54 protein-coding genes and 1 pseudogene (1 of these 55 cut by a window edge) are annotated in these 54,792 nt (G+C 68.4%); 29 read left to right on the top strand and 26 right to left on the bottom strand.

The genetic code is table 11. The annotated features are described in order from the left end of the window. Positions 1-129 carry the beginning of a 5-methyltetrahydropteroyltriglutamate--homocysteine S-methyltransferase gene (locus HFL01S_RS11210; RefSeq protein ID WP_066258411.1) on the bottom strand. It extends 1,002 nt beyond the left edge of the window, so the window shows 129 of its 1,131 coding nt (coding positions 1-129); the start codon lies at positions 127-129; the stop codon falls past the left edge of the window. Between the two features lie 139 nt (positions 130-268). Here HFL01S_RS11210 and HFL01S_RS11215 point away from each other — a divergent pair, with 139 nt between their 5' ends. Then, positions 269-1,063, top strand: coding sequence for a GntR family transcriptional regulator (locus HFL01S_RS11215; RefSeq protein WP_066258413.1), 795 nt, complete (start codon positions 269-271; stop codon positions 1,061-1,063). Positions 1,064-1,100: 37 nt separating this feature from the next. Continuing rightward, positions 1,101-2,138 (top strand): TRAP transporter substrate-binding protein, encoded by a 1,038-nt coding sequence (locus tag HFL01S_RS11220; RefSeq protein WP_066258415.1) that lies wholly within the window; start codon positions 1,101-1,103, stop codon positions 2,136-2,138. A gap of 68 nt (positions 2,139-2,206) precedes the next feature. On the opposite strand, the gene HFL01S_RS11225 is transcribed toward HFL01S_RS11220, so the two are convergent. Then, complete coding sequence (locus HFL01S_RS11225) at positions 2,207-3,091, bottom strand: LysR substrate-binding domain-containing protein (RefSeq protein ID WP_066258417.1); 885 nt, start codon at positions 3,089-3,091, stop codon at positions 2,207-2,209. Positions 3,092-3,215: 124 nt separating this feature from the next. Here HFL01S_RS11225 and HFL01S_RS11230 point away from each other — a divergent pair, with 124 nt between their 5' ends. The 6 genes from HFL01S_RS11230 (at position 3,216) to HFL01S_RS11255 (ending at position 8,802) form a co-directional block, all read left to right on the top strand. After that, entirely contained in the window at positions 3,216-3,965 is a 750-nt protein-coding gene (locus tag HFL01S_RS11230) for an SDR family NAD(P)-dependent oxidoreductase (RefSeq protein WP_066258419.1), read from the top strand. Between the two features lie 121 nt (positions 3,966-4,086). Next, positions 4,087-5,073, top strand: a complete 987-nt coding sequence (locus HFL01S_RS11235) for a TRAP transporter substrate-binding protein (protein WP_066258422.1) — start codon at positions 4,087-4,089, stop codon at positions 5,071-5,073. Positions 5,074-5,104: 31 nt separating this feature from the next. Then, positions 5,105-5,620: a TRAP transporter small permease gene (locus HFL01S_RS11240; protein WP_066258424.1), complete on the top strand. Its 516-nt coding sequence runs from the start codon at positions 5,105-5,107 to the stop codon at positions 5,618-5,620. 30 nt (positions 5,621-5,650) lie between these two features. After that, positions 5,651-6,910, top strand: a complete 1,260-nt coding sequence (locus HFL01S_RS11245; RefSeq protein WP_066258426.1) for a TRAP transporter large permease — start codon at positions 5,651-5,653, stop codon at positions 6,908-6,910. 36 nt (positions 6,911-6,946) lie between these two features. Further along, entirely contained in the window at positions 6,947-7,801 is an 855-nt protein-coding gene (locus tag HFL01S_RS11250; RefSeq protein WP_066258428.1) for a transketolase, read from the top strand. Further along, on the top strand, positions 7,798-8,802 hold the full coding sequence (locus HFL01S_RS11255) for a transketolase family protein (protein ID WP_066258431.1): 1,005 nt from the start codon (positions 7,798-7,800) through the stop codon (positions 8,800-8,802). The genes HFL01S_RS11250 and HFL01S_RS11255 overlap by 4 nt, the downstream gene beginning before the upstream one ends. Positions 8,803-8,880: 78 nt before the next feature. Here the strand turns inward: HFL01S_RS11255 and HFL01S_RS11260 are convergent, their stop codons facing one another. From HFL01S_RS11260 to HFL01S_RS11270, 3 genes are all read right to left on the bottom strand, one after another. Then, a complete protein-coding gene (locus HFL01S_RS11260) occupies positions 8,881-9,819 on the bottom strand; it encodes an NAD(P)-dependent oxidoreductase (RefSeq protein WP_066258433.1) in 939 nt (312 codons plus the stop codon). Further along, entirely contained in the window at positions 9,816-10,499 is a 684-nt protein-coding gene (locus HFL01S_RS11265; protein ID WP_066258435.1) for an RraA family protein, read from the bottom strand. Before HFL01S_RS11265 ends, HFL01S_RS11260 begins: the two co-directional genes overlap by 4 nt. Before the next feature lie 194 nt (positions 10,500-10,693). After that, positions 10,694-11,665: a Bug family tripartite tricarboxylate transporter substrate binding protein gene (locus HFL01S_RS11270; protein WP_066258437.1), complete on the bottom strand. Its 972-nt coding sequence runs from the start codon at positions 11,663-11,665 to the stop codon at positions 10,694-10,696. 124 nt (positions 11,666-11,789) lie between these two features. Here HFL01S_RS11270 and HFL01S_RS11275 point away from each other — a divergent pair, with 124 nt between their 5' ends. After that, positions 11,790-12,569 (top strand): IclR family transcriptional regulator, encoded by a 780-nt coding sequence (locus HFL01S_RS11275; protein WP_066258441.1) that lies wholly within the window; start codon positions 11,790-11,792, stop codon positions 12,567-12,569. A gap of 10 nt (positions 12,570-12,579) precedes the next feature. Here the strand turns inward: HFL01S_RS11275 and HFL01S_RS11280 are convergent, their stop codons facing one another. The 3 genes from HFL01S_RS11280 to HFL01S_RS25675 form a co-directional block, all read right to left on the bottom strand. Next, positions 12,580-13,494 carry a LysR family transcriptional regulator gene (locus tag HFL01S_RS11280; RefSeq protein ID WP_066258443.1) on the bottom strand — a complete coding sequence of 305 codons (915 nt, stop codon included), beginning with the start codon at positions 13,492-13,494 and terminating at the stop codon, positions 12,580-12,582. 107 nt (positions 13,495-13,601) lie between these two features. Continuing rightward, positions 13,602-14,849, bottom strand: coding sequence for a hypothetical protein (locus HFL01S_RS11285; protein ID WP_245644787.1), 1,248 nt, complete (start codon positions 14,847-14,849; stop codon positions 13,602-13,604). Then, entirely contained in the window at positions 14,831-15,520 is a 690-nt protein-coding gene (locus HFL01S_RS25675; protein WP_245644788.1) for a hypothetical protein, read from the bottom strand. The genes HFL01S_RS11285 and HFL01S_RS25675 overlap by 19 nt, the downstream gene beginning before the upstream one ends. A gap of 291 nt (positions 15,521-15,811) precedes the next feature. Between HFL01S_RS25675 and HFL01S_RS11290 the strand changes: the two genes are divergently transcribed. From HFL01S_RS11290 to HFL01S_RS11320, 7 genes are all read left to right on the top strand, one after another. Beyond that, entirely contained in the window at positions 15,812-17,122 is a 1,311-nt protein-coding gene (locus HFL01S_RS11290) for a gallate dioxygenase (RefSeq protein WP_066258444.1), read from the top strand. Positions 17,123-17,266: 144 nt separating this feature from the next. Then, positions 17,267-18,295: a TRAP transporter substrate-binding protein gene (locus HFL01S_RS11295; RefSeq protein ID WP_066258446.1), complete on the top strand. Its 1,029-nt coding sequence runs from the start codon at positions 17,267-17,269 to the stop codon at positions 18,293-18,295. Between the two features lie 157 nt (positions 18,296-18,452). Continuing rightward, positions 18,453-18,974 carry a TRAP transporter small permease gene (locus HFL01S_RS11300; protein ID WP_066258447.1) on the top strand — a complete coding sequence of 174 codons (522 nt, stop codon included), beginning with the start codon at positions 18,453-18,455 and terminating at the stop codon, positions 18,972-18,974. A 19-nt stretch (positions 18,975-18,993) separates the two neighbouring features. After that, a complete protein-coding gene (locus tag HFL01S_RS11305; protein ID WP_066258448.1) occupies positions 18,994-20,310 on the top strand; it encodes a TRAP transporter large permease in 1,317 nt (438 codons plus the stop codon). 122 nt (positions 20,311-20,432) lie between these two features. Further along, positions 20,433-21,422, top strand: coding sequence for a Bug family tripartite tricarboxylate transporter substrate binding protein (locus tag HFL01S_RS11310; RefSeq protein ID WP_066258451.1), 990 nt, complete (start codon positions 20,433-20,435; stop codon positions 21,420-21,422). A gap of 12 nt (positions 21,423-21,434) precedes the next feature. Continuing rightward, positions 21,435-22,340, top strand: a complete 906-nt coding sequence (locus tag HFL01S_RS11315) for an NAD(P)-dependent oxidoreductase (RefSeq protein WP_066258453.1) — start codon at positions 21,435-21,437, stop codon at positions 22,338-22,340. Positions 22,341-22,438: 98 nt separating this feature from the next. Beyond that, positions 22,439-23,395 (top strand): AEC family transporter, encoded by a 957-nt coding sequence (locus HFL01S_RS11320; protein WP_066258455.1) that lies wholly within the window; start codon positions 22,439-22,441, stop codon positions 23,393-23,395. A 9-nt stretch (positions 23,396-23,404) separates the two neighbouring features. Here the strand turns inward: HFL01S_RS11320 and HFL01S_RS11325 are convergent, their stop codons facing one another. Together HFL01S_RS11325 and HFL01S_RS11330 are read right to left on the bottom strand one after the other, a co-directional pair. Next, entirely contained in the window at positions 23,405-24,307 is a 903-nt protein-coding gene (locus HFL01S_RS11325) for a LysR substrate-binding domain-containing protein (RefSeq protein ID WP_066258457.1), read from the bottom strand. Positions 24,308-24,380: 73 nt separating this feature from the next. Next, entirely contained in the window at positions 24,381-25,382 is a 1,002-nt protein-coding gene (locus tag HFL01S_RS11330; RefSeq protein WP_066258459.1) for a Bug family tripartite tricarboxylate transporter substrate binding protein, read from the bottom strand. A gap of 213 nt (positions 25,383-25,595) precedes the next feature. Between HFL01S_RS11330 and HFL01S_RS11335 the strand changes: the two genes are divergently transcribed. From HFL01S_RS11335 to HFL01S_RS11370, 8 genes are read left to right on the top strand one after another with little or no spacing between them, the layout of a single operon-like run. After that, positions 25,596-26,642, top strand: coding sequence for an amidohydrolase family protein (locus tag HFL01S_RS11335; RefSeq protein ID WP_066258461.1), 1,047 nt, complete (start codon positions 25,596-25,598; stop codon positions 26,640-26,642). A 27-nt stretch (positions 26,643-26,669) separates the two neighbouring features. Continuing rightward, positions 26,670-27,353 (top strand): 4-carboxy-4-hydroxy-2-oxoadipate aldolase/oxaloacetate decarboxylase, encoded by a 684-nt coding sequence (ligK, locus tag HFL01S_RS11340; protein WP_066258463.1) that lies wholly within the window; start codon positions 26,670-26,672, stop codon positions 27,351-27,353. Positions 27,354-27,362: 9 nt separating this feature from the next. Further along, on the top strand, positions 27,363-28,298 hold the full coding sequence (locus HFL01S_RS11345) for an amidohydrolase family protein (RefSeq protein ID WP_066258465.1): 936 nt from the start codon (positions 27,363-27,365) through the stop codon (positions 28,296-28,298). 11 nt (positions 28,299-28,309) lie between these two features. Further along, entirely contained in the window at positions 28,310-28,753 is a 444-nt protein-coding gene (gene ligA / locus HFL01S_RS11350) for a protocatechuate 4,5-dioxygenase subunit alpha (protein ID WP_066258467.1), read from the top strand. Between the two features lie 2 nt (positions 28,754-28,755). Next, on the top strand, positions 28,756-29,634 hold the full coding sequence (locus HFL01S_RS11355) for a class III extradiol dioxygenase subunit beta (RefSeq protein WP_066258469.1): 879 nt from the start codon (positions 28,756-28,758) through the stop codon (positions 29,632-29,634). 10 nt (positions 29,635-29,644) lie between these two features. Beyond that, a complete protein-coding gene (locus HFL01S_RS11360) occupies positions 29,645-30,595 on the top strand; it encodes a Gfo/Idh/MocA family oxidoreductase (protein ID WP_066258471.1) in 951 nt (316 codons plus the stop codon). Positions 30,596-30,629: 34 nt separating this feature from the next. After that, entirely contained in the window at positions 30,630-31,217 is a 588-nt protein-coding gene (locus tag HFL01S_RS11365) for a hypothetical protein (protein ID WP_066258473.1), read from the top strand. 25 nt (positions 31,218-31,242) lie between these two features. Beyond that, positions 31,243-32,241: an aldo/keto reductase gene (locus tag HFL01S_RS11370; RefSeq protein WP_066258475.1), complete on the top strand. Its 999-nt coding sequence runs from the start codon at positions 31,243-31,245 to the stop codon at positions 32,239-32,241. A gap of 11 nt (positions 32,242-32,252) precedes the next feature. Here HFL01S_RS11370 and HFL01S_RS11375 read toward each other — a convergent pair whose 3' ends face one another. Genes HFL01S_RS11375 through HFL01S_RS11410 form a run of 8 tightly spaced genes read right to left on the bottom strand, consistent with a single transcriptional unit; the run spans position 32,253 to position 40,865 of the window. After that, on the bottom strand, positions 32,253-33,149 hold the full coding sequence (locus tag HFL01S_RS11375; protein ID WP_066258478.1) for an alpha/beta hydrolase: 897 nt from the start codon (positions 33,147-33,149) through the stop codon (positions 32,253-32,255). Further along, positions 33,146-34,294 carry an MFS transporter gene (locus tag HFL01S_RS11380; protein ID WP_066258479.1) on the bottom strand — a complete coding sequence of 383 codons (1,149 nt, stop codon included), beginning with the start codon at positions 34,292-34,294 and terminating at the stop codon, positions 33,146-33,148. Before HFL01S_RS11380 ends, HFL01S_RS11375 begins: the two co-directional genes overlap by 4 nt. Next, a complete protein-coding gene (locus tag HFL01S_RS11385) occupies positions 34,291-35,529 on the bottom strand; it encodes an amidohydrolase family protein (RefSeq protein WP_066258480.1) in 1,239 nt (412 codons plus the stop codon). Before HFL01S_RS11385 ends, HFL01S_RS11380 begins: the two co-directional genes overlap by 4 nt. Positions 35,530-35,574: 45 nt before the next feature. Continuing rightward, the gene (locus HFL01S_RS11390; RefSeq protein WP_066258481.1) at positions 35,575-37,074 is read right to left on the bottom strand and encodes a bifunctional 3-(3-hydroxy-phenyl)propionate/3-hydroxycinnamic acid hydroxylase; all 1,500 of its coding nucleotides are present in this window, start codon (positions 37,072-37,074) and stop codon (positions 35,575-35,577) included. Continuing rightward, positions 37,074-37,916, bottom strand: a complete 843-nt coding sequence (locus HFL01S_RS11395; protein WP_066258482.1) for a fumarylacetoacetate hydrolase family protein — start codon at positions 37,914-37,916, stop codon at positions 37,074-37,076. Before HFL01S_RS11395 ends, HFL01S_RS11390 begins: the two co-directional genes overlap by 1 nt. Before the next feature lie 11 nt (positions 37,917-37,927). Then, on the bottom strand, positions 37,928-38,833 hold the full coding sequence (locus HFL01S_RS11400) for a VOC family protein (RefSeq protein ID WP_066258484.1): 906 nt from the start codon (positions 38,831-38,833) through the stop codon (positions 37,928-37,930). Continuing rightward, positions 38,830-39,891 carry an amidohydrolase family protein gene (locus HFL01S_RS11405; RefSeq protein WP_066258485.1) on the bottom strand — a complete coding sequence of 354 codons (1,062 nt, stop codon included), beginning with the start codon at positions 39,889-39,891 and terminating at the stop codon, positions 38,830-38,832. Before HFL01S_RS11405 ends, HFL01S_RS11400 begins: the two co-directional genes overlap by 4 nt. Then, on the bottom strand, positions 39,888-40,865 hold the full coding sequence (locus HFL01S_RS11410) for a Bug family tripartite tricarboxylate transporter substrate binding protein (RefSeq protein ID WP_066258488.1): 978 nt from the start codon (positions 40,863-40,865) through the stop codon (positions 39,888-39,890). The genes HFL01S_RS11405 and HFL01S_RS11410 overlap by 4 nt, the downstream gene beginning before the upstream one ends. A gap of 92 nt (positions 40,866-40,957) precedes the next feature. Here HFL01S_RS11410 and HFL01S_RS11415 point away from each other — a divergent pair, with 92 nt between their 5' ends. Further along, entirely contained in the window at positions 40,958-41,878 is a 921-nt protein-coding gene (locus tag HFL01S_RS11415) for a LysR family transcriptional regulator (protein ID WP_066258492.1), read from the top strand. Positions 41,879-41,891: 13 nt separating this feature from the next. Here HFL01S_RS11415 and HFL01S_RS11420 read toward each other — a convergent pair whose 3' ends face one another. Beyond that, positions 41,892-42,779, bottom strand: coding sequence for a helix-turn-helix domain-containing protein (locus tag HFL01S_RS11420; protein ID WP_066258494.1), 888 nt, complete (start codon positions 42,777-42,779; stop codon positions 41,892-41,894). Between the two features lie 120 nt (positions 42,780-42,899). Here HFL01S_RS11420 and HFL01S_RS11425 point away from each other — a divergent pair. The 4 genes and pseudogenes from HFL01S_RS11425 to HFL01S_RS11440 all read left to right on the top strand — a co-directional run. After that, positions 42,900-44,561: pseudogene (locus HFL01S_RS11425) on the top strand (thiamine pyrophosphate-binding protein); the annotation flags it as partial. 114 nt (positions 44,562-44,675) lie between these two features. Continuing rightward, positions 44,676-46,127 carry an aldehyde dehydrogenase gene (locus tag HFL01S_RS11430; RefSeq protein WP_066258595.1) on the top strand — a complete coding sequence of 484 codons (1,452 nt, stop codon included), beginning with the start codon at positions 44,676-44,678 and terminating at the stop codon, positions 46,125-46,127. Positions 46,128-46,152: 25 nt separating this feature from the next. Continuing rightward, positions 46,153-47,133 (top strand): Bug family tripartite tricarboxylate transporter substrate binding protein, encoded by a 981-nt coding sequence (locus tag HFL01S_RS11435; protein WP_084383235.1) that lies wholly within the window; start codon positions 46,153-46,155, stop codon positions 47,131-47,133. Beyond that, positions 47,134-47,559 (top strand): GlcG/HbpS family heme-binding protein, encoded by a 426-nt coding sequence (locus HFL01S_RS11440; RefSeq protein ID WP_066258496.1) that lies wholly within the window; start codon positions 47,134-47,136, stop codon positions 47,557-47,559. A gap of 31 nt (positions 47,560-47,590) precedes the next feature. Here the strand turns inward: HFL01S_RS11440 and HFL01S_RS11445 are convergent, their stop codons facing one another. The 7 genes from HFL01S_RS11445 to HFL01S_RS11475 form a co-directional block, all read right to left on the bottom strand. Then, entirely contained in the window at positions 47,591-48,376 is a 786-nt protein-coding gene (locus HFL01S_RS11445) for an enoyl-CoA hydratase-related protein (RefSeq protein ID WP_066258498.1), read from the bottom strand. Next, entirely contained in the window at positions 48,373-49,179 is an 807-nt protein-coding gene (locus HFL01S_RS11450; protein ID WP_066258500.1) for a crotonase/enoyl-CoA hydratase family protein, read from the bottom strand. The genes HFL01S_RS11445 and HFL01S_RS11450 overlap by 4 nt, the downstream gene beginning before the upstream one ends. Then, positions 49,176-50,390 (bottom strand): 3-oxoadipyl-CoA thiolase, encoded by a 1,215-nt coding sequence (gene pcaF, locus HFL01S_RS11455; RefSeq protein ID WP_066258503.1) that lies wholly within the window; start codon positions 50,388-50,390, stop codon positions 49,176-49,178. The genes HFL01S_RS11450 and pcaF overlap by 4 nt, the downstream gene beginning before the upstream one ends. A gap of 2 nt (positions 50,391-50,392) precedes the next feature. Further along, positions 50,393-51,235: an amidohydrolase family protein gene (locus HFL01S_RS11460; RefSeq protein ID WP_066258504.1), complete on the bottom strand. Its 843-nt coding sequence runs from the start codon at positions 51,233-51,235 to the stop codon at positions 50,393-50,395. Between the two features lie 23 nt (positions 51,236-51,258). Beyond that, entirely contained in the window at positions 51,259-52,920 is a 1,662-nt protein-coding gene (locus HFL01S_RS11465) for a (2,3-dihydroxybenzoyl)adenylate synthase (protein ID WP_066258506.1), read from the bottom strand. An 18-nt stretch (positions 52,921-52,938) separates the two neighbouring features. Next, positions 52,939-53,712 (bottom strand): SDR family NAD(P)-dependent oxidoreductase, encoded by a 774-nt coding sequence (locus tag HFL01S_RS11470; RefSeq protein ID WP_066258509.1) that lies wholly within the window; start codon positions 53,710-53,712, stop codon positions 52,939-52,941. An 82-nt stretch (positions 53,713-53,794) separates the two neighbouring features. Then, positions 53,795-54,772: a Bug family tripartite tricarboxylate transporter substrate binding protein gene (locus tag HFL01S_RS11475; RefSeq protein ID WP_066258510.1), complete on the bottom strand. Its 978-nt coding sequence runs from the start codon at positions 54,770-54,772 to the stop codon at positions 53,795-53,797. Positions 54,773-54,792 lie beyond the last annotated feature (20 nt).

Below are 54,792 nucleotides of genomic sequence, written 5' to 3' on the forward strand. Positions count from 1 at the left end.
CTCCACGGCGCGCAGCTGCTCGGCCGTGATCGACTTCTTGTTGAAGAACTGGTCGCGCGCTTCCAGCAGGTAGGCCGGGCGCAGGAAGGAGCCGACGTGGTCGGCACGGAACGGGATGCGGGTGCTCATGGTGTCTCCGTGTGGTGGTTGCCAGCGGCATCGTAGCCAACACAGCGGTGTCCTGGCTGGATACAGAGACTCATGGATTTCCCTGATATCGGGTTCTCTCTGAGGGAATTTCTGGGGTTTCTGTATACATTGGGTATCCATGAACACGGTCCGGGACCTTCAAGCCGATGCGGCGCTCGCTGCCACACCCAGCGGTTCTTCCGAGACCGCGCAGGTGCGCGCGCTGCTGCAATTGCGCGAGCTGATCCTCTCGGGCGAACTGCCCGGTGGCACCCGCATCGCCGAGCTGGCCATCGTCGAGCGGCTGGGCATGTCGCGCACCCCGATCCGCGCCGCGCTGGTGCGTCTGGAGCAGGAAGGCCTGCTCGAAGCCCTGCCCAGCGGGGGCTATGTGGTGCAGAGCTTTTCCGAGCGCGACGTGGCCGACGCCATCGAGCTGCGCGGCACGCTCGAAGGCCTGCTGGCCCGGCTGGCGGCCGAACGCGGCGCGCCCCTGGTGGTGCTGGCCGAGGCGCGGCAGTGCCTGGACCGCATCGACGCGCTGCTGACCGCGCCCAAGCTGGACGACGAGGCGTTCTCGGCCTACGTCGCCCTCAACAGCCACTTTCACACGCTGCTCTACGAACTGGCGGACAGCCCCACGATCACGCGCCAGCTGGAGCGCGCCGCCAGCCTGCCGTTCGCCTCGCCCTCGGGCTTCGTGCTGCTGCAGGCGCAGTCCACGCGGGCGCGCGACATGCTCATCGTCGCGCAGGACCAGCACCGGCAGGTGCTGGACGCCATCGAGCAGCGCGAGGGCGCACGCGCCGAGGCCATCATGCGCGAGCACTCGCGGCTGGCGCGCCGCAACCTGGTCGACGTGCTGGCGGCGCACCCTTCCGAACCACTGGCCGGCAACATGCCGGCGATCCGCATGATCCGGCGCCGCCGCTGAACCCATCCATCCCGTTTTTCAACCCAAGGAGACACCCATGAAGCTCATTCCCCGTCGCACCGCCCTGGCCACCCTCGGCGCGGTGGCTGCCCTGGCGACGGCCGGCACCGCGATGGCCCAGACCGTGACGCTGCGCCTGCACCAGATGCTGCCGCCACAGGCCACCATCCCCGCCAAGGCCATCGTGCCCTGGGCACAGAAGGTCGAGGCCGAGTCCGGCGGCAAGATCAAGGTCCAGCTGTTCCACGCCATGCAGCTGGGTGGCGCGCCCCCGCAGCTGTTCGACCAGGCCAAGGACGGCGTGGTCGACATCACCTGGACGGTGCTGGGCTACACCCCCGGCCGCTTCCCCAAGACCGAGGTGTTTGAACTGCCGTTCATGAGCAGCTCGGCCGAGGCCTCGTCCAGGGCCATCCAGGAGTACGTCGAGAAGTTCGCCGCAGACGAGTTCAAGGACGTCAAGCTGATCGCGGTGCACACCCACGGCCCCGGCCTGTTCCACACCAAGCAGCCGGTGGTGGGGCTGGAGTCGCTGCGCGGCATGAAGATCCGCGGCGGCTCGCGCATCATCAACAACATGCTGACCAAGCTGGGGGCCACGCCGGTGGGCATGCCGGTGCCGGCGGTGACCGAAGCCCTGTCCAAGGGCGTGATCGATGGCACCACCATTCCCTGGGAAGTGACGCCTTCGCTGAAGGTGACCGAGCTGGTGAAGAACCACACCACCTTCGCCGGCAAGGAAGGCCTGTACACGCAGACCTTCGCGTTCTCGATGAACAAGGCGTCCTACGAGAAGCTGCCGCCGGACCTGAAGAAGGTGATCGACGACAACTCGGGCCAGGTGGCCGCTGCCCTGTTCGGCAAGGCCATGGACGACGGCGACAAGGCTGGCCGCGAGATCGCGGTCAAGGCCGGCAACAAGATCACCGAGCTGGAGCTTGCCGAGGTGCAGCGCTGGAAGCGCACCGCCTCGACGGTGGAGACCGACTGGGTCAACGAGGTGAAGGCCAAGGGCATTGACGGCGCCAAGCTGGCGTCCGAAGCGCGTGCGCTGATCGCCAAGTACAACAAGTAAGCCGCGCATTCGGCGATCGGATGAGGGGCTGCCGGCGTAGGTCGGCAGCCCCTTGCTGTTCGGGGCCCTCAGGTTTTCGCGGCCTCGGCGTGCAGCCATGACAGGAACGCCTCCACCGCCGGGCGCTTGGCGTGGCGCTCCGGGTAGACGGCGAAATGCGCCTTCACGCGGATGGCCTGGTCCATGCCGAAGGGTGCCTTGAGCTTGCCTTCTTTCAGATGACCGCCGGCGTTCATGGCGCTTTCCAGCGCCACACCCAGGCCCTGTGTGGCCGCGTCCAGCGACATCTGCGCCCGGTCGAAGCGCAGCGCGAAGCGGTCGGGCGCGCGCAGCTTCGTGAAGCGGCCGAACCAGTCGGACCACTGCACGATGCTCACATTGCTCTGGATCAGCGGCACCTCCAGCAGCTGTTCCACCCGCTTGAGCTTGTGCGCCTTGATGAAGGCCGGGCTGGCCAGCGGCACCAGCGACTCGACGAACAGCGGCTCCACCACCAGATCGCCCCACTGCGGGATGCCGTAGCGGATGTCGATGTCGGACTGGCCGAGCGCGAAGTCGCTGGGCGTGTGCGCGGCTGAGAGGTTGAGCGAGATGTCCGGGTAGGCCTGCGCGAAGCGGTGCAGCCGCGGCATGAGCCACAGGCTGGCGATGCTGGGTGCGGAGTGCACGTAGAGGCTGTTGCGGATGCCCTGGCGCAGGTCGTCGGTGGCGGCGGCGATGGCGTTGAGCGCGGCGCCCACATGCAGCCGGTAGTGTTCGCCTGCGGGGCTCAGGCGCACACCGTGCGCGCTGCGCTCGAACAGGCGCACGCCCAGGTGCGCTTCGAGGCGCGAGACCTGGTGACTGATGGCCGAGGCGGTGAGGTGCAGCTCGACCGCGGCCAGCGCGAAGCTGCGGCGCCGGGCCACCGCTTCGAAGGCCTGCAGGTTGGCGATGGGGGGCAAAGCGGCCATGGGGTGAACCCTGCTGTTGAATGACGTTCTGTCATCTTACGCTGACCTTTTATCGCTTGTCATCACCATGACCGGCTTTGAGAATCCGTTCCCAGTACTGTTCAAACCACTGGAGACAAGACTCATGCTGCTCAAGGACAACGTGGCCATCATCACCGGCGGTGCCGGCGTCAACGGCCTGGGTTTCGCCACCGCCCGCCTCATGGCCGCACAAGGCGCGAAAGTCGCGATCCTCGACCTGGAACGCGCCGACCCGGCCGCTGCCGCGGCGCAGATCGGCAACGGCGCCATCGGCATCGTGGCCGACGTGACCGACAAGGCCTCGTGCGAAGCGGCCGCAGCGGCCGTGCTCAAGGCCTTCGGTCGCATCGACACGCTGGTCAACAACGCCGGCATCACGCAGCCGGTGAAGACGCTGGAGATCACCGGCGCCGACTACGACCGCATCCTGGACGTGAGCCTGCGCGGCACGCTTTACATGTCGCAGGCCGTGCTGCCCGCCATGCGCCAGCAGCAGAGCGGCTCCATCGTCTGCATCTCGTCGGTCTCGGCGCAGCGCGGCGGCGGCATCCTGGGCGGTCCGCACTATTCGGCCGCCAAGGCTGGTGTGCTGGGCCTGGCCCGCGCCATGGCGCGCGAGTTCGGCCCGGAGAGCATCCGCGTCAACTGCATCACGCCGGGTCTGATCGGCACCGACATCATCAAGGGCAAGCTGACCGAAGAGAAGAAGGCCGAGATCGCCGAGACGATCCCGCTGGCCCGCCTGGGCCGCGCCGACGACATCGCCGGCGCCTGCGTGTTCCTCGCCAGCCCGCTGTCCACCTATTGCACCGGCATCACGCTCGACGTGAACGGCGGCATGCTCATTCATTGAACCCCCCGCGCCGCCTGCGGCGTCACCCCCCAGGGGGCGGCACTGGCCGTCCGGCAAAGCCGGCTCGGCGGTGCCTCTGGATTTAGAGAACCCTTCACCCACACCAACGGAGACAAACACCATGCAACGCAAGACCTTCACCCGCACCCTGCTGTCCATCGCTGCCCTGGCCGCGGCCCTGCCGCTGGCCGCGCAGGCCCAGGCCACCAAGCTGACCCTGGGCCACGGCGCCGCGCCGGGCAACCCGCGCCACGAGGCCGCCGTCAAGTTCGCCGAGGTGGTCAAGGCGAAGTCGGCCGGCCGCATCGAGGTGCAGGTCGCGCCCTCGGCCCAGCTGGGGGATGACGCCGCCATGGTGACCGCCGTGCGCACCGGTGCGCTGGATATGACCGCCAACTCGCAGGGCGCCGTGTCGGTGGCCGTGCCCGAGTACGCGGCCTACGGCATGCCCTTCATGTTCTCCTCGCCCGAACAGGCCTTCAAGCTGCTGGACGGCCCGCTGGGCCAGGAGCTGGCGCAGAAGTCGGCCGAGAAGGGCATGGTGGTGCTGGGCTACTGGGACAACGGCATCCGCCACATGACCAGCAGCAAGCGCCCCATCAGCAAGGTGGAAGACATGAAGGGCCTGAAGATGCGCACCCCGCCGGATGCGGTGCTGGTGGACATCATGCAGGCGCTGGGCGCCGAGGCGCAGCAGATCAAGTTCGCCGAGCTGTACGTCGCGCTGCAGCAGGGCGTGGTAGACGGCCAGGAGAACCCGCTGGTCAACATCCACGCCAGCAAGCTCTACGAGGTGCAGAAGCACCTGGCACTGACCAGCCACATGTTCCAGATGACGCCCTTCCTGATGAGCAAGCGCACCTGGGACCGCCTGTCCGACGCCGACAAGAAGGCTGTGCAGGACGCCGCCGCCGAAGCCACCGCGCTGCAGCGCAAGCTCTCGGCCGACGCCGACGCCAAGCTGCTGGACGACCTGAAGGCCAAGGGCGTGCAGGTGACGACGGTGGACAAGGCCGCGTTTGCCAAGGCCACGGCCGCGGTGGACGACAAGTGGCTGGCCACGCCCATCGGCCCGTACCTGAAGAAGGTCATCGCCGCCGCGCGTTGAAGACGGCACCGATCGCCCAAGGAGCTTTCCCATGAACCTGATCGAGCGCGCCGTTGTCGGCCTGTGCCGGCTGATGCTGTGGATCAGCACGACCGTCATCTTCGTGATCCTGGTGGTCAACACCGTGCTGCGCTACGCCACCGGCAGCAGCCTGCAGTGGGCCAACGAAGTGCCCGAGCTGCTGTTCCCCTGGCTGGTCATGTCGGGCGTGGTGCTGGCTGCGGCGCACGGCGCCCACATCACCACCAGCTTCCTGATGGACGCGGTGCCCGCCACCGTGCGCCGCTGGACCGCGATCGGCACCTGGCTGGTGGTGGCGGCGCTGTACGCCACGCTGTCCTGGTCCACCTTCCAGATGCTGGAGATCGTGCACGACGAGAAGTCGCCCATCCTGCAGGTGCCCGGTTCACTCACCTACGGCTGCGTCATGGCCGGCCTGCTGATGCTGGGCCTGCTGGCGATCAAGTCGGCCTGGAACGCCTGGACCACCCCGCCGGTGGAACACGACCCGAACGCCGAGCAGGCCGTGCCGGAAGCGCACTGGTAAGCCGCCACAGCCCACGTCAAGGAACCCGCCATGAGCGCCCTCATCCTGTTCGTCTTTCTCGGTGCGGCCGTGCTGGCCGTGCCCATCGCCCACGCCCTGCTGGTGGCCGCCATGGCCGCCGCAGCCACCTCCGACCGCGTGCCGCTCGACCTGCTGGTGCAGCAGATGGTGGCGCAGGTGCAGAGCTTCCCGCTGATCGCCATCCCCTTCTTCATGCTCACTGGCTCGCTGATGATGGGCGGTCGCCTGGGCGCCGCGCTGGTCGGCGTGCTGTCCACGCTGATCGGCCGCTTCCACGGCGGCCCGGCGCAGGTGGGCGTGCTCTCGTCCACGCTGTTCGGTGGTGTGTCCGGCTCGGCCGTTGCCGACGCCTCGGCCATCGGTTCGTTGCTGATCCCCTGGCACAAGCGCCTGGGCTACCCGCCGGCCTTCTCGGCCGCCACGCTGGCGGCGGCCGCCACCATCGACATCCTGATCCCGCCCTCGATCCCGATGATCCTGTTCGCTCTGACGGCCAACGCCTCCATCGCGGCGCTATTCGTCGCCGGCATCCTGCCGGGCATCCTGATGTGCGGCGGCTTCATGTTCATGTGCTGGTTCGTGGGCAAACGCCGCAACTTCCCGCGCGACACCACGCCCATCGACTGGAGCACCTTCCGCACCCACCTGCTGTACGCCTCGCCCGCGCTGCTGCTGCCGGTGCTGATCGTGCTGTTCCTGCGCTTCGGCATCGCCACACCGACCGAGGTGGCCGTGTTGTCCACGCTGTACGCCGGTGTCGTCTCGGTGGTGGTCTACCGCGACCTCTCGTTCAAGCGCCTGAACGACGCCGTGGTCTCTGCCGGCCTGGCCACCGGGGTGGTGCTGCTGGTGATCATGGCCTCGGCCGCCATCGGCTGGCTGCTGACCTACGACCAGATGCCCAGCGGCGTGGCCCAGTGGATCACCGACAACGTGCACCAGGACTGGATCGTGATCCTGATCATGAACCTGCTGATGCTGTTCATCGGCATGTTCATCGACCTGCCCGCCGCCGTGCTGCTGCTGACCCCCGTGTTCCTGCCGCTGGCGCAGAGCATCGGCATGGACCCGGTGCAACTGGGGATCATGATGGTGGTGAACCTGGCCGTCGGCCTCTACACCCCGCCGGTGGGCACCACGCTGTTCATCACCTCGGCGCTGGCCAAGGTCAAGGTGGGCCAGACGGTGCGCGAACTCGGGCCGTTCTACCTCGTGGCCTTCCTGGTCCTGGCGCTGGTCTCTTACGTGCCGGCATCGATCCTTCGCTGACCCCCAACCCCTTCCGCTTTCACACAGGAGATTTCCATGACTTCCGCCGCAGACAAACTGCCGGCGCTGGCCCGGTGCGCCCATCGCATCCGCCGCTACGCCGTCCGCATGGGTGAGGTTCAGGGCCAGGGCTACATCGGCCAGGCGCTGGGCTGGGCCGACGTGCTGGCCGTGGCCTACGGCCACGCGCTCACCCTGCAACCGCAGAACCCCGAATGGGAAGGCCGCGACCGCTTCCTGCTCTCGCACGGCCACTACGCCATCGCCCACTACGCGGCGCTGATCGAGGCCGGCGTGATTCCGCAGGAGGAACTCGAAACCTACGGCAGCGACGACAGCCGCCTGCCCATGAGCGGCATGGCCACCTACACGCCGGGCATGGAAATCTCTGGTGGCTCGCTGGGCCAGGGCCTGGTCATTGGCGTGGGCATGGCGCTGGGCCTCAAGCAGAAGAAGAACCCGGCCTTCGTCTACAACTCCATGAGCGACGGCGAGCTGGACGAAGGATCGACCTGGGAAGCCGCCATGTCGGCCGCGCACCACCAGCTCGACAACCTGATCTGCCTGGTCGACATCAACAACCAGCAGGCCGACGGCCCCAGCAGCAAGATCCTCGGCTTCGAGCCGCTGGCCGACAAGTGGGCCGCCTTCGGCTGGCACGTGCAGCGCATCGACGGCAACGATCTGGCCGCTGTGCTGGATGCCTTTGACACCGCGCGCAACCTCAAGGAAGCCAAGCCGCGCGTGATCCTGTTCAACACGCTGATGGGCAAGGGCGTGCCCTTCCTGGAAACGCGCGACAAGAACCACTTCATCCGCGTCGATCCGCCCGAGTGGCAGCAGGCCCTCGCCATCCTCGACCAGAACGCCCCCGAAGGAGCCGCCGCATGAACACCGCCGTCGAAAAGAAACCGCGCCTGACCACCTCCGCCATGATCGCGTCCATCGCGGGTGAGGGGCAGCGCGTCAAGGCCGCGCCGTTCGGCAAGGCCCTGGTGGAACTGGCCGCCAAACGCCCCGAAATCGTGGGCATGACCGCCGACCTGGCCAAGTACACCGACCTGCACCTGTTCGCGCAGGCCTACCCCGAGCGCTTCTACCAGATGGGCATGGCCGAACAGCTGCTGATGGGCGCGGCCGGCGGCATGGCCAAGGAAGGGCTGATTCCGTTCGCCACCACCTACGCGGTGTTCGGCACGCGCCGCGCCTACGACTTCATCCACCAGGTGATCGCCGAAGAGAACCTGAACGTGAAGATGTGCCTGGCCCTGCCCGGCCTGACCACCGGCTACGGCCCCAGCCACCAGGCCACCGAAGACATCGCCATGATGCGCGGCATCCCCGGCCTGACCATCATCGACCCCTGCGACGCGCTCGACATCGAACAGGCCGTGCCGCAGATGGCGGATCACAACGGCCCGGTCTACATGCGCCTGCTGCGCGGCAACGTGCCGTTGGTGCTGGACGAATACGACTACCGCTTCGAGCTGGGCAAGGCCAAACGTCTGGTGGACGGTGACGAGGTGCTGATCATCTCCAGCGGCTTCATGACCATGCGCGCGCTCGAAGTGGCCAAGGCACTGCAGGCCGACAACATCGGCGTGGCCGTGCTGCACTGCCCGACCATCAAGCCGCTGGACGAAGCAACCATCCTCGCCGAGGTGCAACGCAAGTCGCGCCTGGTGGTGGTGGCCGAGAACCACTCGGTGGTCGGCGGCCTGGGAGAGGCGGTGGCCGGCTCGCTGCTGCAGAACGGTGTGGCACCGGCGAAATTCCGTCTCGCTGGTCTGCCCGACGCCTACCTGGACGCTGGCGCACTCCCCACGCTGCACGACCGCTACGGCATCAGCACCGGGGTGCTGAGCCAGCGCGTCAAGACCTGGCTGGGCTGAGATCCGAAGGTGGCGCGACGGCCCGGAGGGGTGCGCTGCCAGCGCTCGGACTTCATGGCGTCGGGCCCGTGGTGGCGATCAGGCGGTGGCGACTTCGCTGCGGGCCAGCACCGCCAGCGTGTTCTGCGCGGCGGCCACGCCCATGTTCACATAGGCGTCGCTGGTCACGCCGCCGATGTGCGGGCTGAGGATGAAGCCGGGCTGGCCGTGGAAGATGTGCGGCACGGTCATGGGTTCAATGGCGAAGCTGTCCAGCCCCGCCATGCGCACCTGGCCCGACTGCACGGCGGCCAGCAGGGCGGGCTCGTCGATCAGGCCACCGCGCGCGGTGTTCACCACGATCACGCCCGGCTTGCAGCGCGCCAGCGTCTGCGCGTTGATCAGGCCCTTGTTCTCGGGCGTGAGCGGGCAGTGCAGCGAGATCGCATCCGACTCGTGCCAGAGTGTCTCCAGGTCCACCGCGGTCACGTAGTCCGGCAGGTTCTTCGCGAAGGGGTCGAAGCCGATCACGCGCAGGCCCATGGCGTCGGCCATCTTCGCGAAGCGCAGGCCGATGGCGCCCAGCCCGACCAGACCGACCGTGCGGCCGCCCAGCTCCAGGCTCTTGTGCGTGGCCTTGTCCCAGTGGCCGTCGTGCATGCGCTGGTTCAGCTGCACCACCGACTTTGCGCAGGCCAGCAGCAGGGCCATCGCCTGTTCGGCCACGGCGGCCGCGTTGGCGCCCACGGCGACCGTCACCGCGATGCCGCGTTCGGCGGCGGCCGCCTTGTCGATGGTGTCCGTGCCGCTGCCGTGTTTTGAGATCACGCGCAGCGCGGGCGCAGCGTCCATGGCCGCGGCATTGACGCCGCTGTAGCGCACGATGATGCCGACCGGGTTCTGCTGGCGCGCCAGGGCCACGATGTCGTCCTGCGTCGGCGTCTTGCCGGCAAACACCACCTCGTACTCACTCAGCAGGGCCAGCGCCTGCGGCGCCAGGTCGGCGGCGGTCACGAGAATGACGGGCTTGGTGCTCACAGGGTCTCTCCTTCCTTGAACACGCCGGCCGCCACCAGCGAGGCGGTCAGCCACGAGGCCGAGGTGTTGCCTTGCTGGATCTGCGCGATGCGCTTGGCCTCGGCCTGCACCTTGTGTTCGGCCAGCGGCAGCAGGCTGGGCAGCACCTCGCGTTCGACCACCACCACGCCGTCACCGTCGCCAATCACGAAGTCGCCCGGGCGCACCGTCACGCCGCCGATGCTGATCGGGTGGCCGATACGTCCGCCGTTGTTCTTGGTCGGGCCGTTGGGATTGGTGCCGACCGAGAAGACCGGGTAGTCCATCTCGTCGATCTCCAGGCTGTCGCGCACCGCGCCGTCCATGACCACGCCGGCCAGGCCGAGCTGGCGGCAGGCGGTCATCATGATGGTGCCCATCAGGGCCGAGGTCTGGTCGCCCTTGCCGTCGATCACCAGCACGTCACCGGGTTTCGCCAATGCCATGGCGGCGTGGATCATGAGGTTGTCGCCGGGGCGCACCTCGACGGTGAAGGCCGGGCCGGCCACCTTCATGCGCGGGCGCAGGGCCTGGATGCGGCCGTGCAGTGCGCCGCGGCGGCCATTGATGTCGGAGAAGATGGCCGGCTGGAACCGGGCGGCCTGCGCCACCAGGTCGGGCGCGACGCGCGGGAAGTCTTTGACGATGTCGGGCTGGGACATGGCGGGTGTTGTCAGTGAAAGGGAAAAGGAAAAGAGGGCCGTGCTTCACCGTGCCGGCGCGTGACCGGCAACGAACGAAGTGCCTGTGGCCAGGACACCCGCGGAACCGGCTCTGCCGGGCCGCTGGGTGTGTCCCCCTCCCAGCGCCGCAGGCGCGCCAGAGAGGGGGAAGCCGCGTCAGCGGCGCAGGGGTGTCAATCCAAAGTGGCGCCCGAGGCCTTGACGATGGGCGCCCAGCGCGCAAGGTCGCTCTTGATCAGGCTGCCGAAGGCTTCGGGCGTGCCGCCGAGCACGTCGGCGCCCTGGTCGCTCAGCTTCTTCTTCAGGTCGGCCGACTGCAGCGCCTTGTTGATTTCGGCGTTGAGCACGGCGACGATGTCCTTGGGCGTGCCTGCTGGTGCGACGAAGCCGAACCAAGTGACGGCCTCGAAATCCTTCACACCCGATTCCGCGATGGTGGGCACTTGGGGCAGGTCGTCCACGCGCTTGAGCGAGGTCACCGCGATCGGGCGCATCTTGCCGGTCTTGATCTGGCCGATCAGCGTGGGCACCGAGGACAGGTACAGCTCCACACGGCCACTGACCACGTCGGTGGAGGCCGGGCCTGCTCCCTTGTACGGGATGTGGGTGAAGTCCACGCCGGCCGACTTCTGGAACAGCACGCTGGTCAGGTGCGCCACAGTGCCGTTGCCCGAGAAGGCCATGTTCAGCGAACCCGGCTTGGCCTTGGACGCGGCCACCACCTCGGCCAGGGTCTTGTAGGGCGAGGTCTCGCCCACGACCATCACCAGCGGCGCGTTGGCAACCAGACCGACGGGTGTCAGGTCCTTCACCGAGTCGTACGGCATCTTGCTGTAGAGCGTCGGGTTGATCGCCAGGTTGCTGGTCTGGCCCAGCGCGATGGTGTAGCCGTCGGCCGGCGACTTGGCCACCAGGTCGATACCGATGTTGCCGCCGGTGCCCGGGCGGTTCTCGACCACGAAGTTCCAGCCCTTGGTGGTCTGGATCTTGGTGGTCACCTCGCGGGCGATCAGGTCGGTGCCGCCGCCGGCAGGGAAGGGCACGATGACCTTGATCGGCTTGGTGGGGTAGGCCTGGGCGAAGGCGGCGCCGGCGGCCAGCAGCAGGCTGGCGGCGGCAAGGGCGTGGCGGCGGGAAATGCTCATGTCTTGTCTCCGGATGTCGGTGGTTGGGAAGCGCCTCGGTGATCGGTGGGCGGCTGGGGCGGACTGTACGGGCGTGTTTCGTTCAATACAATGCTGTTTCAACAGTCGAAACATGGGCCAAAGCATGAAACCATCCCGAGAGACCGCCGAGGCCCCCGAGACGGCCGACGCCGAGAGCAGTACCGGCAGCGTGACCGCCGTCACCCGGGCGCTGCGGGTGCTGGAGTGTTTCGGCATGGACGACCCCCAGCTCACGCTGGCCGAGATGAGCCGGCGCACCGGCATGCACAAGACCACCACGCTGCGGCTGGCGCGCACCCTGGCGGCCGAGAACTACCTGGTGCAGAAGGAAGACGGAAGCTGGCGTCTGGGCCGCGCGGCGGGCTGGCTGGGCGCGTGTTACCAGGCGGTGTTCGACGTGCACGAGGTGGTGGAGCCTGTGCTGCGCGCGCTGACCGTGCAGACCGGCGAGAGCGCCTCGTTCTATGTGCGCGAGGGCCAGCAGCGCCAGTGCCTGGCGCGGGTGGACGGACCGCAGACCATCCGCCACCACGTGCGTGTGGGCATCGGCCTGCCGCTGAACCTCGGGGCGCCGGGGCGCGTGATCCTGGCGTTCTCCGGCGAGCCGGGCGAGCCCTACGAGACGATCCGCCGCCGGGGCTTTCACCTTTCGTTGGGCGAGCGGGAGCCGGAGGTCTCCAGCGTGTCGGCGCCGGTGTTCGGGCTGCACTGGCGGCTGCTGGGCTCGGTCTGCATCTCGGGGCCTACATCACGGCTGCCGGAGGCACGGCTGATGGAGCTGGCCCAGACGGTAATGACCGCAGCCAACGAACTGTCGTATGCGATCGCCGGCACGCGGCGCGCAGCACCGGGCAACGCCCCGGCGGCGACCTGGCGCCCGTGATGCTGCGGCGTCAGCCGGGTGTGCCGGCTCCCTGGTTGATGTGGTGTGCCGCGCGGTGCAGGTGGGCGATGAAATGCCGCACCGCCGGGGACACCGCCGAGTCGCTGCGCACGATGGCGCCCACAGTCAGTGGCAGGCCTTCCTCTTCCACCGGCACCACCGACAGGTAGCGCGCGCACAGCGGGTGCGCCGCAATCTGCTGGGGCAGCAGGCCCACCAGATCGCCCGAGCCCACCAGCGAGAGCAGGGCGAGCGTGGAGTTGACCACAGCACCCACGGCGGGTGCCGCCATGCCGAGGCTTTCGTACAGCAGCTTGGCGTAGCCCTCGTCGCTGGTGGCCCCGGTGTAGACCCACTTCGCGCTCGCCAATTGCTTCAGGGAGTGCGCCCGCTCTAGCGGGTGGCCCTTGCGCACCACCACCACCATGCGCGTCTGCACCAGCGGTTCGGTCACGAACTCGCCGCTGGACAGACCCTGCGGGATGCCGCCCACGGCGACGTCAACTTCGCCGCGGCGCAGCCGCTGCAACTGCGCGATGTACAGCTCCTCGCTCACCCTCAGGCGGATGTCGGGAAAGGCCGCGCCGAAGGTGCGCAGGGTTTCGGGAATGAGCAGCATCACCGCCAGCGGCACTGCGCCCACACTCAGCTCGCCCACCATGCGGCCACCAAGCTGGTGCACCTGGTCCACCACCGAGTCCAGCTCGCGCAGGGACTTGGTCGCCTGTTCGAACAGCAGCTTGCCCTGGGCTGTCGGCACCACCCCTTTGTTCGAGCGCATCAGCAGGCGGGCCCCAAGTTCCAGTTCGAGTTCCCGCACGGTCTTGGTCAGCGCCGGCTGCGAGAGGTCCAGCTGGCGGGCGGCCGCGCGCAGGCTGCCGTTCTCCACCGCCGCGACCAGGGCTTTGAGGGCGATCAGTTTCATGGGCAAAGGGCCTGCGACGGTGTCGGGGGGCCGGCGTTGGGGGCAGGGGGCGGGGCTTCACGGGCGACGATCGCGCCCCATTATCGGCACCCGCACGCCACCCGCGGTCAGCGGTCCTCGTGGCGGTGCCGATCCTCGCGGGCCAGCCGCTCGTCGATCCAGGCGAAGGCGTCCTGCACGTCGTAGTTGCCCGCGTGGCCCTGGTCCCAATGCAAGGCGAAATCGACCGTCCGGACCCGGCGATCAGCCTTGAGCGCGCGGCTGATGTTGTAGGCCACCGTGAAGGATGTGTCGCGGTCGCGCGCGCCATTGCGGATGCGCCAGTGCGGGGTGATCCCTTCGGTCCGGCCGATGTAGGCCAGGGCGTTGATCATCCGGTACTGGTGGAGCAGGAAGTCCCGCTGCGGGTAGTCGGACCAGGCGTAGCCGGTGTTGCGCAGGCCGACATCGGTCTGCGGAGGATTGACCGCATCACCGCCGTTGTTGCGGTTCCACGCGTACTCGGTGAAGTTCGAATACACCTGCGCCGCGGTGCCGAACAGGTTGGATTCGCCACCGTGGTAGTTGCCGTAGATCGCCGCGCCCGCGGCGGTGGTGTCGCCCGTTGCCGTGGTCGCGAGGATGGCCGTCTGGCCGACCTGGTCGAAGCTCGGCATCGCCTTCAGACGCGCCTGCTTTGCCACGAAGCTCAGGTACTTCTCGATGTCGAAGAAGGTCACGGTGCCGCTGGCGTCGATGTCGATGAAGTCGTTCTTGTAGGACAGCGTGCCGCTGCCGCCGGCCACGCCGTTGGCGGCCGCCGTGCCGGTGGCACCCAAAGCGACGACGGACTTGCCTGCCCTCACGTAGGCGGATGCCGCCTTGCGGAACTCCTTCTCCAGCGCTGCCAGCATGTTGTCGGTGGTCAGGGGTTTGCCCTCGTCGTTTTTCAGGCGCAGACCGGCCTGGTAGGCCTTGAACCTGTTCATCAGTTCGGCGCTGCCGGCCGGGTCGGGGTTGGCCGCGCGCACGATTTCCTGGCCACTGGGGTCGACGATCAGCCCCGCCTTTTGGTCGGCCGAGACTTTCGAGCGTGTGCCCAGGACGTTGAACATCCATTCGTAGGCCATGTCGGCGCTGCCCATGTCCTGGATCGGGCAGTAGGCCACCACTGCGAAGACGCTGTCGCTGATCAGGCTCCGGCCCCGTGCGTCGATCCCGGCGGCGCCGGTGGCCAGGAGGTAGGGCAGGTAGTCTGCGTGGTCGCCGGTGGCCGCGAGCTGGGTGGCCTGCGCGCCGCCACCGCTGGTGCCGTTGACCACGATGCGTTCGGCATTGCCCGGCATGCGGTTGTCGTTCAGGCGCAGGTAGCGCACGGCCGCCTTGGCGTCGACGATGGCGGCGGGCGCCTTGCCCTGGTAGACACCGTCGCCGTAGACGCCTGTGGGGGCCGTGGCGCCCCGGCTGCGGGAGGCCTGTTGATGTAGACCATGCCGCGCTTGAGCGCCGCCCCGATCTTGTCGGTGTCGCTGGTGCTGGTGTAGCTGCGGCCAGCAACGATATCGGCGCCGCGGTAGTTGGTGCTGGTGATGGGGGCCACGCCATCCCAGCCACCCAGGCCGCCCTGGTAGCTGGCGAACCAGCCGCTGTTGTTGACGTTGAGCAGGATGGCGTTGTCGCGCCGTGAGGCGTCGGCCTCGCGCACGAAGATGTTCATGTTCTGGTAGCCGCAGGCCTGGTTGTCGACCTGGATCGGCGGGCCGAGCGCGGGTTGCTGGGGTGCCAGCGCCATCGGCTGGCCCACGTAACACACCTCGCGGTACCAGCGCACCGGCGTGGCCACGCCGTCCAGCGTGACGGTGATCGTGGTGTATTTCGCCGCGTCGAAGGCCAACTGGCGGTCATGGGTGCCTGTGCGCTGGCCTGGGGTCCGGTCGCTCCGGGCTCCTGCATCGGGGCTGGCGTCGGCCCAGGCGGCGGTCAGGCCGGTGGCGCATAGCGTGGCGATGGTGGCTGCGAGGGTGCGCCGCTTGAAAGATCGTTGCATGGTGGTCTCCTTTGGTGGTCATGGACCGGTTCTCGGTCTGGCTAGAAACAAGAATGCAACTCACTTTAGGCAAGCGCCGCGACCGCAAGAAGATGGCGCGTCGCGGGGTGCGATAACCAATCCTGATCATGGTTGGCCCTCTTGAGTCTCCTTCGACCGCAGCGGGGGATGTCACTGGGTTATCGCGGTGGCTCACTGGGCATCTGCACAGACCGTCAGCGCGTCACCAGAATCCGCGCCCAGGCCGGTTTGACATATCGCAAGCCGGCGGACTTCAGGAGACACCGTTTCATGGCCACCATCGTCGGCGCCGTCGCCGCCTCGCACACCCCCACCATCGGATTCGCGCACGACGCGGCCAAACAGAGCGACCCGGTCTGGGCGCCGATCTTCGAGGCCTTCGAGCCGTCCCGCCGGTGGCTGGCCGAGCAGAAGCCCGATGCGCTGGTGGTGGTCTACAACGACCACATCAGTTCCTTCTTCCTAGACCACTATTCCAGCTTCGCGCTGGGCGTAGGCGAGCGCTGGGCCGTGGCGGACGAGGGCGGCGGCGTGCGCGGCATTCCGGGCATCGACGGCCACCCGGCGCTGGCGGCGCATATCGGCGCTTCGGTCATGGCCGACTCGTTCGACTTGTCCTTCTTCCAAGGCAAGCCGCTGGACCACGGTTGCTTCTCGCCGCTGTCGGTGCTGCTGCCGCACGGCGAACAGGGCTGGCCGCTGCCCATCATTCCGCTGCAGATCGGGGTGCTGCAGTTCCCCATGCCCACGGCCCGCCGCTGCTACGAGCTGGGCAAGGCGCTGCGCCGGGCCATCGAGAGTTACCCCGATGACTTGCGCGTGGCCATCGTCGCCACAGGCGGCCTGTCGCACCAGGTGCATGGCGAACGCTGCGGCTTCAACAACGTGCCCTGGGACCACCAGTTCCTGGAGCTGATCGAGAAGGACCCCGAGCGCCTGGCCGACCTGACGCAGGCCGAACTGGCCGAGCTGGGCGGCGTCGAGGGGGCCGAAGTGATCATGTGGCTGGTGATGCGCGGCGCGCTATCGGCCTCGGTCACCAAGCGGCACCAGGCGTATTACCTGCCGTCGATGACCGGCATTGCCACCGCCGTGTACGAAAACCAGGCACAGCCCGCCGTGGCGGGCGAGATCCGCCGCCAGCAGGACAAGATCGCGCTGCAGACCCGGGGCGCCGAGCGGCTGGAGGGCACCTATCCGTACACTCTGGCGCGCAGCGTCAAGGCCCAGCGGCTGAACCGGTTCCTGCACGCCATGGTGCAACCCGCGCACCGCGCGGCTTTCCTGGAAGACCCGGAAGCCGCGTTCGAGCGGGCGCAGCTGAACGACGAGGAGCGCGACCTGGTGCGCCGGCGCGACTGGCGCGGGCTCATTCAATATGGCGCGATCTTCTTTGTGCTGGAGAAGCTGGGCGCGGTGGTTGGCGTGAGCAACCTGCACCTTTACGCCGCAATGAAGGGCTTGCCGCTGGGAGAGTTCCTCAAGACCCGCAATGCGCCGGGCGCGCTGTATTCGGTGGCCGCCGTCCCTGCCACACCGCAAGGCCAGGTGGATTTTGCCTCCGCTGCCACACCCAATTAACCGTCTGGTACAGAGCAAACCGGCATAGCTGAAAGTCGCACTTGCCACTTTTCAATAGGTGGCAAAGCGCGCACAGTGCGGCCGTTCTTCCGGATTCCGGAAGCAGCCGATTGGATTTCACCTTTTCCCCCTGGATTTCGTTTCATGAACATGCTTCGCCGCGGCGCGCTGATCGCGCTGGCTTCCCTTGGTTTCTCCGGTCTGGCCCAGGCCCAGACCGTCACCCTGCGTCTGCACCAGTTCCTGCCCCCGCAGGCCGCCATCCCGGCCAAGGCCATCATTCCCTGGGCCCGCAAGATCGAGGCCGAGTCGGGTGGCCGCATCAAGATCCAGGACTTCCACGCCATGCAGATGGGCGGCTCGCCGCCCCAGCTGTTCGACCAGGCGCGCGATGGCGTGGCCGACATCACCTGGACGGTGCTGGGTTACACCCCGGGCCGCTTCAACAAGTCCGAGGTGTTCGAGCTGCCGTTCATGTGCAGCGGCGGCCCCGAGAAGTGCTCGCGCGCCTTCCACGAGTACGTGGAGAAGAACGCCGCCGACGAGTTCAAGTCGGTCAAGCTGCTGGCGGCCCACACCCACGGCCCCGGCCTGTTCCACACCAAGCAGCCGGTGGCGGGGCTGGAGAGCTTGCGCGGCATGAAGATCCGTGGCGGCTCGCGCATCATCAACAACATGCTGGTCAAGCTGGGCGCCACGCCGGTGGGCATGCCGGTGCCGGCCGTCACCGAGGCCCTGTCCAAGGGCGTGATCGATGGGGCGACCGTGCCCTGGGAAGTGGCGCCTTCCATCAAGCTCCCCGAGCTGGTGAAGAACCACACCAGTTTCGCCGGCAAGGATGGTCTTTTCACCCAGACCTTTGCCCTTGTGATGAACCGCGCGTCCTACGACAAGCTGCCGGCCGACCTGAAGAAGGTGATCGACAACAACTCGGGCATCGAGCTGGCCGCCGCCTTTGGTCGCACCATGGATGAGGCCGACAAGGTCGGTCTGGCCATGGCTCAGAAGGCCGGCAACAACCTGGTGGCACTCGACGTGGCCGAGACCCAGCGCTGGCGCCGCACCGCGTCGGTGGTCGAGTCCGACTGGGTGACGGAAATGAAGGGCAAGGGCATCGATGGCGCCAAACTGGCGGCCGAGGCCCGCGCCCTGGTGGCGAAGCAGAACAAATAAGAAGCGGGATGCCCTGGTTTCCGGTTTCTCAATGAGAAAACGGTTTACCCATGTGAAATCATGAGCTAGAGTCTCGCGCGCCGCCCCAAGGGCGGGCGCAGACCGTGTGAGAGACAATGGGCGCCCCGTGGCGCTCAAGACAACAAAGGACCCGAGGATGATTTCTTTCATTTATCGCCTGGCCAACTGGACCGCCATCATTGGCGGGATCGTGCTGGTGGCGCTGACTCTGATGGTGGTGGCGAGTGTGGCGGGGCGGGCCCTGATCGGGCTGGGTCTGGGCCCCGTGCCCGGCGACTTCGAGCTGGTCGAGGTCGGCGTGGGCATCGCCATCTTCTACTTCCTGCCCTGGTGCTACCTGCGCGGGGGGCATGCCACGGTGGACCTGCTCTACATGCACATGCCCAACGTGTTCAAGAAGGCGGTCGACCTGTTCAGCGATGTGGCCATGCTGCTGGTGTGGCTGGTGCTGACCTGGAAGCTCTGGGAAGGCATGCTGGAGAAGAAGGAGTACCTGGAGACCACCTTCATCCTGCAGATGCCCATCTGGTGGGCCTACGCGTTCTGCCTGGTGGGTGCGGTGATCGGCTGCATCTGCTACGTCGCCAAGACCCTGACCCGACTGGGCCTGGCGTCCGAGCCCAAGGGCTGGACCGTCGAAGCCAATGTGAGCCACTGAGAACCAGCGCCTGAACATCATGAGCAACATCCAACTGGCCCTCTGGTCCTTTCCCTTTCTTCTGCTGCTGATCTTCGTGCGGGTGCCGATCGGCCTGTCCATGCTGCTGTGCGGCCTGGGTGGCTCCTGGGTCATCTACGGCAATGCCGACCCGATCCTGAACCAGCTCAAGCAGGTCACGTTCACCACCTTCTCCAACTACAACCTGTCGGTGATCCCGCTGTTCCTGCTGATGGGGCAGTTCGCGGCGCTGGGCGGTCTCTCGCGCGCGCTGTTCAAGGCGGCCGAGGCCTGGATCGGCCACCGCAAGGGCGGCGTGGCGATGGCGGCTGTGGGCGCCTGTGCCGGCTTTGGCGCCATCTGCGGTTCTTCGCTGGCCACCGCGGCCACCATGGGCCAGGTGGCCCTGCCCGAACTCAAGCGCGCCGGCTATGCCGGTGGCATCTCCACCGCGTGTCTCGCGGCCGGCGGCACGCTGGGCATCCTGATCCCGCCATCGGTGGTGCTGGTGATCTACGCCATCCTGACCGAGCAGAACATCGCCAAGCTGTTCCTGGCCGCCTTCGTGCCCGGCATCCTGGCCGCCATCGGCTACATGATCACCATCGCCATCTATGCGCGCCTCAAGCCGCAGGAGATGGGCACGATGGCACCGATGCCGATGAAGGAGCGCTGGGCCGCGACCATCGCCACCTGGCCCGTGATCGCCATCTTCCTGGTGGTCGTCGGCGGCATTTACTCCGGCATCTTCACGCCCACCGAAGGCGCGGCCATCGGTGCCTTCTGCACCGGCATCGCGGCCTGGGCCAGCGGCGGTCTGAACCGCAAGACCCTGCTGGACTCGGTGCTGGGCACAGCCGTGGCCACCGGCATGATCTTCATGATCGTTCTGGGTGCCGGTCTCTACAACACCTTCCTGGCGCTGTCGCAGCTGCCGCAGGAAGCCGCAGGCGCGGTGGCCGGCTGGGGCCTGAGCCCGATCCTGGTGCTGGTCGCCATCCTGGTGCTCTACGTCATCCTGGGCTGCTTCATGGATTCGCTGTCCATGATCCTGCTGACCATCCCGGTGTTCTTCCCCATCATCATGGCGCTGGACTTTGGCCTGCCGCCCGAAGAGCTGGCCATCTGGTTCGGCATCCTGGTGCTGATCGTGGTGGAGGTGGGGCTGATCACGCCGCCGGTGGGCATGAACCTGTTCGTCATCAATTCGATGGCCAAGGACACGCCCATCACCCACACCTACCGCGCCATCCTGCCCTTCGTGACCAGCGATTTCGTGCGCACCGCCATCCTGGTGGCGTTTCCCTCGATCACGCTGTTCGTGCTGCGCCTGTGATGAGCCGCACCGGCTATCGAGACCTTGAATAGCTGAATGGGCCCGCAAGTGATTGCGGGCCTTTTTGCTGCTCGGTACATTGATCCTCGTTCCCGACCATCCAACCACAAAAGGAGACTTCCATGAGCCGTTCCGTTTCACCGCTGCGCCGCAGCCTGCTGGCATCGGCCCTGGCGCTGTCTGCGCTGGGCATCGCGCCTGCCGCGCAGGCGCAGACCTTCCCGAGCAAGCCCCTGCGCATCGTGGTGCCCTTCGCCGCGGGCGGTGCGGGTGACCTCACGGCCCGCATCGTGGGTGCCGAGCTCAGCACCTCGCTGGGCCAGCCGGTGACGATCGAGAACCGGCCCGGCGCGGGCGGTGTGGTGGCGGCCGACACGGTGGCGCGCGCCGAGCCCGACGGCCACACGATGTTCCTGATGTCCAACGGCACCGCCGTCACGGCCAGCCTGTTCAAGAGCCTGCCCTACGACACGCTCAAGGACCTGGCGCCGGTCTCGACCCTGGGCACTTTCGACCTGGTGGTGGTGGTGCCGGCCGAGTCGCCGTTCAAGACCCTGGGCGAGCTGGTTGCCTTCGCCAAGGCCAACCCCAACAAGCTCAACATCGGCAGCATCAACATTGGCAGCACGCAGAACCTGGCGGCCGAGCTGTTCAAGTCCAGCGCCGGCATCGACGCGCAGGTCGTGCCGTTCAAGGCGACGCCGGAGCTGGTCGGCGCGCTGCGCGGCAAGCAGGTGGACGTGGGCGTGGAGATCCTCGGGCCCACGCTGACGCAGATCAAGGCCGGCGCCTTCCGCGCCCTGGCCGTCACCGGCAAGAAGCGTTCGAGCATCCTGCCTGAGGTGCCCACCGCGGTGGAGCAGGGCGTCAAAGACTTCCAGGCCTCGTCGTGGAACGCGCTGGCGGTGCCCGGCAAGACGCCGCGCCCGGTGATCGACCGCTTGCACAAGGACATCGTGGCCGCGCTGGCCAAGCCCGAGGTGAAGAAGAAGCTGGCCGACCTGAACATCGACGCCGATGCCAGCACCCCCGACGAGGCCGCGCAGTTGCTGGCCTCGGACATCAAGCGCTGGGGCGCTGTGATCGAAAAAGCGGGCATTCCCAAACAGTAAAGAGGACGCGGCATGAGCGATGTGCGCATCGGCTTGATCGGCTACGGCGAGGTGGGCCGTGTTTTCACGGCGGGTCTGCAGGCGCATGCTGCCTGGACCGGCGCCTGGGACCTGAAGTTCGCCGATCCGGCGCAGCGAGCGGAACCGCTGGCCCACGCGGCCGCCGCCGGTGTGGTGGCCTGCGACAGTGCGGCCGCGCTCTGCGCCCAGGCCACGCTGGTGATCTCGGCGGTCACGGCGAGCAACACGCTGGCGGTGGCCGAGGCGGTGGCGCCGCACATCCGGCCCGGCAGCGTGTTCCTCGACCTCAACTCCGCCTCGCCCGGCACCAAGCAGAAGGCCGCGGCGCTGATCGACGCGGCCGGCGCGCACTACGTCGAGGCCGGTGTCATGACCTCGGTGCCGCCCTACGGCATCCGCGTGCCCGTGCTGCTGGGCGGTGCATACGCCGCGCGCCTACAGCCGGTGCTGGCCGCGCTGGGCATGGATGCGAAGGTCACTAGCGAGCGATTGGGTATCGCCTCGGCCACCAAGATGTGCCGCAGCGTGATGATCAAGGGCCTGGAAGCGCTGGTGATCGAGAGCTACGCCACCGCGCGGCACTACGGCGTCGAGGACGCGATGATCGCCACGCTGCAGGAAACCTTCCCCGGCATCGACTGGACTAAGCAGGGCGCCTACTTCTTCAGCCGCGTGGCGCAGCACGGCAAGCGCCGCGCCGAGGAGATGCGCGAGGTGGCGAACACCGTGCGCGAGGCCGGCTTCGAGCCCTTCATGGCGGCGGCCATCGCGCAGAAGCACGACTGGATGGCGGCGCAGGCGCGGGCGGGGCACTTCGCGGGGCTGGGTCCCAATCCGCCGTGGAAGGACTACGCGGACCAACTGCTCGCCCACCGTCCCGCCGCGAACGACGATTGACTGACCCCCACGCTCCACCGCTGCGCGGGTCGCTGCCCCCCAAGGGGGCGCGGTTTCCGCTTGGGGCGGCCCTGCGCTGGAAACCTGCCTGACCTCACATGCTCGACATCCTGGCCATCACCGGCCCGATCTACCTCTGCATCGCCCTGGGCTACCTCGCCACGCGTGGTGGCCTGTTCGATCGCGCCGACATGCGCGTGTTCGGCAAGTTCGTCATCAACCTCGCGCTGCCGGCGCTGCTGTTCAACGCGCTGTCGCAACGCAGCGTGGGCGAGATCTTCAACGGCCGTTACCTCGCGGCCTACGCGCTGGGCAGCCTGATCCTGCTGGGCGGCGCCGTGCTCTGGTACCGCAAGGTGGCGCATGAAGGCATGGCCCGCTCGGCCATCCTGGCCATGGGCATGTCCTGCCCCAACAGCGGCTATGTGGGCTACCCGGTGCTGCTGCTCACGCTGGGCGCACCCGTGGCGGGTGTGGCGCTGGCGCTGAACATGGTGGTGGAGAACCTGCTGATCATCCCCATCCTGCTGGCGCTGGCCGACATGGAACGCCATGAGGCCGGCCACTGGCGCCAGGTGGTTCTGCAGACGCTGCAGGGCCTGGTGCGCAACCCGCTGATCATCGCCATCGTGGCGGGCTTCCTGGTGTCGGCGCTGGGCGTTCCCATGCCGTCGCCGGTCTCGCGCACGGTCACGCTGTTCGCGCAGGCCAGCAGCGCGCTGTCGCTGTTCGTGATCGGCGGCAGCCTGGTGGGCCTGCAGCTGCAGGGCCTGCGCACGGCGGTGGCGCAGATTGGCGTGGGCAAGCTGGTGCTGCACCCGCTGTGCCTGCTGGCCGTGATGACCTGGCTGGTGCCGATCGGTGATCCACAGCTGAAGGTGGCGCTGCTGCTGACCGGTGCCATGCCGATGATGGGCATCTACACCATCCTGGCCCAGCGCCATGGCCACGAGGGCCTGGCTTCGGCGGCGCTGCTGGTGGGCACCATGGCTTCCTTCTTCACGCTCAGCGGCCTGCTCTGGCTGCTGCGCCACAGCGCCGGCTGGCTGGGCTGACCGGCCCGTTCAGAGCCCCAGGTCGGCGCGCACCTGGGCGATGAGGTCCAACGCCGCGCGCTGCGTCAGCGTGGCCGGGCGCTGCGAACTGGTGGCCAGGCTCACCCGGGTGCGCAGACGCGGTTCGATCGGGCGCATGCGGTAGGCCGAAGGCCGGATCGATGAAATCACCGCCTGGCGAGAGAGCAGGGCCGCACCCGCGCCATCGGCCACCAGGTCGAGGATGGCCGAGACACCGTCGATCTCCAGCGCCACGTTGGGCCGCAGGCCGATGGCGGCCATCTCGGCCTCCACATGCATGCGCAGCGCGTTGGGCCGGCTCGGGATCACCAGCGGCAGCGCAGCCACCTCGGCCAGCGGCACAGGGGGTGGCGGCGGTTCTTCGGCCAGTCCGGGCGGGCGCGGCTGCACCAGCATCAGCTCCTCTTCCATCAGCGGCGTGATCTCGATGTCGGGCGCTGGCGTGGCGTTGTAGAGCACGGCGATGTCCAGCCGGCCGGTATGCAGCCATTCCTGCATGGTCGCCGACAGGCCCTCGCTGATCGACAGGCTGGCCTCGGGCAACTGGGTCCGGAAGGCGCGCGTCAGCGGCACCGTCATCACGCGCGCCAGGCTGGGCGGCAGGCCGATGGCCACGCGCCCGGCCAGCGCACCGCGCACCCGGCCCAGTTCCTCGCGCGCGCGCTCGACCTGGTGCAGGATGCCGCGGCCGTGTTCCAGCAGCAGCTTGCCGGCGTCGGTGGGCGTGGCGCCGCGGCCGTTGCGGATCAGCAGGTTCTGCCGGAGTTCGACCTCCAGCAGACGCACCTGGCGCGAAAGGGCGGGCTGCGCCACGTCCAGCGCGAGGGCGGCCCGGGTGAAGCTGCCCAGCTCGGCGACGCGCACGAAATATTCGAGTTGTTTGAGGTCCATACAGGTCCTGCGGTGAGGACCTGATTATTTCACTCTGCGATAGCTCGGGTCTGGTTATGTGAAAACGACAGAGTCAGTCCACCTTCACCCGCCCGGAGGTGATGACCGGCTTCCAGCGCTCGATTTCCGACGCGATGTACTTGCCGAAAGCCTCGGGTGTGGTCGGGTTGGCGACCGCGCCTTCGGCGCCCAGGCGCTTCTTCAGCTCGGCCGAGTTCAGCGCGGCGTTGATCGCCTGGTTGAGCTTGGCCACGATGTCGGCGGGTGTGCCGGCGGGCGCGACCACGCCGTACCACTGGTCGGCTTCGAAGTCCTTGAGGCCCAGGGCCTCGTTGACGGTGGGCACGTCGGGAAGCGCCTCGACGCGCGCCTTGCCCGACACCGCCAGCGCCTTGAGCTGGCCGTTGCGCACCTGGGCGATGACGGCGGGCACACCGGTGAACAGCACCTGGGTCTGGCCGGCCACGAGGTCGTTCACCGCGGGCGCCGTGCCGCGGTAAGGGATGTGCACCAGCGAGATGCTGGTGCGCATCTTCAGGTATTCGGTCGCCAGGTTGGCGGCGCTGCCGTTGCCGCCCGAACCGTAGTTCAGCCGGCCCGGGTTGGCCTGGGCATAGGCCACGAACTCCTTCATGTTCGTGGCCTTGGTTGCGGGGTGCAGCACCAGCACATTGGGCACGTTGGCCACCCAGGCCACAGGCGCGAAGTCCTTGACCGGGTTGTAGGGCAGCTTGGGGTAGAGGCTGGGGTTCACGGCGAGGGTGCCGATGTGGCCCATCAGCAGGGTGTAGCCGTCCGGCGCGGCCTTGGCCACCTTGTCTGCGCCGATGGCACCGCCTGCGCCGGGCACGTTCTCCACCACCACCAAGGCGTTCCAGGCCTTGCCCAGTTCCAGGCCAATGGCGCGCGCCAGGATGTCGGTGCTGCCGCCGGGGGTGAAGGGCACCACCAGCCGGATCGGGCGGCTGGGGTAGGCCTGGGCCTGGGCGGCCAGCGGCAGGGCGCTCAGCAGGCCGAGGGTGGCGAGGGCGGTCCACTGGCCAAAGAGTCGGCGGCGGGGCAGGGTGCGGTGCATGGTGTGTCTCCAGGGTGTTGGTGTTGTGTAGCCAATCTATCAGCGCCATTTCGTGCGCGTCAGTCGCTCAGGCATCTGTCAGGTATCGCATCCCGGCATGAGTGGGTAGTCTCATGATTTTTTGCGATATCTGGTAGAGGGTTATGTCGCTTGTGATGCTCACAGGGCCGAACCAGAATGCGCCACCACCGAAAGCACCCAGGAGACCCGCGCATGAGCCTGCAGAAGCCCCTCATCATCGATTGCCACGGCCACTACACCACGGCCCCCAAGGCGCTGGAGAACTGGCGCAACCAGCAGATCGCCGGCATCAAGGACCCGGCCGTCAGCCCTAAGGTCGCCGACCTCAAGATCAGCGACGACGAACTGCGCGAGTCCATCGAGACCAACCAGCTCAAACTGATGAAGGAGCGCGGCTCGGACATCACCATCTTCAGCCCGCGCGCCAGCTTCATGGCGCACCACATCGGCGACTTCAACGTGTCGTCCACCTGGGCCGCGATCTGCAACGAGCTCTGCTACCGCGTGAGCCAGTTGTTCCCCGACCACTTCGTGCCGGCGGCCATGCTGCCGCAGAGCCCCGGCGTGGACCCGGCCACCTGCATCCCCGAGCTGGTCAAGTGCGTGGAGCAGTACGGCAACGTGGGCCTGAACCTCAACCCCGATCCCTCGGGCGGCCACTGGACCAGCCCGCCGCTGACCGACAAGTCCTGGTACCCCATCTACGAGAAGATGGTCGAGTACGAAATCCCCGCGATGATCCACGTCTCGACGTCCTGCAACGCCTGCTTCCACACCACTGGCGCGCACTACCTGAACGCCGACACCACGGCCTTCATGCAGCTGATCCAGGGCGACCTGTTCAAGGACTTCCCGACGCTGAAATTCATCGTCCCGCACGGCGGTGGCGCGGTGCCCTACCACTGGGGCCGCTTCCGTGGCCTGGCGCAGGAGATGAAGAAGCCCCTGCTCAAGGATCACCTGCTCAACAACGTGTTCTTCGACACCTGCGTCTACCACCAGCCCGGCATCGACCTGCTGACCAAGGTGATCCCGGTGGGCAACATCCTGTTCGCCTCCGAAATGATCGGCGCGGTGCGCGGCATCGACCCCGAGACCGGCAACTACTACGACGACACCAAGCGCTACGTGCAGGCCACCGGCAACCTGAGCGACGAGCAGCGCTACCAGGTCTACGAAGGCAACGCGCGCCGCGTGTTCCCGCGCCTGGACGCCCGCCTGAAGGCGGCCGGCAAGTAAGCATCACAGAACCCGAGGAGAAAGAACATGTACGAACTGGGCGTTGTCTACCGCAACATCAACCGCGCCGACCGCGCAGCCGCCGATGGCCTGGCCGCGCTGGGCTCGGCCACGGTGCACGAAGCCATGGGCCGCGTCGGCCTGCTCAAGCCCTACATGCGGCCGATCCAGACCGGCGTGCAGGTCAGCGGCACGGCCGTGACCGTGCTGCTGCACCCCGGCGACAACTGGATGCTGCACGTGGCGGCCGAACAGATCCAGCCCGGCGACATCGTGGTGGCGGCCATCACGGCCGAGTGCACCGACGGCTACTTCGGCGACCTGCTGGCCACCAGCTTCCAGGCCCGTGGTGCCCGCGCACTCATCATCGACGCCGGCGTGCGCGACGTGAAGACGCTCAACGAGATGAACTTCCCGGTCTGGAGCAAGTGCATCTCCAGCAAGGGCTGCATCAAGGAAACCATCGGCTCGGTGAACATCCCCGTGGTCTGCGCCGGCATGCTGGTGACCCCGGGCGACGTGATCGTGGCCGACGACGACGGCGTGGTCTGCGTGCCCGCCGCCCGCGCGGTCGAAACCCTGGCCGCCGCGCAGAAGCGCGAGAGCTTCGAAGGCGAGAAGCGCGACAAGCTGGCCAGCGGCGTGCTGGGCCTGGACATGTACAAGATGCGCGAACCGCTGGCTGCCAAGGGCCTGCGCTATATCGACTGAGGAGACGCCATGAGCAAACCCACCTCCGGTGACTTCACCAAAACCGCTGGCTGGCTCGACTGGTACACCGGTCCGTCCAAGCCGAAGTTCCAGCTGCCCGCTGGCGCCGTTGACGCGCACTGCCACGTCTTCGGCCCCGGCGCCGAGTTCCCCTACGCCCCCGAGCGCAAGTACACCCCCTGCGATGCCAGCAAGCACGAGCTGTACGCGCTGCGCGACCACCTGGGCTTTGCTCGCAACGTGATCGTGCAGGCCACCTGCCACGGCGCGGACAACCGCGCCATGGTGGATGCTTGCGTGTCCAGCGGCGGCAAGGCGCGTGGCGTGGCCACGGTCAAGCGTTCGGTGACGGACGAAGAGCTGCAGCGGCTGCATGCCGCCGGTGTGCGCGGTGTGCGCTTCAACTTCGTCAAGCGCCTGGTGGACTTCACGCCCAAGGACGAGCTGCTGGAAATCGCCGGCCGCATCAACAAGCTGGGCTGGCACGTGGTCATCTACTTCGAGGCCGTGGACCTGCCCGAGCTGTGGGACTTCTTCACCGCGCTGCCGACTACGGTGGTGGTGGACCACATGGGCCGGCCCGACGTGAGCAAGCCCATCGACGGGCCCGAGTTCGAACTGTTCCTGAAGTTCATGCGCGAACACCAGAACGTGTGGAGCAAGGTCAGCTGCCCCGAGCGCCTGTCGGTCACCGGACCCAAGGCCTTGAACGGTGAGCAGGCCGCCTACCAGGACGTGGTGCCGTTCGCGCGCAAGGTGGTCGAGGAGTTCCCGGACCGCGTGCTCTGGGGCACCGACTGGCCGCACCCGAATCTGAAAGACCACATGCCCGACGACGGCCTGCTGGTCGACTTCATCCCGCAGATTGCGCCGACCGCCGAGCTGCAGCGCAAGCTGCTGGTGGACAACCCGATGCGCCTGTACTGGCCCGAAGAAGTCAAGTAAAGGAGACATCCATGGCACTCGACAAACCCTACAAGGACGTGCCCGGCACGATCATCTTCGACGCCGAACAAAGCCGCAAAGGCTTCTGGCTCAACCAGTTCTGCATGAGCCTGATGAAGGCCGAGAACCGCGAGAAATTCAAGGCCGACGAGCGTGCCTACCTCGACCAGTGGGCGATGACGGAAGAGCAGAAGCAGGCCGTGCTGGCGCGCGACCTCAACTGGTGCATGCGCACGGGCGGCAACATCTACTTCCTGGCCAAGATCGGCGCCACCGACGGCAAGAGCTTCCAGCAGATGGCGGGCTCCATGACCGGCATGACCGAAGAGGAGTACCGCAACATGATGATCAGCGGCGGCCGCAGCGTCGAAGGCAACCGCTACATCGGCGAAGACGGCACCGCGCAGGCGCACCGCCAGCCCCAGGGCTCCGGCGCCGCAGCAAAGAAGGCTTGACCATGGCAAAAATCACCGCATCCGTTTTCACGTCGCACGTGCCCGCCATCGGCGCGGCCATGGACCTGGGCAAGACCAAAGAGGACTACTGGAAGCCGCTGTTCGCGGGGTACGACTACTCCAAGCAGTGGATGAAGGACAACAAGCCCGACGTCATCTTCTTGGTCTACAACGACCATGCCACGGCCTTCAGCCTGGAGATGATTCCGACCTTTGCCATCGGCACGGCGGCCGAGTTCACGCCGGCCGACGAAGGCTGGGGCCCACGCCCGGTGCCGAAGGTGATCGGTCACCCCGATCTGGCCTCGCACATCGCGCAGTCGGTCATCCAGCAGGACTTCGACCTCACCATCGTCAACAAGATGGACGTGGACCACGGCCTGACCGTGCCGCTGTCGCTGATGTGCGGCGAGCTGGACCCCAAGAAGGACGCCTGGCCCTGCCCGGTGATCCCGTTCGCGGTCAACGTGGTGCAGTACCCGGTGCCCTCGGGCAAGCGCTGCTTCATGCTGGGGCAGGCCATCCGCAAGGCGGTGGAGAGCTACGACGACAACCTGAACGTGCACATCTGGGGCACGGGCGGCATGAGCCACCAGCTGCAAGGCGCGCGCGCCGGCCTGATCAACCGCGAGTGGGACAACGCCTGGCTCGACAAGATGATCGCCGACCCCGTGGGCTGCGCCGACACGCCGCACATCGACTACGTGCGCGAGGCCGGCAGCGAAGGCATCGAGCTCGTGATGTGGCTGATCGCCCGCGGCGCCATGTCCGACATCGTCGACGGCAAGGTCCAGGGGCCTGCGCCTGTCGTCAAGCACCGCTTCTACCATGTGCCCGCCAGCAACACCGCTGTGGGCCACCTGATTCTTGAGAACGCGTAAGGAACACACCATGACCATCAAAGTAGCCCTCGCCGGCGCCGGCGCTTTCGGCATCAAGCACCTGGACGGCATCAAGAACATCGACGGCGTTGAAGTCGTGTCGCTGATCAGCCGCGACCTGGAGAAGACCAAGGAAGTGGCCGACAAGTACGGCATCAAACACATCACCACCAAGCTGGAAGACAGCCTGGCGCTGAAGGAAGTGGACGCCGTCATCCTCTGCACCCCCACACAGATGCACGCCGAGCAGACCATCGCCTGCCTGAAGGCCGGCAAGCACGTGCAGGTTGAGATCCCGCTGGCCGACAGCCTCAAGGGCGCGCAAGACGTGGTGGCGCTGCAGAAGCAGACCGGCCTGGTGGCCATGTGCGGCCACACCCGCCGCTTCAACCCCAGCCACCAGTACGTGAACCAGAAGATCACGGCCGGTGAATTCAACATCCAGCAGATGGATGTGCAGACCTACTTCTTCCGCCGCACCAACACCAACGCGCTGGGCCAGGCCCGCAGCTGGACCGACCACCTGCTGTGGCACCACGCGGCGCACACCGTGGACCTGTTCGCCTACCAGTGCAACAGCCCCATCGTGCAGGCCAACGCCATCCAGGGCCCGATCCACCCCGTGCTGGGCATCGCCATGGACATGAGCATCCAGCTCAAAGCCGCCAACGGCGCGATCTGCACGCTCTCGCTGTCCTTCAACAACGACGGCCCGCTGGGCACCTTCTTCCGCTACATCGGCGACACCGCGACCTACATCGCGCGCTACGACGACCTGTTCACCGGCAAGGAAGAAAAGATCGACGTGTCCAAGGTGGCGGTGTCCATGAACGGCATCGAGCTGCAAGACCGCGAGTTCTTCGCCGCGATCAAGGAAGGCCGCGAGCCGAATTCCAGCGTGGCCAAGGTGTTCAACTGCTACCAGGTGCTGCACCAGCTGGAACAACAGCTGAACGCGTGATCCTTGAGGGCGGGGGCGGCGATATCCTTCACGGATGAACTGGAAAACCCTCGCCTTCGCTGCCCTGATCGGTTTCGGTCTCTGGCAGCACCTGCAGAACCGGCCGGTGAGCACCGGCCCGGGTGTGGTCGCTGCCGCGGAGCCGCGGCAGGGCGACACCAGTTCGGACGTCTTTGCCTTCAAGGGCTACACCCTGCAGCCGCTGCAGGACTTCCGCATCGAGGCCCGGGTGCTGGCCAGCGAGACCTACCGCAGCGACCGCGAGGCCGATCTCTCTCCGGTCGATCTGGCCCTGGGCTGGGGGCCGATGTCGGACAGCGCGGTACTCGACAAGGTGAAGATCAGCCAGTCCAGCCGCTTCTACTACTGGCGCGTCGACGAGTTCCCGATCCCGCGCCAGGAGATCGAGCAGTCCAGCGCGAACATGCACATGATCCCCGCCGACGGCACGATTGAGCGCCGCCTCAAGGACGTGCGGCCCGGGCAGGTCGTTCGCATCGACGGCTGGCTGGTCGAAGCACGCGGCAACGACGGCTGGCGCTGGCGCAGTTCGCTCACCCGCAACGACACCGGCGCCGGCGCCTGCGAAGTCATCTTCGTGCGCGACCTGCAGGTGCTCTGATTTCCTCTTTTTCGAAAGCCCACCCATGCAACAACGCCAACTCGGTTCTTTCACGGTCTCGGCCATCGGCCTGGGCTGCATGAACATCTGCCATGCCTACGGCGCGCCTGTTTCCGAACAACAGGCCGAGCGCGTGCTGCTGGCGGCGCTGGACGCGGGTGTCACCCACTTCGACACGGCGGCGCTCTACGGCTTTGGCGCCAGCGAGACGCTGGTGGGCAAATACCTGTCGAAGCACCGCTCGAAGTTCACCCTGGCCAGCAAGTGCGGCATGCAGGGCGTGCCCAACGAACAGGGCGTGAAGGTGCGCGTGATCGACGGCCGCCCCGAAACCATCAAGGCCACCTGCGAAGACGCGCTGCGCCGCCTGCAGACCGACGTGATCGACCTCTACTATCTGCACCGCTGGGACAAGAAGGTGCCCATCGAGGAGAGCGTCGGCGCGCTGGCCGACTTGGTGCGCGCAGGCAAGATCCGCAGCATCGGCCTCTCCGAAGTCTCGGCCACCACGCTGCGCAAGGCGCATGCCGAGCACCCGATAGCCGCGCTGCAGACCGAGTACTCGCTGTGGTCGCGCAACCCCGAGATCGCGGTGCTGCAGGCCTGCCGCGAACTGGGCGTGAGCTTCGTTGCCTTCAGCCCGGTGGCGCGCGGTTTCCTGTGCGGCCCGATGGACGTGAGCGCCTTCGATGCCAAGGACATCCGCCGCAGCATGCCGCGCTTCTCGCCCGAGAACTACGCGAAGAACCAGGCCCTGCTGCCGGCCTACAACGCCATCGCGGCGGAGGTCGGCTGCACGCCGTCGCAGCTGGCCATCGCCTGGCTGCTGCACCAGGGCGAGGACATCCTGCCCATTCCGGGCACGACGAGCGTGGAGCACCTGATGGACGACATCGGCGCTGCCGAGGTGAAGCTGTCCGCCGAGGTGATCGCGCGCCTGAACGCGCTGATCAACCAACACACCGTGCACGGCGACCGCTACAACGCGCAGGCCAACAGCGAGGTCGACACCGAGGTGTTCTGACCCGCCGGGTCTCAGCCCGCGGCGCCGCGGGCCGCACAACGGCGCACGAAATCCGCCAGCGGTTCGCTCACGCTGGTGTCGCTGGTGCCGAAGCTGAAGCCGCCCGAGAAATGGTTGTGCTCGCGCACGCAGCGCAGCTCGGGCGTGAAGCCGTGGCGCGAGACTAGGCGCGCGAACAGCTCGCCGGCCTGCACCTGCATCGTCAGCAGGTCGCGCTCGGCAAAGCTGATCCACAGCGGGAAGGGCGCGGCATCGACCTGTTCGGCGGTGCTCGCCGCGTCGATCACCGCGGGATCGGTGCCGAAGTAGGCGTCGTTGCGCGGATCGGGTGTGGGCACGCCCAGCGCCGCCCGCGAGAGCGCTTCCATGCGGGCGTTGTAGGGCCCTGAGAACAGCGCCGCGCCGGCGATGTGCCAGCCCGCAGGCTGGAAGCGCCGCATCAGCGTGGCCGCCGCCACATGGGCGGCACCGGCCGACTCGCCCGCCAGCACGGTGCGCCGCGCGTCGCCGCCGAAGCGCTCGGCCCCGGTCTGCAGCCAGCGCCACACCGCCACCACGTCTTCTGCGCCGCTGGGCCAGCGGCTCTCGGGCGCAAGGCGGTAGTTGGGCAAAACGGTGACAAAGCCCTCGCGCGCGCCCCAGAAGCCCAGGTTGGCGCGGGCCCGCTTGTCGCCGCGGATGAAGCCGCCGCCGTGCAGCCACACCAGCACCGGCGCAGCCCCCGACGTGTTCTGTGGTGCAAACACATCCAGGCGGTGGCGTTCGTGCGGGCCATAGGCCAGGTCGGCGTGCACCGCCACGCCGTCGCGCGGCTGGGCCGCGAGCAGCGGTTCGTACAGCGCCTGCACCTCGGGCAGGTTGAAGCCGGTGCCCAGGGCGCGCAGGCGGTTCGCAAGGTCGTCGTTCATGCAAGGCTCCGGGTGGCTATGGGCGTGCGTCCTGCCAGGTGCAGGCAGATCGCGGCAACCCCGCCGACGACCAGCATCGCCAGACCCACGGCCTCATAACCGTGGAACTTCACCAGGGTACCGCCGATCACCGGGCCGAGCGCTGAACCGGTCATCAGCATGGCGGGCGTCGCGGCCAAGGCGCGACCGCTCGGATCGAGACCGGCGAGCATGCCGAAGGCGAAGGTGTGGGTGAAGATCATCACCGCCGAGAACAGGCACATCGCCACCGCCCAGGGCGCGAAGCCGCTGGCCGTCATCACGGTGAACCCCACCAGCGCCTGGACCACCGGCCCGATGCGCACCACCTGGCGGGCGGGCAGGCGCCGTTCAAGCAGCGCGGCCAGCGCGGCCGGCGTCAGGTTGACCAGGCCCAGCGCGATCAGCACACCCGTGATCGCGTCAAGCCCGAAGCCTCGGTGCTGGCCCACGCGCTCGGCAAAGCTGAACGTCATGGCCTGGGCCAGAGACATCGCGCAGATGCCCGCGATGCCCAACCACACGGTGCTCGACAATCGGCTCGCCGGCGCGGCCCGGCGCTCTTGCGATTCGCCAGCCGCAGTCGGAAAGCCCAGCCCGCAGGCCAACGCAGCCAGTGCCATCACGACGGCAAAGGCGGTGAAGAGCGACGCCGTTCCCAGGCGGGCCACCAGCTGCGCGGAGCCGCCGAGGAAGACCACCGCAAACACGCCCAGTGCAATGCCCACGAGCGCAAAGAGCCGGTGCGGCCGTTCGCTGCGGGCGATGGTGCCGTGGGTGATGCTCAGGCCGGCCCCCACGCCCAGGCCTGCGATGGCGTGCCCAATGACCATGGCGGGCATGGTGAGCACCGACGCCATCAGTCCGAAGGCCGCGGCGGCCAGGGCGTAGGCCGGTGCAGCCACCGTGCGCGGCCGCAGGCGCTGCAGGCGCGGAGCCAGGCCCACACTGGCCACCACGGCCCCGATCAGGAACAGCGAGACAAGCATGCCGGCTTGCTGCGGGTCGAGCTGCTGGTGCTGCACCAGCGCGCCCACCCAGACCGGCAGGGCCACCAGGTCGATCATGCCCGCGCAGTGCGCCACCATCAGGGCGGCCACGTGGCCGCGGGATGCGCGAGCGGTCATGCCGGTTCCTTGTGGAAGCGCCCGTCTTTCATGATGGCCTTGAGCGCGTGCCGGTTCTGCAGGATCGCCACGTCCGCCGTCGGATCGCCTTCGACCAGCAGCAGGTCGGCGAGGTAGCCGGGTTGGACCCGGCCCAGTTCATGGCTCTGGCCCATGATCTCCCCACCCAGGGCGGTGGCTGCGTGCAGGGCTTCGGCCGGGGTGTAGCCGAAGTGGCGCACCCACAGTTTCAGGTCCCAGGCGTTGCGGCCGTTGGGGTTGAACGGGAAGCCGTAGTCGCCGCCAGGCAGCAGACGCACGCCGCGCTTGCGCAGCTCCGGGACCAGCGCTTTCTGCCGGGCCAGCACCTCGGCCGCATCCTGCTTCATGTGCGTCATGTCGAAGTGGGGCGGCGGGGTGGCGTCCAGCGTGGCCTGGATGATGCCGATGCTCGGCGCCACAAACACCTGTCCGCGGGCGGCCTCCAGCAGGTCCAGTGCCTCGTCGTCCGCATAGGTGCAGTGGTAGAGCACGCGGAAGCCGGCCTTCACCCCCAGCTTGACGGCCGCGGCGGCGTGGGCATGGCCGGTGAGCCACAGGCCGTGCTCGCGGGCGGCTTCGCCGGCGGCCATCAGCTCCTCTTCGGTGTAGAGCAGTTGCTGGCTGGCGCCGGGCTTGAGCGCGCTCTCCCCGGAGATCAGGAACTTCACCGCCTGGGCACCGATGTCTTTGCAGCCCCGCACAAACGCGGCCACGTTCGCCGGGCCGGCGCCGTGCTCGTCGACCTTGCCGGGGTCGAGGGCGCCGTCGTTGGGCGGCTCCCGTTCGAGGGATGAGGCCACCAGGCGCGGTCCCGGCATGCCGCCCGAGTCAATCATCGCCTTGAGGGCTGGTTCGATGCGCTTGCCCAGTGCGCCGGCCGAGTAGGCGCTGGTGAAGCCGTGATCGAGCAGGATGCGCGCATTCCGCGCGGCGGTGAGCGTGAGCTCTTCGGGCGGCAGGCTCATGCCGGGCACGAACTGCTCCACGCTGGTGGGCCAGGTCAGGTGGGCGTGGGCCTCGGTGAGGCCGGGCATCAGCACGCCCGAGCCGCCGTCGATGACGCGGGCGTTCTCGTGCGGGACGTGCGCTCCGTCGCGCGCGACGGCGGTGATGCGGTTGGCTTCCACGCGCACCTCGCCGGCGAAGGGCGGGGCGCCGCTGCCGTCGAAGATGCGGACGTTGGTGAAGACGATGGGTGTTGCAGTGGTGGTCATGTCGGGGTCATTGGGTTGGGGCGCGGGCTTCTATTGCGCGGATGCTCAGCGCGCGCGCCATTGGGCGATCAGCGCCGACAGGCTGCCGGCATCGGCCGCCGTACCGTAGGTGTAGTGGTCGGGCCGCACGATGGCCGCATGGACGCCGTGGCGCGACATCCACGCAGCCACCACGCCTTCGGCTTCCGGCGTCCGGGCCAGGTCGACCAGCGTCAGGCCGGGTACACCGTCCAGCGGCAGCGTGCCATCGCCCACCAGGCGCCAGCCACGACCGGCGCGCTCGTCCATCAGTTCGCCCACCCCGTCGGCGGTCGCCATGCGGGGTTGCGGAAACAGCGTGCCCGCACCGGGCGTGGTGGTGACGAGTCCACCCACCAGCGGGGGCAGGATGTCCTGGCGCGGCGTGTCCCTGACCACACCGCCGCACTCGGCCAGCAGGCGTGCGTCGCGCTCGCGGGCCTTGGTCTCGTCGCGTTCGCAGATCACGGCGCCGACCCCCTTGATGCGGCTGGTGAGCTCGCGCACATGGGCCTTGCGCTCGGTGCCATAGCTGTCCAGCAGCCGCTCCGCCGCTTCGCCCTGCACCTGGCCCGACAGCACCGCCGCCAGCTTCCAGCCCAGGTTGGCCACATCGCGCACGCCCTGGCACATGCCCTGTCCCAGAAACGGTGGCTGCATGTGCGCCGCATCGCCGGCCAGGAACACGCGGCCCACGCGCCAGCGTTCGGCCACCAGCGCATGGAAGCGGTAGCTGGACTGGCGCCACAGCGTGCCGTCCTCCGGGCCGAGCCAGCGCGCGAGCAGCTGCCAGGTGCCTTCGGGCGTCGCGGCCTCTTTCGGGTCTTCGCCCGGCTGGAGGCTGATCTCCCAGCGGCGGTGATTGCCAGGGCCGATCACCAGGGAGCAGGGCCGCTGGGGCTCGCAGTACTGCACGCTGGTGGCCGGCAGCTTGGCCAGTCCACGCTCGTTGACCATCACGTCGACCACCAGCCAGGGTTCGTCGAAACCGAGGTCCTCCAGCGCCACGCCCAGCTGGGCGCGCAGACCGCTGCTGCCGCCATCGGCGGCCAGGGCCCAGCGCGCGCGGACCGGTCGTCCGGCCACGGTGAGCGTCACGCCGTCGGCGTCCTGCGCCAGGCCGGTGCACTCCACGCCCAGCTCAACCGTCACGTTCGGCAGGCGGGCCACGCGTTCGCGCAGGATGCGTTCCACCGGCGGCTGGGTGAACACGATGGACGGCGTGTAGCCCTGGGGATACGGCGGATCGACCATGGTCATGCGGCGAATCGGCTGGCCGTCCACCCCGTAGTAGACCGAGGGGGTGAAGGGCTCGCAGTGCCGCTGCACCGCGTCCACCACACCCAGTTGCTGGAACACCCGCATGACCTCGTGGTCCAGCGCGATCGCGCGCGGGATCTCGTAGACGTCCTGCAGCCGGTCGCACACGTACACCGAATGACCCGCCTGGCCCAGCAGGGCCGCGGCCACCGCGCCGGCCGGCCCGTAGCCGACGATGGCCAGGTCGTAGACAGGCGCTTCGCTCATCAAGCCTCCGCCACGATCGGGTTGCTCAGCACGCCGATGCTTTCGATCTCGATCTCGATGGTGTCGCCCGCCTTCATCCACACCGGTGGCGTGCGCGCCTGGCCGACACCGGCGGGGGTGCCCATGATGAGGGCGTCGCCCGGCTCCAGCGTCATGCACTCCGAGAGCAGCGCAATGGTCTCCGCGACAGAGAAGATCATGTCGTTGGTGTTGGCGTCCTGCATGACCTGGCCGTTCAGGCGGCTCTGCAGGCGCAGACCGGTGGCGCCGGGCGCCAGTTCGTCGGCCGTGACCAGCACCGGACCGAAGCCGCCGGTGGCGTCGAAGTTCTTCCCGATGGTCCATTGCGGTGTGCGCTTCTGGTAGTCGCGCACCGACATGTCGTTGAAGCAGGTGTAGCCGAACACGTACTGCAGGGCGTCGGCCTGGCTCACGTGCCGGGGCACCCGCCGGCCGATCACCACCGCCAGTTCGGCCTCGTAGTCGAAGCGGCTCGACACCTTGGGCAGCACGCCCGGCTGGCCATGACCCATGAGCGAGCTTTTGCCGCGGTAGAAGAACCAGGGGTAGTCGGGCTTTTCGCGACCCCCTTCCTTGGCGTGGTCGAAATAGTTCAGGCCCAGGCAGATGGTCTTGCCGGGTTCGGGCACCAGGGGGGCGAACGACAGGCCGGCCAGCGGCAGGCGCGGGGCGTTCGACGCGATGGCGGCGCGGCCGGCGGCCATCAGGTCACGACCGGCTTCGAGTTCGGTGCGCAGATCGGCGGCGATGTCGATCGCGGCATCGCCGTCCACGACGGCCAGGCGGGGGCGGCCCTGTTGCAGGTAGGTGGTGAAACGCATGGGAAAAGTCCTCAGAGGTGGGAAGCAAAAACAACGGCGCGCTGCGCCGTCTTCAGGCGTGCGCTGGGCGGGGCGGAGATGCCCCACTGGTCCACCCGGCCAGGTGGCCAGGTCCAGTCCGACGGCTGACCGGGCCGGTAGGTGTGGTCGATCTGTTCGACCTCGGCCGTGTATTCGATGACGATGCCGAAGGGATCGATGAAGTAGTTGAAGGCGTTGTCGCCCGGACCGTGCCGGCCCGGCCCCCATTCGATGGCGTGGCCGGCGTCCTTCATGCGGCCGCCACCGCGCATCACCGCGTCCAGCGACGGCATCAGGAAGGCGACGTGGTTGAGGGCGTCGTTGTCGCTGTCGCCCAGGGCGATGCTGTGGTGGTCCGCATCGCAGTTCATGAAGGCCATGATCCGCGTGCGGTCGGCTAGCACGAAGCCCAGCACCTGTTCCAGGAAGGCCTGGGTGGCCGCCACATCGTGGCTGTTGAGCACGGCATGGGCCAGGCGCTGCGGTTGGTCGGCGGGCGTGGGGTCGGTGGGCGTTCGCAGCGTGTCGCCGTGCACCACCTCGTAGCGGCGGCCATGGCCGTCGCGCACGATCAGGCGCCGGCCGCCGGCCGGGTCGGTCGCGGGGGCCTCGTCGTGTTCCACCTGCCCGCCTGCCTGGAGCGTGGCGGCCGCGATGGCTTGCAGGGACTCGGCGCTGCGCGCACGCAGGGTGACCTGTCTCAGCTGGGGCTCACCGGCTTGCTGGTGGAGCGCCAGCAGATGGTGGTCGGTGCCGCTGCCGCGCAGGTAGAGCACCCCGTCACCGCGTGCGGCCACCTCCAGCTGCCACACCTGGGTGTAGAAGGTTTCGGCGGCGCTCAGGTCGGGCACCGTCAGCGCCACGCTTCGCAGCGACTGGATCCAGGGCGATTTCATGAAGATTCCTTTGACAGAGTGAGGTACCGGCCGAGGAAGCGCTGCGCGTTCCCTAAGGCCAGTGCCTCGCGCGTGGCGGTGTCCAGGCCGGCCTCTGTCAGGCGGTCCAGTGGCCGGGGTTCGTGGAAGTTGAAGGGGTGGTCGGTGCCCAGCATCAGCGACTGGGCGCCGAAGCTGTGCAGCAGATGGCGCAGGGTGGGAGCGTCGAACACCAGGGTGTCGTAGAACAGCCGGGCGGCCTGTGCCCGCGGTGATTCGGGGATGGACTCGCGCAGCGCCGGGAACACCTCCCAGCCCTGCTGCAGACGGGGCAGCAGGGCCGAGAGCGTGCCCCCGCCATGGCTGAACGCCAGGCGCAGGTCCGGCAGGCGCTGCAGCAGCCCGCCGGTGATCACGGAGGCCGCGGCCAGGCCCACGTCGCCGGGGTAGGCCAGCACCTGCTGCAGCTGGGCCGGGCCCACCAGGCGGTCCATGCCCGTCGGCTTGAGCGCGTGCACGAAGACCGGCACATCCAGCGCGACACAGGCGGCAAAGAAGGGGTCGAAACGGGCATCGCCCACCGGCACACCGTTGACGTTGCTGCCGATCTCCACCCCCACCAGACCGAGCGCCTCCACCGCATGACGGAGTTCAGCGATTGCCGCGTCCACGTCCTGCAGCGGCACCGCGGCCAGGCCCAGCAGACGACCGCCCGAGTCGGCACAGATCGCCGTCGTCTGCTCGTTGAGGAAGCGGATCAGGCCCTGTGCGTCGCCCAGATCCAGCCAGTAGCTCAGCAGCTCGGGCATGGGCGATACCACCTGCATGGCCAGCTCCATGCGGTCCATGTCGGCCAGTCGGCGGGGGGCCGACCAGCAGCGCTCGTCCACCGTGCGGTAGTGCCGCCCGTTCACCAGCACGTGGCGGTGGCACAGGCCACGGGCGTCGGGCGCCTCGCCCGTGCTCGGCCAGGGCGAGGGCACGGTGCGACCCAGGTAGGCCGGGAAGCTGGCGGGCACGATGTGCGCGTGCACATCGATGCCGCAGCCACAGGGGTGCAGCGAGGCCACGTGGCTCATTCCGGCTGGATGCCCAGTGTTTTCACCAGGCCGGCCCAGCGCTCGCGCTCGGCGCGCAGGAAGGCCTCGAACTCGGTCACGGTCATCGACGCCTCGACCTGGGAGCCCAGGGCCTGCATGCGCTGCGCCACCTCGGGCTGTCGCAACACGGTTTCCAGGTCGCGGTTGACGCGGGCCACCACCTCGGGCGGCGTGCCGGCCGGTGCGAACAGACCGTTCCAGCCGGTGTACTCGAAGCCGGCAAAGGTCTCGGCCAGCGCAGGCACGTCGGGCATGTCCATCTGCCGTTTCGCCGTGCTCACCGCCAGCGGCCGGACCTGTCCGGATTTGATGAACGGCGTCAGTGCCGCGTCGGGCAGGCACACCAGTTGCACCCGGCCAGCGATCACGTCCTGCAGCGCATCGGCCGACTTCGTGTAGGGCACGTGGTTGAACTTCGCGCCTGCCATGTGGGCCACGCTGTCGGCCAGCATGCCCGAGAAGGTCTTGGGCCCTTCGGTGGCGATGGTCAGCGTGCCGGGCTGGGCCTTGGCCATGGCCAGCACCTCGCCCAGGGAGCGGGCACCGAGTGCCGGGCTGGCGGCGATGACGAAGGGGCTGCGGCCGACCAGACGCACCGGCACGAAGTCCTTCACAGGGTCGTAGGGCAGCGACTTGAAGGTGTACAGGTTGGTCACCATGGCGGCCGTGGTGGCGTAGTAGAAGCTGTAGCCGTCGGGTGCGGAGCGCGCGGCGGCCTGCGCACCGATCACGTTCTGTCCGCCGGCCCGGTTCTCGATCACCAGCGACTGGCCCCACAGCTTGCCCAGCTGTTCGGCCAGGTAGCGGGCCAGCACATCAGGCCCGGCGCCTGCGGGTTGCGAAAGGATCCATCGCACCGGGCGCTGGGGCCAGGTGGTCTGTGCCCAGACCCGTGAGAAGGGAGCGCTCATGGCCAGAACGGCCAGGGCGCGAATCGTGTCGCGACGCAGCATGGTTGTCTCCTGTAGTTGTGCTTGCAGGCGGCATGCTATGCCGCGACCCTCTATGTGTACAGGCGATGACGTGGATACATAAAATCCACGCAATGGATATTCGTTCGGTCGACCTGAATCTGCTGGTGGTGTTCGACGCCATGGCCTGCCAGCGCAGCGTGAGCCGTGCGGCGGAGTCGCTTGGCCTTAGCCAGCCGGCCACCAGCGCGGCGCTGGCGCGGCTGCGGGTGCTGTTCGACGACGCCCTGTTCGTGCGCACCGGCGCGGGCATGGAGCCGACGCCGCGCGCACAGGAACTGGCCCCGCTGGTGCACCGGGTGGTGGAGACGATCGGCAGCCAGATCCTGCAGCGCGCCGGCTTTGACCCGGCGCGTTCGGACCGGCGTTTCACTGTGCTCACCCCCGACATCGGCGAAGTGACCTTCCTGCCGGGCGTGCTGGCCCAGCTGCGCCAGCAGGCGCCGCAGGTGTGCCTCTATGCCATGGCCAAGCCGCGCGAGACCGCGGCGCAGGTGCTGGAGGCCGGAGAGGCGGACCTGGCCCTGGGGTTCTTCCCGGACCTGCAGAAGGCAGGCTTCTACCAGCAGCAGCTCTTCAAGACCTCCTACGACTGCATCTGCTGCGCGCGCAACACGGCGGTGGGACGCAGCCTCACCCTGCGCCAGTTCCTGGCGGCCCGCCATGTCGTCGTGCGGCCGGATGGGCGCGAGCATCAGATCGACCGGTTTCTGGTCGACCGCGGCTACCACCGCGAGGTGCTGCTGGAGCTCTCGCACTTCATGAGTCTGATCGAGCTGTTGCCAGGCTCGGACCTGATCGCCACCGTGCCGCAGGACATCGCGGTGGCCGTGGCGCGCCATGTGCCCGTGCGAAAGATCGCGCTGCCGTTCAGGCCACCGCAGATCCAGGTGCAGCAGTACTGGCACCGGCGCCAGCAGGACGACCCCGCCAACCGCTGGCTGCGCCAGCTGTTCCACAGCGTGAACCGGCGCGACGGCGCGTCGCGGGCCTGAGCAGGGCCGTCGTTCAGCGCACGCGCACGCCCTGGGCCACCAGGGCCCGGTAGGCCGACGGCGCATTGCCGGTGCTGCGCTGGAAGAACTTGCTGAAATAGGCCGGGTCGTCGTAGCCCAGTTGCTGCGCCACCTCGGCCACGCTCTGGGAGGTGTAGGCCAGCAGGCGGCGGGCTTCGAGCATGCGGCGCTCGTTGAGCAGGTCCAGCGCCGACTGCCCGAGCACCGCGCGGCAGCTGCGGCTGAGGTGGTCGGGCGTCACCGACAGCGTCTCTGCGTAGAAGCCCAGCGGCTGGTGCTGGCGGTAATGCTGTTCCACCAGGGCCAGGTAGCGCTGCACCAGCGTGTCGCGTGCGCCTTGCGGGCGCGCCCGGTCAAAGGCCTCGCCATGCCCGCGGACGAACAGCACGGCCAGCAGCGTGGCGCAGGCCAGCAGCGCATGCACGCGCCCCGGGCGCTGCTGCCGGAACTCCGTGGCGATGCGCTGGAACAGGTCCTGACACTCCTGCGCCTGGGCGCTGTCGAGCGCCGGCAGCACGAACGAGGCCTTCAGTTCGGTGCCGAGGAACTGCGCGTCGGCGAGCAGTTCGCGCAGCGTGCCCGTGGGCACCGTCACCTGATGGCCTTCGGTGTCGCGCGTGTACGCAAAGCCGTGTACCGAGCCCGGTGCCAGCATCAGCAGCGCGGGTGCCGACACCTCGAACTCGCGCCCGTCGATGGTGCCGCGCACACTGCCCCGGTGCAGGAACTGGAACTGGTGCAGTCCCTCGTGGCGGTGTGCCGGAATGGTCCAGTCCATCTCCTGGCCGCGCACGGCCACCGATTCGTAGTGCAGGCAGTCGTCGGGTTGGTCGTGGCGGACTTCCTTGAAGGGAACGAGCAGCAGCGGTGCAGGCTTCATCGGTATGGGCGAAAGGAGGTGCCGGAAAAGTACAAGCATGCGCCGAATCGTCCATCGCCGCACCGGGGGAAAACACGCACCATCGCGCTCCACCTGCTGTCCTGTCCGACCATGACCCGAATGCCCGACCCCTCTGTACCTGTCCCCGCACCGACGCGTGCGGCGCCACTGCGACTGACCGGCGCCCAGGCGCTGGTGCAGGTGCTGCTGGCCGAAGGCGTTGACACGGTGTTCGGCATCGTGGGGGGCAAGCTCTCGCCGCTGTTCCATGCGCTCAGCCGCGAGCCGCGCATCCGCTTCATCGGGGTGCGCCACGAGGCCGCAGGCCCCATGATGGCCGCCGCCGTGCACGCCGGCACCGGCCGGCTGGCGGTGGCGGTGGGCGAACTCGGCCCGGGCGGTCTGAATCTGGCGTCGGGTCTGGGCGTGGCGCTGAACAACCACCTGCCGCTGCTGGCCATCACCACCAACCAGCACCGCGCTGCGTCCTACCCGCACGTGGGCGTGTTCATGGACCTCGATACGCGCGCCGTCACCGCGCCGCTGACCAAATGGAATGCGGTGGTGAACGACGCGCGCCGCATGCCCGAACTGGCGCGCCGCGCGATCCGCGAGGCCCTGAGCGGCCGGCCCGGCCCGGTGCACCTGGACATCCCGCAGGACGTGCTGGGCGAGGTGCAGGCGTTTGCCGCCGACGAGTTCGCACTGCCGCCCGCGCGCTACCGCGTGACCGAACCGCCGCGGCCGAGCGCACGCTCGGTGGCCGCGGCCGTGGCGCTGCTGCGCGCGGCCCGCCGGCCGCTGATCGTGGGCGGTGGCGGTGTGGTGGCGGCGGGCGCGGTGGCCGAGTTGCGCACGCTCGCGCAACGGCTGAACGCGCCCGTGCTGCCGACCCAGATGGCGCTGGGCCTGGTGCCCAGCGACAGCCCGCACTTCGTCGGCCATGGCGGCATCATCGCGGGCGATGCGGTGCGCCACGCCTTCGAGCGGGCCGATGTGGTGCTCAGCGTGGGCTGCCGCTGGTCGTCGTGGATGTGGGACGAGCGCGGCGCGCTGGCGCGGCGGCACCACCGGGTGATCAACATCAACATCGACCCCTCGGCGCTGGGCCAGGCCGTGATGCACGAGGTGGCCATGCAGGCCGACGCTGGCGAGGCCCTGCGCGATCTGCTGTCGGCGCTGGGTGACGCGCCAGTACCTGCTGGCGAATGGCTGGCCGAGGTGCGGGCCGTGCGCAGGCGCTACGAACACAAGCTCGCGCTGATGGCGGCCGACACGGAAGAGACCATGCACCCGGCGGCGCTGGCCAAGGCCGTGGCCGACGCGCTGCCGGACGATGCGCTGGCGGTCTACGACGGCGGACACACCACCTTCTGGAGCAACGACTTCACGCAGGTGCGCGAGGTGCGCACCCGCTTTCACGAGCCCGGCATGAGCCACCTGGGCTTCGGCCTGCCGGCTGCGATCGCGCTCAAGAGCCAGTTCCCCCGGCAACCGGTTTTCAACATCACCGGCGACGGCGCCTTCGGCTTCACCCTCAACGAACTCGACACCGCGCGGCGCCATGGCTTGCCGGTGATCACCATCGTGCACAACAACGCGGCCTGGGGCGTGATCCGCATGGGCCAGAAGGCGGGCATGAATTTCGAGATGGGCACCGCCCTGGAGGACACCGACTACGCCGCCATTGCGCGGGGCTTCGGTTGCCACGGGGAGGTCGTCACACGCGCTGGCGATGTGGCGGCCGCTCTGCAGCGGGCGATCGCGTCGGGCTTGCCCGCCGTGCTCGACTGCCGCACCAAGTTCCTGCCGCACCCCGCGGTGGGTCAGTTTGTCAGCATGAACAAGTACGGCTTCCACTCGCTCTCGCGGGTGGAGATGCCCAAGGAGCAACGCATGAACGAGATCACGATGCTGGTGGGGGGCGAGCGCGTCGCCGCGGCCAGCGGCCAGACCTTTGAACGCCGCAACCCACTGGACGGCAGCGTGGCCACCCGCGCGCCGGCCGCGAGCACCGCAGACGCCCGGGCCGCAGTGGACGCGGCGGCCGCCGCCTTCGGTGAATGGTCCCGTCTCGGGCCGGGCGCACGCCGCGCGCTGCTGCTCAAGGCCGCCGCGGAGCTGGAGGCGCGCACGCCGCGCTTCATCGAGACCATGGCGGCCGAGACCGGTGCAGCGGCGCCCTGGGCCGGCTTCAACGTGCACCTGGCGGCTGGGATGCTGCAGGAGGCGGCGGCCATCACCACCCAGGTCAGTGGCGAGGTGATTCCGTCCGACGTGCCGGGCAGCCTGGCCATGGCGGTGCGCCAGCCGGCCGGTGTGGTGCTGGGCATTGCGCCCTGGAATGCGCCGGTGATCCTGGCGGTGCGGGCCATTGCCACCCCGCTGGCCTGTGGCAACACGGTGGTGCTCAAGGGATCCGAACTGTGCCCGGCCACGCACGGCCTGATCGTCGAGGCGCTGCAGGCCGCCGGCCTGCCGCCGGGCGCGGTCAACTTCGTCACCAACGCCCCCGCCGATGCCGCCGAGGTGGTGGAAGCCATGGTGGCCCACCCGGCCGTGCGCCGCGTCAACTTCACCGGTTCCACGCGCGTGGGCCGCCTGCTGGCGGTCACCTGCGCCCAGCACCTGAAGCCGGTGGTGCTGGAGCTGGGCGGCAAGGCGCCGTTCCTGGTGCTCGACGACGCCGATCTGGACGCCGCCGTGGATGGGGCCATCTTCGGTGCCTTCGCCAACTCGGGACAGATCTGCATGTCCACCGAGCGCCTGGTGGTCGACGAACGGGTGGCCGACACCTTTGTGGCCAAGCTGGCGGCCCGTGCCGTGGGGCTGCCGCTGGGCGATCCGCGCAAGGGGCCGGTGGTGCTGGGTTCGGTGGTGGACATGGGCACGGTCGAACGCTGCAATGCGCTGATCGACGACGCGCTGGCCAAGGGCGCCACGCTGGTCTGCGGCGGAAAGGCCGAGAACACGCTGATGCCGGCCACCGTGCTGGACCACGTGACCCGCGACATGCGCATCTACCATGAGGAGAGCTTCGGCCCTGTCAAGCCGGTGGTGCGCGTGGCCGGTGTGGAGGCCGCCGTGGCCTGCGCCAACGACAACCCCTACGGCCTGTCGGCGGCCGTGTTCGGCCGCGACGTGGCGCGTGCACTGGAGGTGGCCCGGCGCATCGAGTCCGGCATCTGCCACGTCAACGGGCCCACGGTGCACGACGAAGCCCAGATGCCGTTCGGCGGTGTCAAGGACTCGGGCCACGGCCGCTTCGGCGGCAAGGCCGGCATCGACGCCTTCACCGAACTGCGCTGGATCACCGTGCAGACCACGCCACGCCACTACCCTTTCTGAACCCACCCCAAAGAGGAGACACAACATGCACCGCAGAACCCTTTTGCGCGCCAGCGCCGCCTTCGGAGGCCTGGCCACCACCGGCTGGGCGGCCATGGCCCAGAGCAACCCGAACGTGTTCGTGTGGTCCGGCTTTCCGGCCGGCGGGCTGGGTGACCAGGTGACCCGGCCGATGCTGGAGCAGATGCGCGGCAAGTACCCGCAGAACTTCGTCTACGACAGCAAACCCGGCGCTGGCGGGCGCATTGCCGCCGAGTTCGTCAAGCGCTCGGCGCCCGATGGCGGCAATCTGCTGCAGTGCCCCAGCTCCACCATCACGCTGCACCCGCACGTGTTCAAGAAGCTGCCCTACGACACCCTGTCCGACTTCGTGCCCATCGCCAGCCAGTGCTCGTACACGGCGGTGTTCACCGCCGGACCGGGGCTGCCGGCCGAGATCCGCACCGCCGCCGACTACCTCAAGTGGGCACAGGCCCACGCCGGCCAGGCCAACTACGGCGTACCGGCCATGGGCTCCACGCTGCACCTGGCTGGTGCCATGCTGGGCAAACAGGCCGGCGTGGACCTGCGCGCCGTGCCCTACAAGGGCGGTGCGCCGTTGCTCAACGACCTGCTGGGTGGGCAGATCCCGGTGAGCTTCAACGTGGTGAGCGAGGTGCTGCCGCACATCCGCTCGGGCAAGCTGCGCGCGCTGGCCGTGACCGCACCCACGCGCTGGAAGGCCTTGCCCGATGTGCCGACGCTCACCGAACTGGGCTTCAAGGAAGTGGCGTTTGTCGACTGGCTGGGCTGGTACGGCCCCGCCGGCACACCCGCGGCCAAGGTGGCGGCGCTCAACACCGCCGTGGGGGCGGCGCTGGACACACCAGCCATGGGGGAGGTGCTGGGCAAGCTGGGCCTGGAGGTCATGAAGATGGCACCGGAACCATTCGCAGCGGCGGTGAAAGAGAATCACGCCTTCTGGCAACGGGTGGTCAAGACCACCGGTTTCACCCCGGAGGACTGAATGGCATCACTCACACTGGAACAGGCCCAGCGCATCATCGCCGGCGCTCTGGCCCGCTCGCGCGAAAAGGGTTTCAAGCCCATGGGCATCGCCGTGGTGGACGAGGGCGGCAACCTCAAGGCCTTTGTGCGGGAAGACGGTGCCAGCATGTTCCGCTTCGAGATCGCCCAGGCCAAGGCCTGGGGGGCGGTGGGCATGGGGGTGTCCAGCCGGGTGCTGGGCCAGCGGGCCCAGGACAACCCCAACTTCTTCGTCTCGCTGGCCGCCACCTCCCAGGGGCGCTTTCTGCCGCAGACGGGCGCGGTGCTGATCCGCGATGGCGCAGGAAATTTGCTGGGTGCGGTCGGCGCCAGTGGCGGCATCGGGGACGAGGACGAGCTCATCTGCGCCGCCGGGGTCGAGGCGGCCGGGCTGGTCAGCGGCTGAGCCGTCCCTTCGCCCGGCGTGAGCCGCCGAGTCAGCCCTGGTTGAAGTGCGCGGGGCGCTTGTCCAGCCGGGCGCGCATGCCCTCGTGCTTGTCGGGGCTGGCGAACGCGGTCTGGAAGGCGTTGCGCTCGTACTCCAGCCCGGCCGACAGCGGCGTCTCCATGGCCATCAGCACCGACTCCTTGATCAGGCGCAGCGCCACCGCCGGCAGCGCGCACAGCTGCTGTGCCACCGCCAGCGCGCGGGCTTCCACCGCCTCGTTGTCCAGCACCTCGGCCACCAGGCCGATGCGCGCGGCGGTCTCGGCGTCGATGGGCTCACCGAGCAGCAGCAGCTTCATCGCGCCGTGTTTGCCCAGCGCCCGCGTGAGACGCTGCGTCGCGCCGCCGCCGGGCATGATGCCCACCTTCACCTCGGGCTGACCGAAGCGCGCGCTGCGCCCGGCCAGAATCAGGTCGGCGTGCAGCGCCAGTTCACAGCCGCCGCCCAGCGCGTGCCCGCGCACCGCCGCGATCACCGGCTTCTTGCAGGCCGCGATCGCGCCCCAGAGCAGGTCGTGGCGGCGCTGCAGCAGGTCGATGGGGCCGGCGTCCACGTACTCGCCCAGGTCGGCGCCGGCGCAGAAGGCCCGTTCACCACCAGCGAGCACGACCACGCGCACCGCCGGGTCGGCGTCCAGGCGCCGGAAGGCCTCGGCCAGCGCCCGGCGCAGCGCCAGGTTGAGCGCGTTGAGCACCTCGGGGCGGTGGATGCGCAGCAGCACTACGCCGTCCTGTAGGCGTTCCTCGATCAGCGGGCTGTCGGTGACGGCGCTCATGCGGCACCCCCGCTGAACACCGGCGCGCGCTTCTCGAAGAAGGCGGCCACGGCTTCGGCGTGGTCGGCCGTGTGGTGCGCCAGGCCCTGCAGCCGGCCGGCGGCGTCCAGCGCCTCGTCCAGGGTGCCGGTGCGCGCCTGCTGCAGCAGCTGTTTGGTCCAGCGCAGCACCTGGGGCGGGTTGGCAGCAATGCGGCCGGCCAATTTCAGGGCCTCGGGCAAGAGCTCGTCGGGCGCGACCACGCGCGAGACCAGGCCGATGCGTTGCGCCTCGTCGGCGTCAATGGTGTCGCCGGTCAGCGCCAGCTCGGCCGCCTTGGCGTGACCGACCACGCGCGGCAGCAGCCAGCAGCCACCATCGCCGGGAATGATGCCGACCTTCACGAAGCTCTCTGCGAAGCGCGCGGTGGTGGATGCGATGCGCAGGTCGCACATGCAGGCCAGGTCGTTGCCAGCGCCGATGGCTGGGCCATTGACCGCCGCGATCAGCGGCACCTGCAGCCGCGCCAGCGCGCGCGGGATGCGCTGGATGCCCTGGCGGTAGCGCTCGGTGATCTCGTCGGGGGTGCCGGCGAACATGCCCGTGCGGTCGCGCATCTCGGCCACGTTGCCGCCCGAGCAGAAAGCGCTGCCGGCGCCGGTGAGCACGGCGGCGCGCACCGAGAGGTCCGCATTGAGTTTGTCCACCAGCGATTCAAAGGCGGCGAACATCGCTTCCCCACTGAGCGCGTTGCGTGTGTCGGGGCGGTTGATCGTGATGAGCGCGATGTGATCGCGGCGGGTGATGAGCAGGGGTTCGTTCATGCGTTGTCTCCCAAGTGTTCAATCGCCATGGCCACGCCCTGGCCGACGCCCACGCACATGGTGACCAGGCCGTAGCGCCCGCCTTTGCGCCGCAGTTGCCGCGCAGCGGTGAGCACCAGGCGTGCGCCGCTCATGCCCAGCGGATGGCCGAAGGCGATGGCACCGCCATTGGGGTTCACGTGTGGCGCGTCGTCCGGCAGGCCCAGTGCGCGGGTCACCGCCAGCCCTTGTGCGGCGAATGCCTCGTTGAGTTCGATCACGTCGAAGTCGCTCACGCGCAGGCCGGTCTGCGCGAGCAGTTTGTGCACCGCGGGCACCGGGCCGAAGCCCATCACCCGCGGCGCGACGCCGGCGCTGGCATAGCCGACGATGCGCGCCAGCGGACGCAGGCCGTGGCGCGACACCGCAGCTTCATTGGCCAGCAGCAGCGCCGCCGCGCCGTCGTTCACGCCCGAGGAGTTGCCGGCGGTCACGCTGCCGTCCTTGCGGAAGGCGGGCTTGAGCGCGGCCAGGCTTTCGGCGGTGGTGTCGGTGCGCGGGTGCTCGTCTTCGGTGACCTGGGTGACGGCGCCCTTGCGGCCGGGCACGTCGACGGGGGTGATCTCTTGCGCCAGCACACCCGAGCGCATCGCGGCCGCCGCACGCTGCTGGCTGCGCAGCGCGAACGCATCCTGGTCAGCGCGCGAGATGCCGTGTTCGCGCGCCACGTTCTCGGCCGTCTCGCCCATGGCGTCGGTGCCGTGCAGCTGTTCCATGCGCGGGTTCACGAAGCGCCAGCCGATGGTGGAGTCGTGGACCTCGGCGTGGCGCGAAAACGCGGCCGTGGGCTTGGGCATCACCAGCGGCGCGCGGCTCATGCTCTCGACGCCGCCGGCGATGGCCAGTTGCGCCTGGCCCGCGTGCAGCGCACGCGCCGCCTGCGCCACGGCTTCGAGGCCTGATCCGCAGAGCCGGTTCACCGTCACCGCCGGCACCTCCACCGGCAGGCCCGCAAGCAGCGTGCACATGCGCGCCACGTTGCGGTTGTCCTCGCCGGCCTGGTTGACGCAGCCGTAGACCAGCTCGTCGATCAGCGCCGGGTCCAGCGATGGATGCCGCGCCATCAGCGCGCGGATCGGGATCGCACCCAGGTCGTCGGTGCGCACCGACGACAGCGCACCACCGTATCGCCCGATGGGCGTGCGCACGCCGTCACAGAGAAAGGCGTTCATGTTCACAGGCCCAGCACGCGTTCGGCGTTGCCGTGCATGATTTTTTCCATCACCTCGGGCTTGTAGCCCAGCTCGTCCCACTCGCGCAGGATGCGTTCATACGGCAGGCTGGGGTAGTCGCTGCCGAACATGATCTTGTCCTGCAGGCGGCCGCGGATGTCGACCTTGAGGTTGCCCGGGAAGTGCTTGGGCGCCCAGCCCGACATCTCCCAGTACACGTTGCCCTTGTGCAGCGCGACGGCCGTGGTCTCGTCGACCCAGGGCCAGCCGGGATGGGCCATGATGATCTTCAGCTGAGGGAAGTCGGCCGCGAGCTGGTCGATGTGTTCCGGGTGGGCGTGGCGCACCAGGGCGCCGTTGCCGCCGGGCATGCCGGCGCCCATGCCGGTGGTGCCCACGTCCACCATCACCGCCGCGCCCATCGCGTTGATCTCTTCGAACAGCGGGTAGTAGCGCCTATCGCTCACGGCGAAGTGCTGCATGATGGGGTGGAAGTGGAAGCCGATGAAGCCCAGCTCCTTGATGGCCTTGCGGGCCTGGATCATCGCGATCTCGCCCTTGGCCGGCTCCACCGCGCCCCAGCACTGGATCACGCGCTGCGGGTTGCGTTTCCACATGCCGTGCACGTACTCGTTGGTGCAGGGCGGGGCGGCCACCGTGGTATCCAGATCGAGCGCGACGAGGCAGGCCTCGACGCCCGCGCCGGTGAACTCTGCTATCACGTCTTCTTCGCTCTTGCCCACCCAGTCGCGCTTCCAGTAGCGGGCCAGTTCGGCCGGGTAGGGGCCCTGGGATTCGATCCAGGTGGGGGTGCCGGGGTAGCAGTGCAGGTCGATGATGCGCATGGTGTGTCTCTTGTTTGTGTGGTTCAGTGAGCGGCGGCTGCGGCCTGTTCGTCCTGAAGCTTCTTCGCCACCAGTTCGCCCAGGGCTTTCTTGGACACCTTGCCGAAGGTGGAGACCGGGAAGTCGGGCAGGATTTCCAGCCGCTCGGGCAGCTTGAACTTGGCGATTTCCTTGGTCAGCAGAAAGCCGACCAGCTCCTTGAGGTGCAGCTTCTGATGCGGCTTGAGGATCACGAAGGCGCACATCTTTTCGCCCATCGCGGCGTCGGGCATGGGCACGCAGGCCACGTTCTGCACCGCCGGGTGCATGAGGATCAGGTTCTCCACTTCTTCGGCGCTGATCTTTTCGCCGCCGCGGTTGATCAGGTCTTTCTTGCGGCCCTCGACGATGTAGTTGCCGCTGGGGTGCTTGCGCATCAGGTCGCCGGAGCGGTAGAAGCCCTCGGGCGTGAACTGGCGCGCGTTGTATTCGGGCACGCCGTAGTAGCCGCGCAGCGTGTAGGGGCCGCGCACCGTGAACTCGCCCACCTCGCCGTCGGGTACCTCGCGCCCGTCGTCGTCGAGCAGCAGCACCTCGTCGTCCGGGCAGACCGGGCGGCCGCAGGTCTCCAGCTTGACCTCTTCGGGGTCGCTGGCGCGCACGAACATCAGCGTGCCTTCGGACATGCCGAAGTTCTCCTGCACGAACACGCCGGGGATCAGCGTACGCGTCTTCGCGCGCACCTCGGGCTGCATGCGCTGGCCACCGCTCTGGATCAGCTTCAGGCTCGACAGGTTGAAGTTCTCGACTGCCGGGTCGTTGATGAGGCGGATCAGCAGCGCGGGCACGACCTTGAGGTGCGTGACCTTGTGCTTCTCGATCAGCGCGAACATCTCGGCCGGGCGGGTGCTGCCGTGCAGGACCACCTTGGCGCCCTTGAACAGAAAGCCCTGGATGCCCGGGCAGGCCAGCGGCAGGTTGTGCGCGATGGGCAGCACCAGCAGCAGCACCGAGTCGGGCGAGATCTCGCAGACCTCGGCCGCCACCTTGGAGTTGTAGGCGTAGTCGTTGTTGGTGCGCGGGATCAGCTTGGGGATGCCGGTGGTGCCGCCCGAGAGCTGGAAGATGCAGGGGTCGGTCGGGTCGATCTGGATATCGCTCAGGCGCGAGTCGGGCAGCTTGGCGGGCTTGGCGATCAGCTCGCGCAGCGAGACCTCGCCCGCACCGGCGTTGCCCAGCACGATGCGGAACTTGAGCGACGGGTTTTCGTTCTGCACACGGGTGATGACCGGCGCGAAAGCGAAGTCACCCGCCGTGTCGGGGTAGACCGCGGTGGTGGCGCCCGAGAGCTGCACGAACTGGCTGATCTCTGCATAGCGGTGCGTGACCAGGGCCGCGATCGGGATGCAGCCGATCTTCTGCAGCGCGAAGTACAGCACCACGAACTCGTGCACGTTGGGCAGCGTGGGCACCACACGGTCCAGTGGCTGCAGGCCCAGGTCAAGCAGGTTGAGCGCGAGGTTGCTGCTCACCCGGTCCAGCTCGGCGTAGGTGTAGACCGTGTCGCCGTCGATCAGCGCGACGCGGTCGGCGTAACGCTGGAACACCTCGGCGAACTCCTGCGCCAGCGAGCGGTCCTGCCAGTAGCCTTTGGCGCGGTAGCGCGCGGCGAACTCGGGGGGGAAGGGAACGAATCCTTCGAGCATGGAAGTCTCCTCGGTGTGTCAGGTGGAACTGGTGAAACCGCCGTCGATGACGACCACCTCGCCCGTCACGAAGCGCATGCCGGTGATCAGGTTCAGCATCACCTCGGCCACGTCGTCGGCGGTCACGCAGCGCTTGAGCGGCGTGGCCTTGGCGCGCGCACCCATGAGCGCGTCGTACTTGTCGCCCAGCATGCGTTCCATCCAGTCGCCTTCCATCCAGCCCGGGGCGACGGCGTTCACGCGGATGTCCGGCCCCAGGTTCCAAGCCATCATCTTGGTCAGGCTCACCACCGCGGCCTTGCTGGCGGCGTACGGTGGTGGCTGCGGGCCGGGGCGCAGGCCCACGATGCTGGCGGTGTTGACGATGCAGGGCTCGCCGCCGGTTTCCTTGCTCTTACGCAGCAGTTCCACCGCCGCGCGCGTGACCTGGAAGTTACCGCGCACGTTGACCGCGAAGGTGCGGTCCCAGGCATCCATGTCCAGGCTGTCCAGGTCCTTGACCTTCCAGGTCGCGGTGGTGCCGGCGTTGTTGATCAGCGTGTCGAGACGGCCGAAGGCCTCGCCGACTTTGGCGAGCATCTGGCGCACCGCGGCGTCGTCGCTCACATCGCACTGCAGCAGCAGCGTCTTCGCGCCCAGGGCCTGGGCTTCTTCGGCCACGGCCTGCGCGGCCTGGGCGCTCGATGCGTAGTTGATGGCGACGTCGAAGCCGGCATGGGCCAGGGCCAGCACGGCGCTGCGGCCGATGCCGGTGCCGCCGCCGGTGACGAGGGCTTTCTTGCGTGAAGTCATGGGAGATCTCCGGGGAATGAAGGGGTGAGTGGGGCCCGGACCCCGGCGGTCCGGGGCCCTGGATGCGTGAAAAGGAAAGGGCTTACTGGGCCTGGATGCCCAGGTCGGCGACCAGGCGCTTCATGGCCTTCTGCTGCTCGTCGAAGAAGCTGCGCGCCGCGGCCACGCTGTCCTGCCGCGGGTAGACGCCCATCTCGCCCAACCTGGCCGTCACCTCGGGCGAGGCGGTGATGCGGTTCACATCGGCGTTGATGCGGTCGATCACCGCCTGCGGCGTGCCGGTCGGCACGATGATCTGGAACCAGCCGATGGCCTCGTAGCCGGGGTAGGTCTCGGCCACGGCCGGTACGTCGATGCCGGGCAGGCGCCTGGCCGAGGTCACGCCGATGGCGCGCAGCCGGCCCGACTTGACGTGCTGCAGCAGGCCGGGCACGCCGTCGATGGTGAGCGTGGCGTCGCCCGAGAGCACGGCGGTGACGGCCTCAGGCGGTGCGCGGAAGGGCACGGTGAACAGGCCCATGGCGCCGGCCTTGTTGACCATCTCGCCGGCCAGGTGGGGCAGGGAGTTGAGCTGCGGCGCAGCGAAATTGATCTTGCCGGGGTTGGCCTTGGCGTGCTTCGCCAGGTCAGCCACCGACTGGATGCCGCTGCTCGCGGGCACCGCCAGCATCAGCGGGCTGATGCCCACGGTGGCGGCCGAGCTGAGTTCGGTGTCGGGGTTGAACTGCGGGTTCTTGAACACCAGCGGCGTGATGGTGCCCATGGCCGCGGGCACGAAACCGATGGTGTAGCCGTCGGGCGCCGACTTGGCGAGTGCCGACATGCCGGGGATGCCGCCGGCACCGGGCTTGTTGTCCACCACCACGCCCTGGCCCCAGGCGGCGGCGAGCTTCTCGCCGAGGATGCGGGCGATCACGTCGGGGGCTGCGCCGGCGCCCGCCGGCACGATCATGCGCACCGGCTTGTTGGGCCAGCCGTCTGCCAGGGTGGAGGTGCTGGCCAGGGCCAGCAGGGACAGGACCGCCGCCTGGACGAGCCGGCGCTTGGACGAGATGGGCATGAGGTGTCTCCGTTGTCTGT

The sequence above is a fragment of the Hydrogenophaga flava NBRC 102514 genome (genome assembly GCF_001571145.1).
GTDB lineage: Bacteria > Pseudomonadota > Gammaproteobacteria > Burkholderiales > Burkholderiaceae_C > Hydrogenophaga > Hydrogenophaga flava.

Coding starts and splice junctions, on each gene's coding strand:
- HFL01S_RS11465 (WP_066258506.1), bottom strand. CDS start 52,920: ATGCTCGAAGGATTCGTTCCCTTCCCCCCCGAGTTCGCCGCGCGCTAC.
- HFL01S_RS11375 (WP_066258478.1), bottom strand. CDS start 33,149: ATGAACGACGACCTTGCGAACCGCCTGCGCGCCCTGGGCACCGGCTTC.
- HFL01S_RS11470 (WP_066258509.1), bottom strand. CDS start 53,712: ATGACTTCACGCAAGAAAGCCCTCGTCACCGGCGGCGGCACCGGCATC.
- HFL01S_RS11215 (WP_066258413.1), top strand. CDS start 269: ATGAACACGGTCCGGGACCTTCAAGCCGATGCGGCGCTCGCTGCCACA.
- HFL01S_RS11300 (WP_066258447.1), top strand. CDS start 18,453: ATGATTTCTTTCATTTATCGCCTGGCCAACTGGACCGCCATCATTGGC.
- HFL01S_RS11345 (WP_066258465.1), top strand. CDS start 27,363: ATGAGCAAACCCACCTCCGGTGACTTCACCAAAACCGCTGGCTGGCTC.
- HFL01S_RS11420 (WP_066258494.1), bottom strand. CDS start 42,779: ATGAAGCCTGCACCGCTGCTGCTCGTTCCCTTCAAGGAAGTCCGCCAC.
- HFL01S_RS11255 (WP_066258431.1), top strand. CDS start 7,798: ATGAACACCGCCGTCGAAAAGAAACCGCGCCTGACCACCTCCGCCATG.
- HFL01S_RS25675 (WP_245644788.1), bottom strand. CDS start 15,520: ATGCAACGATCTTTCAAGCGGCGCACCCTCGCAGCCACCATCGCCACG.
- HFL01S_RS11325 (WP_066258457.1), bottom strand. CDS start 24,307: ATGGACCTCAAACAACTCGAATATTTCGTGCGCGTCGCCGAGCTGGGC.
- HFL01S_RS11330 (WP_066258459.1), bottom strand. CDS start 25,382: ATGCACCGCACCCTGCCCCGCCGCCGACTCTTTGGCCAGTGGACCGCC.
- HFL01S_RS11305 (WP_066258448.1), top strand. CDS start 18,994: ATGAGCAACATCCAACTGGCCCTCTGGTCCTTTCCCTTTCTTCTGCTG.
- HFL01S_RS11295 (WP_066258446.1), top strand. CDS start 17,267: ATGAACATGCTTCGCCGCGGCGCGCTGATCGCGCTGGCTTCCCTTGGT.
- HFL01S_RS11450 (WP_066258500.1), bottom strand. CDS start 49,179: ATGAACGAACCCCTGCTCATCACCCGCCGCGATCACATCGCGCTCATC.
- HFL01S_RS11435 (WP_084383235.1), top strand. CDS start 46,153: ATGCACCGCAGAACCCTTTTGCGCGCCAGCGCCGCCTTCGGAGGCCTG.
- HFL01S_RS11385 (WP_066258480.1), bottom strand. CDS start 35,529: ATGACCACCACTGCAACACCCATCGTCTTCACCAACGTCCGCATCTTC.
- HFL01S_RS11380 (WP_066258479.1), bottom strand. CDS start 34,294: ATGACCGCTCGCGCATCCCGCGGCCACGTGGCCGCCCTGATGGTGGCG.
- HFL01S_RS11265 (WP_066258435.1), bottom strand. CDS start 10,499: ATGTCCCAGCCCGACATCGTCAAAGACTTCCCGCGCGTCGCGCCCGAC.
- HFL01S_RS11390 (WP_066258481.1), bottom strand. CDS start 37,074: ATGAGCGAAGCGCCTGTCTACGACCTGGCCATCGTCGGCTACGGGCCG.
- HFL01S_RS11360 (WP_066258471.1), top strand. CDS start 29,645: ATGACCATCAAAGTAGCCCTCGCCGGCGCCGGCGCTTTCGGCATCAAG.
- HFL01S_RS11430 (WP_066258595.1), top strand. CDS start 44,676: ATGAACGAGATCACGATGCTGGTGGGGGGCGAGCGCGTCGCCGCGGCC.
- HFL01S_RS11280 (WP_066258443.1), bottom strand. CDS start 13,494: ATGAAACTGATCGCCCTCAAAGCCCTGGTCGCGGCGGTGGAGAACGGC.
- ligA (WP_066258467.1), top strand. CDS start 28,310: ATGGCACTCGACAAACCCTACAAGGACGTGCCCGGCACGATCATCTTC.
- HFL01S_RS11230 (WP_066258419.1), top strand. CDS start 3,216: ATGCTGCTCAAGGACAACGTGGCCATCATCACCGGCGGTGCCGGCGTC.
- HFL01S_RS11475 (WP_066258510.1), bottom strand. CDS start 54,772: ATGCCCATCTCGTCCAAGCGCCGGCTCGTCCAGGCGGCGGTCCTGTCC.
- HFL01S_RS11395 (WP_066258482.1), bottom strand. CDS start 37,916: ATGCGTTTCACCACCTACCTGCAACAGGGCCGCCCCCGCCTGGCCGTC.
- HFL01S_RS11270 (WP_066258437.1), bottom strand. CDS start 11,665: ATGAGCATTTCCCGCCGCCACGCCCTTGCCGCCGCCAGCCTGCTGCTG.
- HFL01S_RS11240 (WP_066258424.1), top strand. CDS start 5,105: ATGAACCTGATCGAGCGCGCCGTTGTCGGCCTGTGCCGGCTGATGCTG.
- ligK (WP_066258463.1), top strand. CDS start 26,670: ATGTACGAACTGGGCGTTGTCTACCGCAACATCAACCGCGCCGACCGC.
- HFL01S_RS11245 (WP_066258426.1), top strand. CDS start 5,651: ATGAGCGCCCTCATCCTGTTCGTCTTTCTCGGTGCGGCCGTGCTGGCC.
- HFL01S_RS11400 (WP_066258484.1), bottom strand. CDS start 38,833: ATGAAATCGCCCTGGATCCAGTCGCTGCGAAGCGTGGCGCTGACGGTG.
- HFL01S_RS11440 (WP_066258496.1), top strand. CDS start 47,134: ATGGCATCACTCACACTGGAACAGGCCCAGCGCATCATCGCCGGCGCT.
- HFL01S_RS11415 (WP_066258492.1), top strand. CDS start 40,958: ATGGATATTCGTTCGGTCGACCTGAATCTGCTGGTGGTGTTCGACGCC.
- HFL01S_RS11335 (WP_066258461.1), top strand. CDS start 25,596: ATGAGCCTGCAGAAGCCCCTCATCATCGATTGCCACGGCCACTACACC.
- HFL01S_RS11220 (WP_066258415.1), top strand. CDS start 1,101: ATGAAGCTCATTCCCCGTCGCACCGCCCTGGCCACCCTCGGCGCGGTG.
- HFL01S_RS11365 (WP_066258473.1), top strand. CDS start 30,630: ATGAACTGGAAAACCCTCGCCTTCGCTGCCCTGATCGGTTTCGGTCTC.
- HFL01S_RS11405 (WP_066258485.1), bottom strand. CDS start 39,891: ATGAGCCACGTGGCCTCGCTGCACCCCTGTGGCTGCGGCATCGATGTG.
- HFL01S_RS11235 (WP_066258422.1), top strand. CDS start 4,087: ATGCAACGCAAGACCTTCACCCGCACCCTGCTGTCCATCGCTGCCCTG.
- HFL01S_RS11410 (WP_066258488.1), bottom strand. CDS start 40,865: ATGCTGCGTCGCGACACGATTCGCGCCCTGGCCGTTCTGGCCATGAGC.
- HFL01S_RS11460 (WP_066258504.1), bottom strand. CDS start 51,235: ATGCGCATCATCGACCTGCACTGCTACCCCGGCACCCCCACCTGGATC.
- HFL01S_RS11370 (WP_066258475.1), top strand. CDS start 31,243: ATGCAACAACGCCAACTCGGTTCTTTCACGGTCTCGGCCATCGGCCTG.
- HFL01S_RS11225 (WP_066258417.1), bottom strand. CDS start 3,091: ATGGCCGCTTTGCCCCCCATCGCCAACCTGCAGGCCTTCGAAGCGGTG.
- HFL01S_RS11290 (WP_066258444.1), top strand. CDS start 15,812: ATGGCCACCATCGTCGGCGCCGTCGCCGCCTCGCACACCCCCACCATC.
- HFL01S_RS11320 (WP_066258455.1), top strand. CDS start 22,439: ATGCTCGACATCCTGGCCATCACCGGCCCGATCTACCTCTGCATCGCC.
- HFL01S_RS11250 (WP_066258428.1), top strand. CDS start 6,947: ATGACTTCCGCCGCAGACAAACTGCCGGCGCTGGCCCGGTGCGCCCAT.
- HFL01S_RS11315 (WP_066258453.1), top strand. CDS start 21,435: ATGAGCGATGTGCGCATCGGCTTGATCGGCTACGGCGAGGTGGGCCGT.
- HFL01S_RS11275 (WP_066258441.1), top strand. CDS start 11,790: ATGAAACCATCCCGAGAGACCGCCGAGGCCCCCGAGACGGCCGACGCC.
- HFL01S_RS11310 (WP_066258451.1), top strand. CDS start 20,433: ATGAGCCGTTCCGTTTCACCGCTGCGCCGCAGCCTGCTGGCATCGGCC.
- HFL01S_RS11355 (WP_066258469.1), top strand. CDS start 28,756: ATGGCAAAAATCACCGCATCCGTTTTCACGTCGCACGTGCCCGCCATC.
- HFL01S_RS11445 (WP_066258498.1), bottom strand. CDS start 48,376: ATGAGCGCCGTCACCGACAGCCCGCTGATCGAGGAACGCCTACAGGAC.
- pcaF (WP_066258503.1), bottom strand. CDS start 50,390: ATGAACGCCTTTCTCTGTGACGGCGTGCGCACGCCCATCGGGCGATAC.